The sequence below is a fragment of the Agromyces albus genome (assembly GCF_004134825.1).
GTDB lineage: Bacteria > Actinomycetota > Actinomycetes > Actinomycetales > Microbacteriaceae > Agromyces > Agromyces albus.
The window spans coordinates 165,901-222,353 of sequence record NZ_SDPN01000001.1; the positions used below are offsets into that span (position 1 = coordinate 165,901).

55 protein-coding genes (1 of these 55 running past the window's edge) are annotated in these 56,453 nt (G+C 69.3%); 31 read left to right on the top strand and 24 right to left on the bottom strand.

Features of this window, described 5'->3' with window-relative positions:
- Positions 1-6: 6 nt before the first annotated feature.
- Both ESP51_RS00840 and ESP51_RS00845 read right to left on the bottom strand, forming a co-directional pair.
- Complete coding sequence (locus tag ESP51_RS00840) at positions 7-273, bottom strand: type II toxin-antitoxin system RelE family toxin (RefSeq protein ID WP_129518982.1); 267 nt, start codon at positions 271-273, stop codon at positions 7-9.
- Positions 270-545, bottom strand: a complete 276-nt coding sequence (locus ESP51_RS00845; protein WP_129518983.1) for a type II toxin-antitoxin system Phd/YefM family antitoxin — start codon at positions 543-545, stop codon at positions 270-272. The genes ESP51_RS00840 and ESP51_RS00845 overlap by 4 nt, the downstream gene beginning before the upstream one ends.
- A gap of 168 nt (positions 546-713) precedes the next feature.
- On the opposite strand from ESP51_RS00845, the gene ESP51_RS00850 reads away from it, so the two are divergent.
- Positions 714-1,664 (top strand): DMT family transporter, encoded by a 951-nt coding sequence (locus ESP51_RS00850; RefSeq protein ID WP_129518984.1) that lies wholly within the window; start codon positions 714-716, stop codon positions 1,662-1,664.
- Between the two features lie 30 nt (positions 1,665-1,694).
- Positions 1,695-2,237 (top strand): GNAT family N-acetyltransferase, encoded by a 543-nt coding sequence (locus ESP51_RS00855; RefSeq protein WP_241842903.1) that lies wholly within the window; start codon positions 1,695-1,697, stop codon positions 2,235-2,237.
- 38 nt (positions 2,238-2,275) lie between these two features.
- On the opposite strand, the gene ESP51_RS00860 is transcribed toward ESP51_RS00855, so the two are convergent.
- Together ESP51_RS00860 and ESP51_RS00865 are read right to left on the bottom strand one after the other, a co-directional pair.
- On the bottom strand, positions 2,276-2,536 hold the full coding sequence (locus ESP51_RS00860; RefSeq protein ID WP_129518985.1) for a type II toxin-antitoxin system RelE family toxin: 261 nt from the start codon (positions 2,534-2,536) through the stop codon (positions 2,276-2,278).
- Entirely contained in the window at positions 2,533-2,781 is a 249-nt protein-coding gene (locus ESP51_RS00865; protein ID WP_129518986.1) for a type II toxin-antitoxin system Phd/YefM family antitoxin, read from the bottom strand. The genes ESP51_RS00860 and ESP51_RS00865 overlap by 4 nt, the downstream gene beginning before the upstream one ends.
- A 201-nt stretch (positions 2,782-2,982) precedes the next feature.
- On the opposite strand from ESP51_RS00865, the gene ESP51_RS00870 reads away from it, so the two are divergent.
- From ESP51_RS00870 to ESP51_RS00890, 5 genes are all read left to right on the top strand, one after another.
- The gene (locus ESP51_RS00870) at positions 2,983-3,237 is read left to right on the top strand and encodes a hypothetical protein (RefSeq protein ID WP_129518987.1); all 255 of its coding nucleotides are present in this window, start codon (positions 2,983-2,985) and stop codon (positions 3,235-3,237) included.
- Between the two features lie 19 nt (positions 3,238-3,256).
- Positions 3,257-3,607: a VOC family protein gene (locus ESP51_RS00875; RefSeq protein WP_129518988.1), complete on the top strand. Its 351-nt coding sequence runs from the start codon at positions 3,257-3,259 to the stop codon at positions 3,605-3,607.
- 270 nt (positions 3,608-3,877) lie between these two features.
- Entirely contained in the window at positions 3,878-4,597 is a 720-nt protein-coding gene (locus tag ESP51_RS00880) for a hypothetical protein (protein ID WP_129518989.1), read from the top strand.
- Between the two features lie 76 nt (positions 4,598-4,673).
- Positions 4,674-6,005 carry a glutamyl-tRNA reductase gene (locus ESP51_RS00885; protein ID WP_129518990.1) on the top strand — a complete coding sequence of 444 codons (1,332 nt, stop codon included), beginning with the start codon at positions 4,674-4,676 and terminating at the stop codon, positions 6,003-6,005.
- A 65-nt stretch (positions 6,006-6,070) separates the two neighbouring features.
- Positions 6,071-6,787 (top strand): GNAT family N-acetyltransferase, encoded by a 717-nt coding sequence (locus tag ESP51_RS00890; RefSeq protein WP_129518991.1) that lies wholly within the window; start codon positions 6,071-6,073, stop codon positions 6,785-6,787.
- Here ESP51_RS00890 and ESP51_RS00895 read toward each other — a convergent pair.
- From ESP51_RS00895 to ESP51_RS00905, 3 genes are all read right to left on the bottom strand, one after another.
- Positions 6,780-7,520, bottom strand: a complete 741-nt coding sequence (locus ESP51_RS00895) for a cytochrome c biogenesis CcdA family protein (RefSeq protein WP_129518992.1) — start codon at positions 7,518-7,520, stop codon at positions 6,780-6,782. The genes ESP51_RS00890 and ESP51_RS00895 overlap by 8 nt on opposite strands.
- Positions 7,517-8,023 carry a thioredoxin family protein gene (locus ESP51_RS00900; protein ID WP_129518993.1) on the bottom strand — a complete coding sequence of 169 codons (507 nt, stop codon included), beginning with the start codon at positions 8,021-8,023 and terminating at the stop codon, positions 7,517-7,519. Before ESP51_RS00900 ends, ESP51_RS00895 begins: the two co-directional genes overlap by 4 nt.
- 123 nt (positions 8,024-8,146) lie before the next feature.
- Positions 8,147-9,532, bottom strand: a complete 1,386-nt coding sequence (locus ESP51_RS00905; protein WP_129518994.1) for a glycine--tRNA ligase — start codon at positions 9,530-9,532, stop codon at positions 8,147-8,149.
- 180 nt (positions 9,533-9,712) lie between these two features.
- On the opposite strand from ESP51_RS00905, the gene ESP51_RS00910 reads away from it, so the two are divergent.
- Positions 9,713-11,020 (top strand): alpha/beta hydrolase-fold protein, encoded by a 1,308-nt coding sequence (locus ESP51_RS00910; RefSeq protein WP_129518995.1) that lies wholly within the window; start codon positions 9,713-9,715, stop codon positions 11,018-11,020.
- Positions 11,021-11,030: 10 nt separating this feature from the next.
- Complete coding sequence (locus ESP51_RS00915) at positions 11,031-13,595, top strand: bifunctional lysylphosphatidylglycerol flippase/synthetase MprF (RefSeq protein ID WP_129518996.1); 2,565 nt, start codon at positions 11,031-11,033, stop codon at positions 13,593-13,595.
- A gap of 18 nt (positions 13,596-13,613) precedes the next feature.
- On the opposite strand, the gene ESP51_RS00920 is transcribed toward ESP51_RS00915, so the two are convergent.
- On the bottom strand, positions 13,614-16,490 hold the full coding sequence (locus ESP51_RS00920) for a PKD domain-containing protein (RefSeq protein ID WP_129518997.1): 2,877 nt from the start codon (positions 16,488-16,490) through the stop codon (positions 13,614-13,616).
- Between the two features lie 143 nt (positions 16,491-16,633).
- Here ESP51_RS00920 and ESP51_RS00925 point away from each other — a divergent pair, with 143 nt between their 5' ends.
- The gene (locus tag ESP51_RS00925) at positions 16,634-17,041 is read left to right on the top strand and encodes an NUDIX hydrolase (RefSeq protein WP_129518998.1); all 408 of its coding nucleotides are present in this window, start codon (positions 16,634-16,636) and stop codon (positions 17,039-17,041) included.
- A gap of 35 nt (positions 17,042-17,076) precedes the next feature.
- On the opposite strand, the gene ESP51_RS00930 is transcribed toward ESP51_RS00925, so the two are convergent.
- The 5 genes from ESP51_RS00930 to ESP51_RS00950 are packed head-to-tail and all read right to left on the bottom strand — an operon-like array spanning position 17,077 to position 22,252.
- Entirely contained in the window at positions 17,077-17,853 is a 777-nt protein-coding gene (locus ESP51_RS00930; protein WP_129518999.1) for an ABC transporter ATP-binding protein, read from the bottom strand.
- Positions 17,850-18,722 (bottom strand): ABC transporter ATP-binding protein, encoded by an 873-nt coding sequence (locus ESP51_RS00935; protein WP_241842904.1) that lies wholly within the window; start codon positions 18,720-18,722, stop codon positions 17,850-17,852. The genes ESP51_RS00930 and ESP51_RS00935 overlap by 4 nt, the downstream gene beginning before the upstream one ends.
- Positions 18,719-19,615: an ABC transporter permease gene (locus ESP51_RS00940; protein ID WP_206737139.1), complete on the bottom strand. Its 897-nt coding sequence runs from the start codon at positions 19,613-19,615 to the stop codon at positions 18,719-18,721. The genes ESP51_RS00935 and ESP51_RS00940 overlap by 4 nt, the downstream gene beginning before the upstream one ends.
- Positions 19,612-20,685 (bottom strand): ABC transporter permease, encoded by a 1,074-nt coding sequence (locus ESP51_RS00945; RefSeq protein ID WP_129519000.1) that lies wholly within the window; start codon positions 20,683-20,685, stop codon positions 19,612-19,614. Before ESP51_RS00945 ends, ESP51_RS00940 begins: the two co-directional genes overlap by 4 nt.
- Positions 20,669-22,252 carry an ABC transporter substrate-binding protein gene (locus ESP51_RS00950; RefSeq protein ID WP_129519001.1) on the bottom strand — a complete coding sequence of 528 codons (1,584 nt, stop codon included), beginning with the start codon at positions 22,250-22,252 and terminating at the stop codon, positions 20,669-20,671. Before ESP51_RS00950 ends, ESP51_RS00945 begins: the two co-directional genes overlap by 17 nt.
- Before the next feature lie 175 nt (positions 22,253-22,427).
- On the opposite strand from ESP51_RS00950, the gene ESP51_RS00955 reads away from it, so the two are divergent.
- Positions 22,428-22,988 carry an Lrp/AsnC family transcriptional regulator gene (locus ESP51_RS00955; protein ID WP_164990340.1) on the top strand — a complete coding sequence of 187 codons (561 nt, stop codon included), beginning with the start codon at positions 22,428-22,430 and terminating at the stop codon, positions 22,986-22,988.
- 27 nt (positions 22,989-23,015) lie between these two features.
- Here ESP51_RS00955 and ESP51_RS00960 read toward each other — a convergent pair whose 3' ends face one another.
- Positions 23,016-23,390 (bottom strand): avidin-fold protein, encoded by a 375-nt coding sequence (locus tag ESP51_RS00960; protein ID WP_206737140.1) that lies wholly within the window; start codon positions 23,388-23,390, stop codon positions 23,016-23,018.
- Between the two features lie 183 nt (positions 23,391-23,573).
- Here ESP51_RS00960 and ESP51_RS00965 point away from each other — a divergent pair, with 183 nt between their 5' ends.
- Both ESP51_RS00965 and ESP51_RS00970 read left to right on the top strand, forming a co-directional pair.
- A complete protein-coding gene (locus tag ESP51_RS00965; protein WP_129519003.1) occupies positions 23,574-24,995 on the top strand; it encodes an aminopeptidase P family protein in 1,422 nt (473 codons plus the stop codon).
- Positions 24,996-25,004: 9 nt separating this feature from the next.
- Positions 25,005-26,507: an alpha/beta hydrolase gene (locus ESP51_RS00970; protein ID WP_129519004.1), complete on the top strand. Its 1,503-nt coding sequence runs from the start codon at positions 25,005-25,007 to the stop codon at positions 26,505-26,507.
- A 98-nt stretch (positions 26,508-26,605) separates the two neighbouring features.
- Here the strand turns inward: ESP51_RS00970 and ESP51_RS00975 are convergent, their stop codons facing one another.
- The 4 genes from ESP51_RS00975 to ESP51_RS00990 form a co-directional block, all read right to left on the bottom strand.
- Positions 26,606-27,511, bottom strand: a complete 906-nt coding sequence (locus ESP51_RS00975; RefSeq protein WP_373426243.1) for a serine hydrolase — start codon at positions 27,509-27,511, stop codon at positions 26,606-26,608.
- Between the two features lie 98 nt (positions 27,512-27,609).
- Complete coding sequence (locus ESP51_RS00980) at positions 27,610-29,592, bottom strand: M13 family metallopeptidase (protein ID WP_129519006.1); 1,983 nt, start codon at positions 29,590-29,592, stop codon at positions 27,610-27,612.
- A 104-nt stretch (positions 29,593-29,696) separates the two neighbouring features.
- The gene (locus ESP51_RS00985) at positions 29,697-30,395 is read right to left on the bottom strand and encodes a potassium channel family protein (protein WP_241842905.1); all 699 of its coding nucleotides are present in this window, start codon (positions 30,393-30,395) and stop codon (positions 29,697-29,699) included.
- The gene (locus tag ESP51_RS00990; protein ID WP_241842906.1) at positions 30,388-31,764 is read right to left on the bottom strand and encodes a TrkH family potassium uptake protein; all 1,377 of its coding nucleotides are present in this window, start codon (positions 31,762-31,764) and stop codon (positions 30,388-30,390) included. Before ESP51_RS00990 ends, ESP51_RS00985 begins: the two co-directional genes overlap by 8 nt.
- Before the next feature lie 68 nt (positions 31,765-31,832).
- Between ESP51_RS00990 and ESP51_RS00995 the strand changes: the two genes are divergently transcribed.
- The 3 genes from ESP51_RS00995 (at position 31,833) to ESP51_RS01005 (ending at position 34,412) form a co-directional block, all read left to right on the top strand.
- Positions 31,833-32,204 (top strand): YccF domain-containing protein, encoded by a 372-nt coding sequence (locus ESP51_RS00995; protein ID WP_129519007.1) that lies wholly within the window; start codon positions 31,833-31,835, stop codon positions 32,202-32,204.
- Positions 32,205-32,232: 28 nt separating this feature from the next.
- Entirely contained in the window at positions 32,233-33,597 is a 1,365-nt protein-coding gene (locus ESP51_RS01000) for an MATE family efflux transporter (RefSeq protein ID WP_241842907.1), read from the top strand.
- 62 nt (positions 33,598-33,659) lie between these two features.
- A complete protein-coding gene (locus tag ESP51_RS01005; protein WP_129519008.1) occupies positions 33,660-34,412 on the top strand; it encodes an SDR family oxidoreductase in 753 nt (250 codons plus the stop codon).
- Here ESP51_RS01005 and ESP51_RS01010 read toward each other — a convergent pair.
- The 4 genes from ESP51_RS01010 to tdh are packed head-to-tail and all read right to left on the bottom strand — an operon-like array spanning position 34,384 to position 38,991.
- Complete coding sequence (locus tag ESP51_RS01010; protein WP_129519009.1) at positions 34,384-35,598, bottom strand: amidohydrolase; 1,215 nt, start codon at positions 35,596-35,598, stop codon at positions 34,384-34,386. The two genes, ESP51_RS01005 and ESP51_RS01010, sit on opposite strands and share 29 nt — an antisense overlap.
- Positions 35,599-35,641: 43 nt before the next feature.
- Positions 35,642-36,712: a LacI family DNA-binding transcriptional regulator gene (locus ESP51_RS01015; RefSeq protein ID WP_129519010.1), complete on the bottom strand. Its 1,071-nt coding sequence runs from the start codon at positions 36,710-36,712 to the stop codon at positions 35,642-35,644.
- A 48-nt stretch (positions 36,713-36,760) separates the two neighbouring features.
- Positions 36,761-37,948 (bottom strand): glycine C-acetyltransferase, encoded by a 1,188-nt coding sequence (locus ESP51_RS01020; RefSeq protein WP_129519011.1) that lies wholly within the window; start codon positions 37,946-37,948, stop codon positions 36,761-36,763.
- The gene (tdh, locus tag ESP51_RS01025) at positions 37,948-38,991 is read right to left on the bottom strand and encodes an L-threonine 3-dehydrogenase (protein ID WP_129519012.1); all 1,044 of its coding nucleotides are present in this window, start codon (positions 38,989-38,991) and stop codon (positions 37,948-37,950) included. Before tdh ends, ESP51_RS01020 begins: the two co-directional genes overlap by 1 nt.
- Before the next feature lie 243 nt (positions 38,992-39,234).
- On the opposite strand from tdh, the gene ESP51_RS01030 reads away from it, so the two are divergent.
- The 6 genes from ESP51_RS01030 (at position 39,235) to ESP51_RS01055 (ending at position 44,927) form a co-directional block, all read left to right on the top strand.
- Positions 39,235-40,464, top strand: coding sequence for an MFS transporter (locus ESP51_RS01030; RefSeq protein ID WP_241842908.1), 1,230 nt, complete (start codon positions 39,235-39,237; stop codon positions 40,462-40,464).
- A gap of 46 nt (positions 40,465-40,510) precedes the next feature.
- Entirely contained in the window at positions 40,511-41,206 is a 696-nt protein-coding gene (gene nucS / locus ESP51_RS01035; RefSeq protein WP_129519014.1) for an endonuclease NucS, read from the top strand.
- 84 nt (positions 41,207-41,290) lie between these two features.
- Positions 41,291-41,983: an HAD hydrolase-like protein gene (locus ESP51_RS01040; protein ID WP_129519015.1), complete on the top strand. Its 693-nt coding sequence runs from the start codon at positions 41,291-41,293 to the stop codon at positions 41,981-41,983.
- Positions 41,984-42,061: 78 nt separating this feature from the next.
- Positions 42,062-42,928 (top strand): endonuclease/exonuclease/phosphatase family protein, encoded by an 867-nt coding sequence (locus tag ESP51_RS01045; RefSeq protein WP_129519016.1) that lies wholly within the window; start codon positions 42,062-42,064, stop codon positions 42,926-42,928.
- A gap of 9 nt (positions 42,929-42,937) precedes the next feature.
- Positions 42,938-43,546: a DUF2238 domain-containing protein gene (locus tag ESP51_RS01050; protein WP_129519017.1), complete on the top strand. Its 609-nt coding sequence runs from the start codon at positions 42,938-42,940 to the stop codon at positions 43,544-43,546.
- 94 nt (positions 43,547-43,640) lie between these two features.
- Positions 43,641-44,927, top strand: coding sequence for an amidohydrolase family protein (locus tag ESP51_RS01055; protein WP_129519018.1), 1,287 nt, complete (start codon positions 43,641-43,643; stop codon positions 44,925-44,927).
- Between the two features lie 9 nt (positions 44,928-44,936).
- Here the strand turns inward: ESP51_RS01055 and ESP51_RS01060 are convergent, their stop codons facing one another.
- On the bottom strand, positions 44,937-45,887 hold the full coding sequence (locus ESP51_RS01060; RefSeq protein WP_129519019.1) for a PDR/VanB family oxidoreductase: 951 nt from the start codon (positions 45,885-45,887) through the stop codon (positions 44,937-44,939).
- Complete coding sequence (locus tag ESP51_RS01065) at positions 45,884-46,570, bottom strand: helix-turn-helix domain-containing protein (RefSeq protein ID WP_129519020.1); 687 nt, start codon at positions 46,568-46,570, stop codon at positions 45,884-45,886. Before ESP51_RS01065 ends, ESP51_RS01060 begins: the two co-directional genes overlap by 4 nt.
- A 200-nt stretch (positions 46,571-46,770) precedes the next feature.
- Here ESP51_RS01065 and ESP51_RS01070 point away from each other — a divergent pair, with 200 nt between their 5' ends.
- The 9 genes from ESP51_RS01070 to ESP51_RS01110 all read left to right on the top strand — a co-directional run.
- Positions 46,771-48,024, top strand: a complete 1,254-nt coding sequence (locus tag ESP51_RS01070; RefSeq protein WP_129519021.1) for an amidohydrolase family protein — start codon at positions 46,771-46,773, stop codon at positions 48,022-48,024.
- Positions 48,025-48,031: 7 nt separating this feature from the next.
- The gene (locus ESP51_RS01075) at positions 48,032-48,799 is read left to right on the top strand and encodes an ABC transporter ATP-binding protein (protein ID WP_129519022.1); all 768 of its coding nucleotides are present in this window, start codon (positions 48,032-48,034) and stop codon (positions 48,797-48,799) included.
- Entirely contained in the window at positions 48,796-49,725 is a 930-nt protein-coding gene (locus ESP51_RS01080) for an ABC transporter permease (protein WP_241842909.1), read from the top strand. The genes ESP51_RS01075 and ESP51_RS01080 overlap by 4 nt, the downstream gene beginning before the upstream one ends.
- Positions 49,726-49,806: 81 nt before the next feature.
- Entirely contained in the window at positions 49,807-50,970 is a 1,164-nt protein-coding gene (locus ESP51_RS01085) for an ABC transporter substrate-binding protein (RefSeq protein ID WP_129519023.1), read from the top strand.
- Positions 50,971-51,056: 86 nt separating this feature from the next.
- Positions 51,057-52,409 carry an FAD-binding oxidoreductase gene (locus ESP51_RS01090; protein ID WP_129519024.1) on the top strand — a complete coding sequence of 451 codons (1,353 nt, stop codon included), beginning with the start codon at positions 51,057-51,059 and terminating at the stop codon, positions 52,407-52,409.
- On the top strand, positions 52,406-53,239 hold the full coding sequence (locus ESP51_RS01095; protein WP_129519025.1) for a creatininase family protein: 834 nt from the start codon (positions 52,406-52,408) through the stop codon (positions 53,237-53,239). Before ESP51_RS01090 ends, ESP51_RS01095 begins: the two co-directional genes overlap by 4 nt.
- A 31-nt stretch (positions 53,240-53,270) precedes the next feature.
- Positions 53,271-53,918 carry a pyridoxine/pyridoxamine 5'-phosphate oxidase gene (locus ESP51_RS01100; protein ID WP_129519026.1) on the top strand — a complete coding sequence of 216 codons (648 nt, stop codon included), beginning with the start codon at positions 53,271-53,273 and terminating at the stop codon, positions 53,916-53,918.
- 68 nt (positions 53,919-53,986) lie between these two features.
- On the top strand, positions 53,987-54,742 hold the full coding sequence (locus ESP51_RS01105; protein ID WP_129519027.1) for an SDR family NAD(P)-dependent oxidoreductase: 756 nt from the start codon (positions 53,987-53,989) through the stop codon (positions 54,740-54,742).
- A gap of 280 nt (positions 54,743-55,022) precedes the next feature.
- Positions 55,023-56,453: the 5' portion of an immune inhibitor A domain-containing protein gene (locus tag ESP51_RS01110; RefSeq protein WP_129519028.1), read on the top strand. It continues 1,395 nt past the right edge of the window; 1,431 of the gene's 2,826 nt are visible here — the first part of the coding sequence; it begins with the start codon at positions 55,023-55,025; its stop codon lies off the right edge, out of view.

Sequence of the window (56,453 nt, forward strand, 5' to 3'; positions counted from 1 at the left end):
CGACGACTACCTCACTCGATAGACGTCCGCGCGGTGATCCACGCGAAGGATGACGATCCGCTGTTGGTCCTCGTGGATGTCGTAGAGAACTCGATACGATCCACGGCGGGCGCTGTATGAGCCTGCGAGCTCGCGCTCGAGCGGCTTGCCGACTCGACGTGGGGATGCCGCGAGATCTCCGTAGACGAACTCGACGATCGCCGGCACGATCCGGGGCGGGATGCTCTGCATGTCCCGCCTGGCGGTCGGCGAGAAGATCACCTCGAAGCTCACCGCTTCGGAACGCCGAACTCATTGCGGATCTGCTCTTCGGTGATCCCTTCACCGGCGGCGATCTCGGCGCGCGCCGCTTCGATGGTTGCTTTGGTGCCGGGCTGTGAGAGCCAGAAGAGCGTTTCCTGCAAGGACTCCCATTCGTCTGCGCCGATGAGGACCGCCGCCGGGGATCCGTTCTTCGTGATGGTGATTTGCTCATGCGTCACCGATGCCGCGTCGACGAGCTCGTTCAACCGGTCCTTGACCTTGGAGATCGGCAGTGTTTGCATAGAGTCAAGTGTAGCCTGAAAAGCGGCCCCGCATAGGCTCGAATAAAGGCCCATCATAGCCCTCGCGCATTTTGACCGACCGACGTCTTTCCGACGTCGTCCCGCGATCCTCTGCCAGATCGCCGACGGCGCCGCGGTGACGCCCGCACGCCCAACTAGCGTCAGTCTGTGACCACTGCGCAACGCACGAAGACCGTGACCCCGCTCGTCTACATCGCCATCGGCGTGACGATCCTCGCGTGGGCCAGCGCGTTCATCGTCGTTCGGAGCACCGCGCCGCACTTCACCGCCGGCGGGCTCGCGCTCGGACGGCTCATCGTCGGCTCCATCCTGCTGGCGCCATTACTGCTGCGGCACAAGTGGATCGCGCCCACGCGTCGCGAATGGTTGCTCCTGGTTGGTTTCGGCGCCCTGTGGTTCGGCGCCTACAGCATCCTGCTCAACCTCGCCGAGCAGACGCTCGACGCCGGCACGACCGCGATGATCGTCAACATCGGCCCGATCCTGATCGCCCTCGGCGCCGGGATCTTCCTCGGCGAGGGCCTTCCGAGGTGGCTCCTGATCGGCACGGCGGTCGCGTTCCTCGGGGTCGTGCTCATCGGCGTCGGCACGGGCGGCACAGTGCTCGGCGCGGGCATCGGAGTGTTCTGGGCGCTGCTCGCGGCCCTCACCTACGCGGCCGGCGTGCTGTTCCAGAAGCCCGTGCTCGCGAGGCTTCCCAATGCGCAAGTGGTCTGGCTCGGCTGCGTCATCGGAATGGTCGTCTGCATCCCGTTCACCGGTGAGTTCATCGCGGGCATCCAGGCCGCCCCGGTCGAGGGTCTGATCGGCATGATCTGGCTCGGCGCGATTCCCACCGCGCTCGGCTACACGACGTGGTCCTATGCGCTGTCGCGGATGCCCGCGGGCCAGCTCGGCGTCTCGACCCACATCGTCCCGCCGGTGACGATCGTGCTCAGCCTCATCCTGTTCGCCGAAGTGCCGGCCCTTCTCGCGATCGTCGGCGGCGTGATCGCGCTCGTGGGCGTCGCGCTGTCGCGGCGAAGGGTGCCGAGCCCCGAGCCGGCAGAGGTTCCGGCTGCGCGGCCTCCCGAACCGGTGGGCCGCTCCCGGGAGTGACGATCTCAAGCTGGGTTGCGACAATCGACCATGGCCCTTGAACCACGGATGCTGCACCCACCGATCGAGCTCCCATCCGACGCGGCCCTCCCACGCGGCCTCGTGGTGCGTCGCCCTCGCGTCGCCGACCACCCGGCCGTCGTCGCCGCAATCCCGGACTGGTGGGGCATGCCCGACACCTCGATCCACCTGCTGCTTCCGCCGCTGTTCTTCCAGCACTTCAGCGACACGAGCTTCCTCGCTGAAGACGCCGACGGCATGGCCGCCTTCCTCATCGGCTTCCACTCCCACGCCCAACCGGACGCCGCCTACATCCACTTCGTCGGCGTGCGCCCCGACCTCCGCCACCTCGGCCTCGCTCGCACGCTCTACGAGACGTTCTTCGCCGAGGCTCGCGCCGCCGGATGCCACCGCGTCGACGCGATCACCGGGGTACCGAATCGCCGCTCCCAGGCGTTCCACGCGGCGCTCGGCTTCGAGGCATCCGGCGACACCGATTACGACGGGGTGCGCGCGTGGCGCGACTACGACGGCCCGGGCGAGCACCGCGTCGCGTTCTCGCGGAAGCTCTGACTGGCCCCAGACGAGCATCGTCTGCGGAGTTCGTGCCTCTACCGCTCGTAAACGTCGCGTCGATGTCCCAGAGCGACCACGACGACCAGAAGGACACCGTCGTCGACGGTGTAGATGATCCGGTAGTCGCCGATGCGGACGCGTAGACCGGGGCGCCCCTGGAGGGCACGCGCGCCGGGTGGGCGTGGGTCTTCAGCAAGCAAAGCGATGGCGCCCTGAATGCGAGTCCGATCGTTCGGGTGCACCTGTCGCAGCGCCTTTGCTGCCGCCGGACGCAGTTCGATTCGATAGCGACTCATTCCCAGCCCAGGTCGGCTTTGACCTGGTCCCACGGAATGTTCGGACCCTCGTCTGCCATCGCGTCGTCGAATGCGGCGGCATCCTCCGCGTCCTCAAGCGCCTCGACCATGCGCTGGTACTGCTCGGGACTAATGACTACAGCCTCGAGCTTGCCGCGCCTCTCAAGGAACACGGCCTCGGTGCGGGCTCGCTCGATCAGCTCGGGCAGCGTGCTGCGCGCGGCAGTTACAGAGACGGTGGACATGTCTGAATTGTACATTTGCGGAGACGAGATGTACAGTCCGCCAACCCGATCCAACTGTGGCAACCGGCCGGATCGGATGCCGCAGGGCCATAGAAGCGAGGCCGCTGGGCCGGCCTCAATCGAGGCCGCTTGAGTCATCTCAATCCGACCCACAGCGACTACAGGTTGCGTTGGATGAAGAGCGCCAGGAACCCAGCGCCCATGAGAACCCAGAAGCTCCCAACAAGTGCGATCGTCGCGCTGTTGAACGCGCGGGCAGGTCGCCGGCTCGAGTTGCCGAATGTCTGTCGGTACCTGGCCGTGTACCATCGCGCGATCGTGACGCGGAAGACGATGATCATCGCTCCGGCAACTATCAAGAGCGATGCCACCACGACAGCTGCAACCAGTGTTCCCAATGCCTATCCATTCCCAGGGGCAATCGACTCCAACGTTGCAACCTTAAGCGAGCTCTGAACCGCTCTACGGTTGACCCATGCCACGGATCACCACCGCGTTCATCCCCGTCGAGAACCCGAAGAGCTCCGCCGCTTGGTATCGCGACACCTTCGCCTTGACGATCCGGGTGGCGGGCGAGGCGAGTGCCGTGCTCAGAGGCGATGATGGCACGGCCATCACCCTGCTCGGGCCGGCAAGCGGGATCGCCCAGCGCCCGGGTCTCGATTGGGCGACGTGCAACTTCCTGGTGTCCGACCTCGATGGCACACGGGAGTCGTTTGTCGCGGCCGACATGGACGTCTCCGAGATCACAGGAGACCCCGATCGGTGCCGGTTCTTTACGACACGCGACCCGGATCGCAACATGCTGCTCATCACCGATCGCTGACCGCCGGTCGGCCCACGCCGAAGCCGCCCTCCGTCGCGCCCGCGCACGCACCATGTGGGTCAAGCGCCCCAGAAAATACTGTCGCTGAGAGCGCTCTCGCGCTACAGTCGGTTCCGTCGTGTTCACCCAAACATGACGACGCGCCCGATGACGCGCCTCCGCCCCCCACGGAGAAGACATGCCCAATATCGTGCTGTGCCCCCAACCCGTTGAATCACGCCTGACCTCGCCGCCCGGCGCGCCCGTGTCAAGACGACGGGCGGTCGAGCGATGAACGTCGCCGCGCCCCACCGTCGCGGCCTCACCGCGGTGATCGCGGCCGCCGCGGCGCTCCTCGTCGGCGGCATCATCGCGGGCTCGTCGTTCCTCGATCGGCTGATGACCCTGCTGCCACCGGTGCCCGGTGCTCGTGCGGCCGCCGGCTTCGTCGCGATCGTGGCGATCGGCGCGTTCGTCTGGCTGTTCGTGCACCTCAGCGATCTTGCCCGCGCCCGTTCTCGACGAGCGGCGCTCGAGCAGACGATGCGCGGCGAGGTGAGCTGCGGCATCCGGAGCCGGATGCTCGTGCGCAGCCTCAACGAGCTTCTGCCCGAAGGGTCGCGCGAAGTGCAGCTGGCGCGACGCTATTCGATCGTCGTCGACCCCTCCGGCATCTCGTTCTGGAACGGCGGCCGCCGGCCGCGGCGCGCGATCCATTTCCCCTGGCGCGAGGTTCGCAACATCCGCAGCGACACGATCGTGGTGGGCACCTCACTGGTGCCGGTGCTCGTGATGCGGGTGCGCCGCGGCGGCACGAGCGTCGAGTTGCCGATCATGCTCGGCACCGAACGCCCGGGTTCGTTCGCGCTCAGCGAGGCCCCGTTCTACGCGGTCGTGCGCAGCTGGAAAGCCAAGCACCGCGACGCGCTGAGGGCAGAGGGCCTCGACCTGAGCCCCACGACGGCGCCGACCTCGCTGGGTCGGTCGAGGTCGCAACTGGCGCTGCGCTGAGCTGCGCGACATCCGCTCGATACACCCGATGACGCCCCACGGCAAAAGCGGATTCGACGGCGGGTAGAATCTTCTCGTGCTCATCTGCCTCACCGCGAGTCACAAGAACGCCGGGTTCGACACACTCGAGCGTCTTTCGGCGAACGCGGAACACGCCGCGCCGCGCATCCTCGCGGTCGACGATGCGGTTCAGGGCGCCGTTGTCGTGGCCACGTGCAATCGCTTCGAGGCCTACCTCGACCTCGACGCGCCTGAGGGCTCGTCGCCGGTTCCGGTCGTGCACGAAGCGATCCGCGCGGTGGGCACTGCTGCCGGCCTCGAACCCGATGAGCTGCGCACGACCTTCGGCTTCGTGCATGGCAACGCCGTGGCCGGCCACCTGTTCGCCGTGGCATCCGGGCTCGAATCCGTCGTCATCGGCGAGGGCGAGATCGCCGGCCAGGTGCGCCGTTCGCGCGAACGCGCCCGCGCCGAGGGCACGACGACCCCCGATCTCGAGCGTCTCTTCCAGCGCGCCTCGCAGACCTCGCGCCGCGTCAAGAACCAGACCGGCATCGGCGGCGCAGGCCGCTCGCTCGTGCGCCTCGCCCTCGACCTCGCCGAGAGCCGCGTTCCCGACTGGGCCGAGGCCCGGGTGCTGCTCGTCGGCACCGGCCGCTACGCCGGCGCGTCGCTCGCGGCACTGCGCGAGCGCGGGGCGACCGACGTGCGCGTGTACTCCCCTTCGGGCCGCGCGGGCAAGTTCGCGACCAGCCACGCGATCGCCGCCGTCACCAAGGCCGACTACGCGGTCGCCGCGGCGAGCGCCGACGTCATCGTCACGTGCACCACGGTCGAGCACCACGTGGTCGACAAGGCGGTGCTCACCGAGGGGCGCGCCGTGCTCGCGGCATCCGCTTCCGACGGCCTCAAGCCCGGCGCCCGCCAGCTCATCGTCGATCTGGGCCTGCCCCGCAACGTCGCCCCCGACGTGGCCGAGGTGCCCGGCGTCGACCTGCTCGACCTCGAGACCATTCGCATCCACGCTCCGCTCGAAGAGCTCGGAGCCACGGATGCCGCGCGCGAGATCGTCGGCCGCGCCGCCCGCACGTTCGGCGAGTCGCGCGAAGAGCTCGACGTCGCCCCAGCGGTGGTCGCCCTGCGCAAGCACGTGTTCGGAATCCTCGAAGACGAGATCGAGCGCGCTCGCGCCCGTGGCGACGAAGACGGCCGCACCGAGGCCGCGCTCCGCCACCTCGCCGGCGTGCTGCTGCACACCCCGATGGTGCGCTCTCGCGAGCACGCGCGCGCCGGCGAGCAGCGCGCGTGGGTCGATGGTGTCGCGGCGGTCTTCGGAGTGACCCCGGATGCTGCGGTGTCCGAGGTTTCGCGGCCGCAGTCGGCGACCGGGGCGGCCGACGCGTCCTGACGCTCGCCCCGCCGCGAGATCGTTTCGCCGCGGCATCCGCTCGTGGACTCAGTAGATTTGTAAACGTGTACGAGACAGCGGGCCCCGCCGTGGATGATGAGCGCACGAACCTCGCGGCTGCCGACGGGCCGCCCGCCCTCGCCGTGCCGTACGACGCGACGCATCTCGGCGCGAAGCCGCTTCGCACCGAGCGCATGGTGCTCCGACCGCTCCTGCCGACCGACGCCGACGATGTCTACGAGTACCAGCGACTGCCCGAGGTGCTGCGGTTCATCCCGTGGCCGGAGCGTGACCGCGAAGAGGGCCGCCAGCACACCGAGAAGCGCGCCGCCTGGCGCACGATCGCCGACGACGATGACGCGCTGATCTTCGCGATGGTGCTCGTGGGTGAGCCATCGGTTTCGTTCTCGCGCGAAGGCGTCAGGGGCGACCGCGTCATCGGCGACCTGATGGTGCGCGTGTCGAGTGCGGAGCATGCGCAGGTCGAGATCGGATGGGTGCTCCATCCCGCCTTCCAGGGCCGCGGCCTTGCGTTCGAGGGCGCGCGCGAGGTGTTGCGATTCGCGTTCGAGTCGCTCAACGCCCACCGCGTGCAGGCCCTGCTCGCATCACGCAACCTCGCTTCGGCGGCACTCTGCGAGCGCCTCGGAATGCGTCGCGAGGGAACGATGGTCGAAGAGGAGTACCACTACGGCGAGTGGGAGGACACCGCGGTCTACGGCATCCTGCGGCGCGAGTGGGCCGCCGCCGCCGACAGCGCAACCGCCGCACGACTCAGTTGAACCCGAGGAACTCCTCGAGCCGCGCGATCGGCTCGTACCAGCCGAGATCGAGGATGAGGGCCTGCAGTTGCTTGTCGAGGCCCGCGACGACCGCGACGCCGACGAGGATGAACACGACGCCGATGGTGCGCCGGAACCATCCGTTGGGGTTCGCGAGCCAGCCGAGCCGCCGCACGAAGGCGCGCCCGAGGAGCGCGATGAGCAGCAGCATCCCGGCGAGGCCGACCGCGTAGGCCACGACGTAGCCGAGCCCTTCGCCGAACGAGACGGGCAGCACCGCCGCGACGATGAGGGCGTAGGTGGGGCTGCAGCTGCTGAACACCGGCCCGAGCGCCGCGCCGGTGAGAATGTCGCCGGCCACGCTCTGCCGCCGCACCGATCGATCGAGCATCTCGCCGCTGCGCGACTGCAGGCGGAGCGCGCTCGAGAGTCGATCCCAGAGGACGGGGAAGATCAGGTCGACGCCGAGCAGGATGATGATGCCGCCGGCGATCACCTGCCAGACCTGCGGGGGAATGCCGAGCAACGCGGTCGTCGCCTTCAGCAGCAGGGTGAAGACCACGACGCTCACCGCGAGCGAGCCCGCGATGACGAAGGGACGCCATTGGGCACGCCGTTCGTCGCCGTCGCGCACGATCGAGCCGCCGATGATCACGGGCAGGAGCGGCAGCACGCACGGGGCGGCGACCGTCAGCACGCCGGCGGCGAGGGCGAGGAAGAGCGAGGCGGTCATGGGCCCGCGGCGACGAGCGAGGCGACCGACGGCTCGTCGTAGATCACGGCGCTCGAGAGCATCTCGCCGGCGTCGTCGACGTAGACGACGGTCGTCTGCAGGGTGACGCCGTAGCGCTGGCGCAACTCGGTCATGCTGTCGTAGTCGACCTTGATGACGGTGAGCCCGTCGGGCACGCCCTGGGTGCGCAGCTCCTCGTCGAGGGCGCGGCACTGCGGGCACCAGCTCGCGTGGAAGAACAGCGCCTTCTGGCCGGGGGTCGTCGCGATGACGTCGTCGGTGTAGTCGACGTAGGCGCCCGGGGCATCCGCCGCCGGTTCCTCGGTCGGCTCCTCGGTCGGCTCAGCGGTGGGCTCGTCGGTCATCGGCTCGTCGGTCATCGGCGATTCCGTCATCGGCGCCGTGGTGGCGGGCGCCTCGGTGCCGCCCGCACACCCTGCGAGCGTGAATGCGGCGAGCGCGATCGCGATCATCGCACCGGTCGTTCGTGCCTGCTGCAGCATCTCCGCCTCGATTCGCGAGTCACTGCGACTCTGCTCCTCTCACGCTAACCAAGCGTGCGTGCGCAGACCCGGCGCAGACCTTACGGAATGCGGACGGGATGGAGCACGACGGCGCAGCGAACGCTACGCGCCGACGAGTCGCGACGCGAGGTATCCCTGCAGCTCGGCGAGCGGCACGCGCTCCTGCTGCATGGAGTCGCGGTCGCGCACCGTCACCGCGTTGTCATCGAGCGAGTCGAAGTCGACGGTGATGCAGAACGGCGTGCCGATCTCGTCTTGACGACGGTAGCGGCGTCCGATGGCGCCCGCATCGTCGAAGTCGACGTTCCAGTTCTGCCGAAGGGATGCCGCGACCTCGCGAGCGAGCGGCGAGAGCCGTTCGTTGCGCGACAGCGGGAGCACCGCGGCCTTCACCGGAGCGAGGCGCGGGTCGAGGCGGAGCACCGTGCGGGTGTCGACGCCGCCCTTCGCGTTCGGCACCTCTTCGACGTCGTAGGCGTCGATGAGGAAAGCCATGAGCGCTCGAGTGAGGCCGAACGCGGGCTCGATGACGTAGGGGGTCCAACGCTCGTTCTTCGACTGGTCGAAGTAGGAGAGGTCTTTGCCCGAGTGCTTCGAGTGGGTGGAGAGGTCGAAGTCGGTGCGGTTCGCGACGCCCATGAGCTCGCCCCACTCGCCGCCGGTGAACCCGAAGCGGTACTCGATGTCGATCGTGCGCTTCGAGTAGTGCGACAGCTTGTCTTTCGGGTGTTCGAAGTAGCGGATGTTGTCGGGCTTGAGGCCGAGGCCCGTGAACCAGTCCCAGCAGTGCTGGATCCAGTAGTCGAACCACTCCTCGTCGGTGCCGGGCTCGACGAAGTACTCCATCTCCATCTGCTCGAACTCGCGCGTGCGGAAGATGAAGTTGCCGGGCGTGATCTCGTTGCGGAAGGACTTGCCGATCTGGCCGATGCCGAACGGCGGCTTCATGCGCGCCGTCTGCAGCACGTTCGCGAAGTTCACGAAGATGCCCTGCGCCGTCTCGGGGCGGAGGTAGTGCAGGCCGGCCTCGTCTTCGACCGGGCCGAGGTAGGTCTTCAAGAGGCCCGAGAATGCGCGCGGCTCGGTCCACTGGCCGCGCGTGCCGCAGTTCGCGCACGCGATCTCGGCGAGGCCGCCGACGGGCTCGCGGCCCTTCTTCTCCTCGAACTCCTCGATGAGGTGGTCTTCGCGGTAGCGCTTGTGGCATTGCAGGCACTCGACGAGCGGGTCGCTGAAGACCTCGACGTGACCGGATGCCTCCCACACCTGCCGAGGCAGGATGACGCTCGAGTCGAGCCCCACGATGTCGTCACGGCTCTGCACCATGTAGCGCCACCACTGACGCTTGATGTTCTCCTTGAGCTCCACGCCGAGGGGCCCGTAGTCCCACGCCGAGCGGGATCCGCCGTAGATCTCGCCGGCTTGGAAGACGAAGCCCCGGTGCTGGGCGAGGGTGATGACAGAATCGAGACGGCTGGGTGCGGCCACGGTGGCTCCAATGGTCCTGGGGGGAATCGGGCGAGGGCCCGGAAACGTACGGAGTCCATCTTATGGGCGGGCGCGAGCACCGCCGTGTCCCCCCGACTCGGGGCATCCGGTTCATAGGCCGCGGCCCGTGCGAGCACTACGCTGGCGTCATCGTCACTCCTTGGGGCGAGGGGGCGCACTGTGTGGGATTTCCTGCTCGACGTGAACGTGATCGACGGTCCGTTCATCGTGGTCATGTACGGGCTGAGCGCGCTCGTGGCGATCTACCTGCTCGGCCGCGAGGCATCCGTATCCTGGGGGCTCACGGCGATCGTGCTGATCATCGTCGGCGCGATGGTCGGCGCGGGCGTGCTGTGGGCCGCGGTATACGTGCTCAACTGGTTCGGCGGGCCCGTGACGGATGCCGCGTGGTTCTGGGTTCCAGCGGTGTTCGCCGGCGTCTTTCTCGCGATCTGGAACCTGTGGTTCACCCGGTGGTGGCGCAAGCTCGTCGCGATGCTCGCGATCCCGATCTTCGCGCTGACCGCCGTGTTCGGCATCAACGCGGCATACGGACTGAACACGACGCTCGGGGCGATGATCGATGCCTCCACTCTCCGCTCGATCGATCCGGAAGCCCCGGACCCGGCCGTGGCCGACCCTGTCGACCCCCTCTACCTCACGTGGCTCGCGCCGGAGGGGATGCCGGCCAAGGGCGAGATCGGGACCGTCGCGGGCGGGATCCCGAACACGAACTCGGGGTTCCCCGCCCGGGCGGCGCAGCTCTACCTGCCGCCGGCAGCCCTGGTCGACGACGCCCCCCGGCTGCCCCTCGTGATCATGATGATGGGCCAGCCGGGCGGTCCCGACGCGACCTTCATCGCCTCGGTGCTCGACGAATACGCCGCGCAGCACAACGGCCTCGCGCCGATCGCCCTCGTCGTCGACCAACTCGGCGACCCGACCGAGGACCCGCTGTGCCTCAACACGGATCGCGGCAACGCCGAGACCTACGTGATGGGCGACGTGGTGCCCTGGGCGATCCAGGAGCTGAACGTGCTGCGAGGGCGCCAGTTCTGGACGGTCGCGGGCTACTCCAACGGCGGCCAGTGCGCGGCGTACTTCGGCTCGAAGTACTTCGAGACCTTCGGCAACATCCTCGCGATCTCCCCCGAGGAATTCGCCGGCGCCGAGCACGCCGACGAGGTGCTCGACACGATCTTCGGTGGCGACCAGGCGGCCTACGACTTCGTGAAGACGACGAGCATCATGGCGGCGAAGGCACCGTATCCCGACACGACGGCGATCTTCACGGTCGGTGCGAATGACGAGGGCTTCGGCCCCGGAACACAGCGGCTGGCGGATGCCGCGGCGCTGGCCGGCATGCGCACGACCTACTTCGCCGTGCCGGATGCCGACCATGGCGTGAGCGGCTTGAACGGCGGCCTGCAGAAGGGCTTCGAGGTGCTCTACCCGCGGCTCGGACTCGCAGCACCTCCACCGGCTTAGGAGTGCACGCATGAGCGACACCGATCGCGTCGCGGAGTCGGCGGGCGGCCCGGCCGAGGCCGATGTCGAGCCCGCCGGCCGGCTCCGCTCGACCGCGTCGGCGATCGCCGGATTCGCGAAGCGGGTTCCGTTCAGCCTCACCTTCGCGGTGCTCCTCGTCGCCACGGCGGTGACCACGGGTTCGATCTTCGGCGCCGCGAGCGCGAACACCGAGTCGACCTGGGCAGCCGGTGTCGGCACGACGATCGAGCGCGGGCACTGGTGGAGCGTGCTCACAGCGCTCGCCATCCCCGAGGATCCGTTCCAGCTCGTGGCCGGCGTGGTGCTCGCGGCGACCCTGCTCGGCATCGCCGAGCTCCGGCTCGGCACCGCGCGGGCGATCCTCGCGTTCATGGTCACGGGCGTCATCGGCGTGACCATCGGCGTGCTGCTGCAGTGGATCGGCAGCCTCGCCGGCGAATGGTGGGCGACGGGCACCTCGGTCGACCTCACGCTCGATCCGCTGACGGGCATCGTCGGCGCGCTCATCACCGCCACGGCGTTCATGACGGCGCTCTGGCGCCGACGCATCCGTATCGTCGCCTTCGCCTTCGTGCTCGTGTTCGTGCTCTACGACGGTGACTCCTCGAACGTCTACCGGCTGATTGCGGGCCTCGCCGGACTCGCGCTCGGCGCGGTGCTCGCCCGCAGTCCGTCGCCGCTGGCACCTCGCCGCAGCTCGCACCGGGAGACGCGCACCCTCATCGCGACGGCGGTGGCGATCACGGCGATCGGCCCGATCGTGTCACTCATCAACGGCGAGGAGCTCACGCCGTTCGCGTTCTCGGCGAGCCTCTTCGGCGCCGACGTGCCCGACTCCGACGCCGTGCTCGCCGAGTGCGCGAGCGTCGCCTCCGCGTTCTGCGACCGGCAGCTCGCACTGCTGAGCGCGCAGGGGCCCGGCGTCATCCTGCTCTCGTTCCTGCCGCTCGTGCTCCTGCTGCTCGCGGCGTGGGGGCTGCGGAACGGCCGGCGCTTCGCGCTCATGCTCGCCGTCGCGGTGAACATCGCGCTCGCCCTGCTGGCGTGGTTCTCGTTCGACCTCGCGGCGACGATCGCCGACGGCGAGGAGTGGACCGGCTTCGACGTCGGCGAGCTCATCGTCTGGACGGTCGCCGCCGTGCTGCTGCCGGTCGTCATGGCGTTGGTGCTGCTCGTGTTCCGGCGGCAGTTCGCCATTCGTGCCCCGAACCGCGCCGTTGCGCGCTTCACGAGCGTGGTGGCCGGCTCGTTCGTGGTGCTCGCCGGCGCGTATCTCATCACCGCGCTCGTGACGATCGAGGAGTTCGTTCCGGATGCCACGCCGCTCGACGTGCTCATCGACACCGTCAAGCGGTTCGTGCCGGTGCACTTCGTGGCCGCGTTCGACCCGATCGTCGTGCCCGTGCACGACGTCACGTTCGTGCTGTACCAGCTCGTCGGGCCGCTGTTCTGGGCGATCTTCGTGATCGCCGCCGTGCCCTTCCTGTCGGCGACGGCCGATCGCTCGCATGCGCGCGACCGCGCCCGCGTGCTCGCGAACCTGCAGCGCGGCGGCGGCGGTTCGCTCGGCTTCATGGCGACCTGGCCGGGCAACGACTACTGGTTCAGCGACGACGAGCAGGCCACGGTGGCCTACCGCGTGGTGAACGGCATCGCGATCACGATGTCCGACCCGATCTGCCCCGAGGGGCGCGATGCGCAGACGATCCGCGAGTTCGCAGCGTTCTGCGACCGCAACAGCTGGGTGCCCGTGTTCTACAGCGTGCACGACCGCTACCTGCCGGTGTTCGAGGCGCTCGGCTGGCAGCACATGCCGGTCGGCGAGGAGACCGTGGTGGCGACGACCGGTCTCGAGCTCACGGGCAAGCCGTGGCAGAAGGTGCGGCAAGCGCTCAACCGCGGCATCAAGGAGGGCCTCACGACAGTGTGGACGACGTGGGACGAGCTCCCGATCGCGACGGTCGCCGAGATCAACGCGATCTCGGAGGAGTGGGTCGCCGAGAAGGAGCTGCCCGAGATGGGCTTCACGCTCGGCGGCATGGAGGAGCTGAAAGACCCCGAGGTGCGGCTCATGCTCGCGGTCGGCCCCGACGGGCGACCGCAGGCCGTGACGAGCTGGCTGCCGACGTACCGCGAGGGCGTGCCGATCGGCTGGACGATCGACTTCATGCGCCGAGCCGACGGCTCGATGAACGGCGTGATGGAGTTCCTCATCGCCTCGGCGGCGCTGCACATGAAAGAGGAGGGCGCCGAGTTCCTGAGCCTCTCGGGCGCTCCGCTCGCGACGAAGCCGCTCGCTCCCGGCGAGGAGCCGCCGCCCGCGACGGTGATGACCCGCTTGCTCGACTGGCTCGGCAAGACCCTCGAGCCCGCCTACGGCTTCACGTCCCTCTTCCGCTTCAAGGCCAAGTTCAATCCCGAGTACCACACCATCTCGATGGCCTATCCCGATCCGCTCGCCCTGCCCGCGATCGGCGTCGCGATCGGCCGCGCGTACCTCCCCGAGGTGTCGCCGAGAGAGGCAGTCGCGCTCGTGCGCACCCTCACCAGGTAGCGGCTGCGGGCCCCCCAGTCAGGGAATGGTCGTGGCGGAGAGGTCGTCGTAGCTGACGATGACGGGGCCGTTCGTCGCCGACGAGCTCAGGTACGTGCTGAAGCGCAGGCTCCCCGGACTCTGCAGGGCCGCCGTGGCATCCGTCGCCGTGAACTGCCACGCCGACGGCTCAGTCGCACTCGCCAACCACGCCCGGGCGCGGATCGTGGTGGGGTTGGTGCCCTCGACCTGCACCCGCAGCCGCACCTGCGTGCCCGCAGCCACGGTGATCCCCGACAACGTGCCGCCCGACAGGGCCGTGCTGTCACGCACGACGTGCAACACCACCGAGCCGTTCGGGTTCACCCGTACACGTGCGCCGTACAACGACGCGCCCACCGCCCGCCCGGCGACGGTCGCATTGAGCACCTGGTTCGGAAGCTTGTCCACCGCGAGGCTCGTCTGCACATCGATCGCCGACGACGAAACCTGGCCCAGCGACGCATTGAGCGTCGACCCCGCATTCGCCGAGACCCGGCCCGCGCCGCCCGAGACCGAGAACTTCGTCGTCGAGTTCACCGACCAGGGCCCACCGGTCTCGGCCGAACCCCACCCCGACGCCACCGTTCGACCGAACGCATCGGCCGCCAGCACGCCTGCCACCGGCGGCTGCGACACCGTCACCGACTGGGTGACGCTGTGCGAGGCGCCGTCGTCGTCGGTCACGGTCAGGGAGACCGGGTAGGTACCCGCGGCGGAGTAGGTGTGCGATGCGGTGATCCCAGTCCCACCGGACTGGCCGCCGAAGTCCCACGACCTCGACACGATGGTGCCGTCCGAGTCCGTCGACGACGACGAGTTCGCGTTCACGGTCAGCCCGTCGGCCGACCACGTGAAGGCGGCCGTCGGCGGCACGTTCGCCGGCGGTGGCGGTGGCGGCGGCCCGCCGATGGTAGTGGCGGTGAGGTCGTCGTAGCTGACCACGACCGGGCCATTCGTCGCCGACGAGCTCAGATACGTGCTCAAGCGCAGGCTCCCCGGACCCTGCAGGGCCGCGGTCGTGTCGGCCGCGGTGAACTGCCACGCCGACGGCTCGCTCGTGCCGACCCGCCACGCTCGGGCACGGATCGCCGTGGGGTTGGTACCCACGACCTGCACCCGCACCCGCATCTGCGTGCCCGCGGCCACCGTCACGCCCGCCAACGTACCGCCCGACAAGGCGGTGGCGTCGCGCACGATGTGCAGCTGCACCGAGCCGTTCGGGTTCACCCGCAGTCGGGCGCCGTAGAGCGACGCGCCGACCACGCGCCCCGCGACGGTCGCATTGAGCAACTGGTTCGGAACCTTGTCGACCGCGACGCTCGCGTGCGCGTCGATCGCCGACGACGACACCTGACCGAGAGACGCATTCAGCGTCGACCCCGCATTGGCCGCGACCCGCCCAACGCCGCTCGCGACCGAGAACTTGGTCGTCGAGTTCACCGACCAGGGCCCACCGGTCTCGGCCGAACCCCACCCCGACGCCACGGTGCGACCGAACGCATCCGCTGCCAGCACGCCTGCCGGCGGCGGCTCCGACACCGTCACCGACCAGGTCGGACCGCGCGTCACGCTCGTGCCATCGTTCACAGTCGCATACCAATCGAAGACGGTCCCGGGGGCGAGCTCCGGAAGTGGAACGGAGCCGGACGCGCCCGAAGCCACCGTCTGCACGCCCAGTTGCGGCAGGGCGGGCGGCGCCGCCATCTCATAGGCCACGGCGAAGGAACTGTCGGCGTCTGTCTCGTACTGGTTGAGCCACGGCGAGTAGGTCGTCGCCCGGATCTCGTTGGCGGCGGGGGTGAACGTGTAGTAGCGCAGCCAACCGTCGCCGCCGTTCGGCCTCCCCTGGAAGTCCGAGAGGGCTGCGTGCACAGGCTTGCCGCACGCGTTCGGATCGGTGCGGTTCGCCTCACCGTCGAGTCCCTGCGTGAAGTGCCCGTTGACCACGAGGAAGATGTTGCAGTTGGGATAGACGAGCTTCTGCCAGATCGCGGCACCGCTGTTGCCCGGGACATCCGTGCGCTGCACTTGTGCGCTGTGCTCCCCGGCGACGTTCACATACGCGTGCGTGGCGACGATCGCCCGCCGTGCCGGGTGGGCATCGAGCACGCGTTGCGCCCACGCCAGCACCCCGTCGGGGGCGTTGAGCTCGATGTTCACGAGAAGGAAGTCCAGTCCTCCTGCCGTGAACAGCGCGTAGTTGTTCATGTTCTGCCGGTCGGCGGCGTCGACCCCGAACTGGTTCTGCCCGTAGTACCCGCCATACGACGCGGCGGGTGAGTTCCAGGACGCATCGCGGTAGCGGCTCACGGGGAGGTACTGGTTGTACTTGCTGAAGTCGCCTGTGGTGAGGTCGAAGTCGTGGTTGCCCGGGAGCACGGAGTTCGGCACCCCGCCGGCGTCCATGATCGCGAGGTTGTCCGACGCGCGCACCCAATCCTCGTCTGACGTGTGGTTGTCGACGATGTCGCCCACGCCCGCGACGAACGCCATGTCGAGGGCGTTGCGCTGGGCGACGATCCACTGCATCTGCGCCGTCATGACATGGTTGAAGGTCGGCTCGATGACGTAGTTCTGCGTATCAGGGAGCACGACGAACGTGAAGGGGTCGCCGACACCCGGAGGCGGAGTGGCTGGACGCGGCGCTCCGTGGAACGCGACCTGCAGCGAGGCGTCGTCGGGGTCGCTCACCTGGACGGTGAGCGGTGTTCCGGACGGTGCGGTCGCCCCGTTGGCCGGCGAGACGAGCACTGGCGCCGCCGGTGGGGCACCCGCCGCGAATGCCGCGGTCGGGATCGATGCCGCACCGATGGCGAGCACGAGCGCGGCTGTGATCGCAGTGGCGCGGATGCGCATGATCGAGCGGGTTCGCATCGAGTAACCTCCAGAGGGAGATACGACGCTGGGTGACTGGAGCCTATCACCGAAGCACCCCTGTTCGTGAGGATTCGTCATGTTCGCCTGCCCCCCGTTGTGGGCGCCGGATCGTGTCTCGATGCTCACTTAGGGTGGAACGGATGCCGCACCTGCCCGACCTCCTCGTCGCCGCGATCGCCCTCGTGCGCGAGCGCCGCGTGCTCATGGTCACCGCTCGCGACCGCGACGTCTACTACATGCCCGGCGGCAAGATCGACGACGGCGAGAGCGCAGCGGATGCCGCGGCACGCGAAGCCCGCGAAGAGGTCGCCCTCGACCTCGACCCGAGCTCGCTCCACGAGCTCTTCGAGGTCGTCGTGCAGGCCCACGGCGAGCCCCATGGCCGGCTCGTGCGCATGCGGGTGTTCCGAGCCGAGACGGATGCCGCGCCAGCAGCCTCGGCCGAGGTCGGCAGCGTGCACTGGGTGACCACGGCCGACGCGCACCGCTGCCCGCCGGCGGGAGCCGAGGTACTCGCCCGGCTCGCGGCATCCGGCGTCATCGACTGACTCGGCCGAAGCGGAACCGAGCGCAGCTGCGCGCGTCAGCCCGGCAGCACACCCAGACCGTCGACGACGGGGATGGCCGCGAGCAGGCGCTGCGTGTACGGATGCTCCGGCGCCGACCAGACCCGGTCGACCGGCCCGCGCTCGACGATGCGACCCGCGCTCATCACGGCGACGTCGTCCGCGATCACCCGCACGACCGAGAGGTCGTGGCTGATGAACAACAGGGCCGCGCCCGTCTCGACGGCGAGGTTGCGCATGAGGATCGCGATGCGGGCCTGCAGCGACGCATCGAGTGACGCGATCGGCTCGTCGCCGATGAGCAGCTCGGGGCCGGCCGCGATGGCGCGAGCGATCGCGACCCGCTGGCGCTGGCCGCCCGAGAACTGGTGCGGGAACCTCGAGCGGCTCGCCGGGTCGAGCTCGACGTGCTCGAGCAGGTCGGGCACGCTCCACGCGTCGCGGTCGGGATTCACCCGCAGTCCGTCCTCGATCTGGCTGCCGATCGTTCGCCGCGGGTTGAGCGAGGCGAACGGGTTCTGGAACACCATCTGGATCCGCATGAGCGCGGGGTCGCGCTTCCGCAGGCCGAGCTTGCCGACGGGCCGGCCGTTGAACGAGATCGAGCCACTCGAAGCGGGCTCGAGGCCGCACACCGCCCGCGCGAGCGTCGACTTGCCGCATCCGGATTCGCCCACGAGCCCGAGCACCTGGCGTGGTTCGAGGTCGAAGCTCACGCTGTCGACCGCCTTGAGCGAGCCGCGACCGGGCAGTTTGTACGAGACCTCGAGGTCGTCGAGCTTCAAGAGGGTCATGATTCGGTCCCGTCGCTCGAGCGCGCGCCGGATTCAGGCAGTGCGTCGATGAGTGCCTTCGTGTACGGATGTCTCGGCGCGGTGATGACCTCGTACCGATCGCCGTGCTCGACGATCTCGCCCATGCGCATCACCGCGATCGTGTCGGCGAGCGCCGACATCACCCCGAGGTCGTGCGTCACGAGGATGATCGCGATGCCGAGCTCGTCGCACAGCTTTCGCAAGAGACGGAGGATGCCGGCCTGCACGGTGACGTCGAGCGCGGTGGTCGGTTCGTCGGCGATGAGCACCGACGGCTCGCACATGAGCGCCGACGCGATGGCGATGCGCTGCAGCTGGCCGCCCGAGAACTGGTGCGGATACTTCCGCAGTGCAGCCTCGGGGTGCGGCACGGCGACGAGTCCGAGCATCTCGAGCGCGCGTTCGCGCCCAGCCCGCTTCGACGCACCGGTGTGATGGCGGTAGTGGTCGACGAGCTGCGCCTCGATCGTGAGCATCGGGTGCAGGCTCGCCGAGGGGTCCTGGAAGATCATGGCGATCTTCGCTCCGCGGAAGCGGTTCATGCTGCGCTGCTTGAGGCCGATGAGCTCGGTGTCCTCGAAGCGGATGCTGCCGCCGAGGTCGGCGCCGGCCGGGAGCAGTCCGCACACGGCCAGGCCCGTCATGGTCTTGCCCGAGCCCGACTCGCCCGCGAGACCCGTGATCTTCCCGGCGGGCACGTCGAGGTCGATGCCTCGCAGGATCTCCTTGCGCGCCTCGCCGCGGCCGAAGCTCAGGGTGAGACCCGAGATGACGACGCCGCCGCGGGGCGCGCCGCCCGGGTCGGTCGCCTCGAGTCGGTTCGTTGTGCCCACCGTGTTGTCGCTCACAGTGCCCTCCCCTGCACGGCCTCTTGCGACCGCGGATCGAGGGCGTCGCGGAGGGCGTCGCCGAGGAAGTTGAAGGCGAGCACCACCGTGAGAATGGCGAGGCCCGGGAATGCCGCGATCCACCACGACGAGAACTGCTGCACGCCGTCGGCGACCATCGAACCCCAGTCGGGCGTGGGCGGCACCGCGCCGAGGCCGAGGAACGACAGCCCGGAGAGCAGGAGGATCGCCGTTCCGACGTCGAGCGTCGCGAGCACGACGACGGGCGAGATGACATTCGGCAGGATGTCCTTGCCGAGCGACGTGAACGGGCCGTTGCCGAGCAACCGCCCCGCGATCACGTACTCGGCGTTGCGCGCACCCAGCACGAGCGACCGGGTGACGCGGGCATAGGCCGGCCACGACACGATGAGCATCGCGATGACGGCATTCGTCAGGCTCGGGCCGAGCGCCGCCGCGATCACCATCGCGAGGATGATCGTCGGGAACGCGAACACGAGGTCGGCGATCCGCATGATCATCTCGTCGATCGCCTTGCCGAAGTAGCCCGCGATCGCCCCGAGCACCGAGCCGATGAGCATCGCGAACACGACGAGCATGAGAGCGAGCGGGATCGACACCTGCGCACCCGAGACGACGCGCGACAGCACGTCACGACCGACCTGGTCGGTGCCGAACCAGTGCTCGGCGCCCGGAGCCTGCAGCCGCTCGAAGTCTTGGGCGAGCGGATCGTATGGACTGATCGACGGCGCGAGCAGCGCGATGACCAGCCAGAACACCACGATGGCCCCACCCGTGATGGCGAGCGGCGTGCGGAGCTGCTTCGAGATGCGCAGCCGACCCTTGCGACGGGTCTGGACGGCGAGCACGTCGGTCATGCCACGTTCGGTCATGCCACCCTCACCCTCGGGTCGATGAAGCCGTAGAGCACGTCGACCAGGAAGTTCAACCCGATGTAGACGCATCCGACGACGAGGCCGACGCCCATGATGGCGGGCAGGTCGAGCTTGGTGGCAGCCGAGTAGGCGTACTCACCCAGCCCGTGCCAGGAGTAGACCTTCTCGACGAGCACCGTGCCCGAGAGCAGCGAGCCGAACGCGACGCCGAGCACCGTGATGATCGGCACGAGCGCGCCGCGCAGCACGTACCGGCTGACGACCACGCGGCCCGGGAGCCCCTTGGCGCGGGCGGCACGCACGTAGTCGAGGTCGAGCACCTCGAGGATGGCCGACCTCGCGAAGCGCGTGAGGAGGCCGATCGTGTAGAGCGCTAGCACCGCGGCCGGCAGGATCAGGTGCGCGACCGCGTCGCCGAACGTGGCCCACTGGCCCGCGAGCAGGGAGTCGACGGTGTACATGCCGGTCACCTTCGGCGGCGGGATCGCCGCGGGCGAGAGCCGTCCGGAGCCCGGGAACCAGCGCAATTGCGAGAAGAACACGAAGTAGACGACGAGGGCGAGCCAGAACGACGGCACCGAGATGCCAATGAGGCTCACGACGCGGATCACTTGGTCGGTGATCGTGCGCCGTCGCAGCGCCGCCCACATTCCGAGTCCGACCCCGAGGACGATGGAGATCAGGATGGCGGCGAGCGCGAGCTCCGCGGTCGCCGGGAACGCCTTGCCGAGGTCATCGGCGACGGGCGCACGCGTCTGCTGCGACACCCCCAGGTCGCCCTGGAGGACGTTGCCGAGGTAGGTCACGTATTGCACTGGGAGGGGCTGGTCGAGACCTGCGTTCGCGCGGAACTGCGCCACGATCTCGGGGTTCGCGGCGGCCTGCTCGCCGAGCGCCGCCTGCACCGGATCGGCGGGCACGAGGTTCGTGAGGGTGAACGTGACGAGCGTCACCCCGAAGAGCAGGAGGATCGTCAGGCCCGCCCTGACGCCGAGGTAGCGCGCGAGCGGGTGGATGCCCGCTCGCGCGCCCTGCTTCTCGGGAGCCGCGCTACTCGATTCCGGCAAGATCGACGGTCCAGGTGGGGTTGAGCGGCACCGCGGTGATGCTCGTCGCGGTCACCACGTTCTGCGCCGGCTGGAGCAGCGGGATGAACGGCCCGCTCGCGTTCTGCGCCTTCTGCAGCTCTCCATACGCGGCGGCGCGCGCGTCGGGGTCGGTCGCCGTCACGGCAGCGGTCGCCAGCTCGGTCACCATGGGGTCGGCGCCGGGTGCCCAGCCGGCCCGCAGGCCCACGAGCTCGCCCGGCGTGAAGGCCAGGTAGTTCGACGGGTCGGGGAAGTCGGGACCCCAGTACCAGAGGCCGACCGTCTCCTTGCCGTCGCGGTAGGCGTCGAGCTCGGTGGCGACGGGTGCGGGGGCGAGCGTGATGTTGATGCCCACCTCCTTGAGCTGCGCCTGAACCGACTCCGCGACGCTCTGGAGGGAGAGCCCCTGCACGGTGATGTCGTTCGGGAAGTTCAGCGTGACCTCCTCGCCGGCATAGCCGGACTCGGCGAGCGCCGCCGCTGCCGCGTCGGCGTCGAACTGGTTGCCGTCGGCCGCGTCGAGGGCCCCGTTGAAGATCGACGGGATGAAGCCGCCCGGACGAATGGAGCCCTCACCGGCCAGATCGACGATCTTGTCGTAGTCGATGCCGAGCTTGAACGCCTCGAGGAACTTCGGGTTGCTCGTGATCTCGTTGACCGCGGGGTTCTGGTTCAGGAACAGGAAGATCATGTACCGCGAGGGGTTCGCAATGATCGAGACCTTCGAGGTGTCGAGCTCGGAGACCTGGTCGGGATTGAGGTCCAGCGCCACTTGCGAGTCGCCGGCCTCGACGTTGAGCTTCTGCGTCGGACCCTGCACGTTGCGGAGCACCACTCGCTCGTACGCGGGCTTCGTGCCGGTGTACTCGGGGTTCGCGGTGAACACCACCTGGGATGCCGCGTCGAAGGACTCGAGGATGTAGGGGCCCGAGCCCGCCGACTCGGTGTTGAGGAACGTCTCGGCGTCGTCGTCGGTGGTGGCGCTGCCGCCGTTCTCCTCGACGACCTCCTGGTTGACCACGCCGAGCGCCGGATTCGGCAGGATGAACGGAAGCGCCGGGTTCGGCGACTCGGAGGTCAGCGTAAGCGTCGTCTCGGAGGTCTTCTCGATCGTCACGCCGTCGAGCAGGAACGATGGGTTGCCCTTGAGGCCCTGTACGCGCTGCAGTGAGAACACCGCGTCGTCGACCGTCACATCCGAACCGTCGGAGAACTTGTGGCCCTCGTTCATGGTGAGCGTCACGACCGTGTTGTCGTCGCTGATCTCATAGCTCGCGAGCCCGTCGACGGGCGCCGTGACGTCGTCGCCGTCGAACGTGAGGAGCGTCTCGTAGAGGGCCTTCGCGACGATCCCCCCGGTGGTCTCGTACTCCCGGTTGGGGTCGGCGGTCTTCAGGTCGAACGAGGCATCGACGACGAGCGACGTGCCGGCGGCGGAGTCGGTGGTGGCCGTGGGCGAGCAGGCGCTGAACGCGAGCGAGGCCGCAAGGGCCACGCCGAGGGCAGCCGCGCCGCGCCGGGCTGTGCGGCGGAACGATCGTGACAAGGTGGTGCTCCTTATCTGATTGGAGGGATGAGTGAGAAAGTAGTGTGCGGGCAGATCATTCGTCAATCATCGATGCGGTAACGAAGAAGATCTGTCTCGATTCTGCCGACTGCATGGCATATCCTCTCAATTGGAGTCCTTCCTCACTGCTGCGACTGGACAGATGGAGTCTCGGATGCAACTCGATGACACGCACGTTCGCATGCTCGAAGTGCTGCGCGAAGACGGCCGCACCTCCGTCGCCGCCCTGGCGGAGCACCTCGGCATCTCACGTTCCAACGCCTACACGCGCTACGAAGCCCTCGCCCGGGCGGGGGTCATCCAGGGGGTTCACGCCGAGATCGATCCGGCAGCCGTCGGGCTCGGCGTGGCGGCGATGGTGTTCATCACCCTCCGGCAGAGCCAGTGGGCCGACTTCCGCGCGCGACTGTCCTCCGTGCCCGAGCTCGAGTATTTCGCGGTGACCACCGGGGAGCACGACGCCATGCTCCTCGTGCGCGCGCCCGACGTGTCGGCCATCCACGAACTCGTCGCCACTCGGCTGGCGCAATGGCCGTCGATCAAGGCGACCACGACGGTCTTCCTCATGGACGAGGAGCGCGCTCAGGTCTCGCTCCGGATGACGCGCTCGGCCACCTCCTCCGTCGAGGACTCCGGTGAGCGCTTCGGCATGACCCGATTCGTGCGCACGAGCGATGATCGCGCGCAACGCGTCCCCGATCGACGGAGGCGCTGACCGCCGAGCCGGTCGGGCCGACCGCGCTCAGACGACCTCGCGGCAGACGCTCGTGTGGAGCACGCCGTCGGGCGTGCGGAACTTCTCGGTGAGCAGGAGGGTGCCGTCCTCGTTCCGCGAAATGGTCGACGAGGCGTTCCCGGTGGTCGTCTCGGCGTCATGGCCGCGGTGCACGAAGGAGATGTCGATCCGGGCCTGGTTCCGCACGCCGCAGAAGCGGCCGACCTCAACCGTGTCGCCGACGTACTCCCCCCACAGCACGCCGTCGGCCTCGTGGTAGACGAAGCGTGTCGGGGCATCGTGGTCGACGATGCTCGAGGTGGAAGAGACCATGTCGAACACCCGCCGATCGAGGTCGACGTCGAGCGTGGCTGGGGTGGTCTGATGGTCGGATCCGGTCATGACGACATTGTGTGGAGGCGACGAAACGAGTGTCAACCGAGTCGCGTTCCGTCTCGAATCCCGGTGCCAGATCGTGGTGACCTGAGACAAACTGCACCGGATGTCGCCTTCGGTCCGGATGTTTCGTCGAACAGCGTTGCGATGACTTGACGACCTTTTGCGCCCGCTGGCTTACTTGGGGCCATGCGTCCACAGCCCTTCGCCTCTCGCGACCCCCGCACCCAGCCGCTCCCCGATACCGAGGAGTTCCGCCGCTACCTGGCCTCCGGTTGGGGGCCCGTCGATCGACGTGCCGAGGTGATCGCCGGCGCCGGCCCCGCTGCACGTCGGCACCGCGAAACGATCGGGGAGCAGTTCCCCGGGCGCACGATCGTCGTGACCGCCGGCCGATCGCACGTGCGCTCGAATGACACCGAGTTCGGCTTCCGCCCCGACAGCGACTTCGTCTGGCTGACGTCCTGCCAGGCCGAAGGCGCAGTGCTCATCATGACGCCGGTCGGCGGCCGGCACGAGGCGACGCTCTTCATCCCGGAGCCCGTCGCGGCAGGCGATGAGGCGTTCTACGCCGACCCGTTGCGCGGCGAGCTCTGGATCGGCCCGGCTGCGGGCCTCGCGGAGTGGACGACCGCCCTCGAGGTCGACGTCAGGTCGCTCGAGGCCCTCGGCGACGCGCTCGACGCACTTCCTGCCGACGCACTCGGGGCGGGCGCCCCCGAGCCTCGAGTCATCGATCGGGTCGCCCCGGCGGCCGACCTCGCCGTCGCGCTCTCGGCGGCGAAGCTCGTGAAGGACGACTGGGAGATCGCGCAGTTGCGTTCCGCGGTGGATGCCACGGTCGCCGGGTTCCGTGCGGTCGCCGCCGAGTTCCCGGCGGCCATCGAGTTCGGCGGCGAGCGCTGGTTGCAGGCCACGTTCGAGCGCCACGCGAGGACGTTCGGAAACGGTGTCGGGTACTCGACCGTCGTCGGCAGCGGCCCGCATGCCCCCACGCTGCACTGGACGCGGTGCGACGGCCCCGTGCTTCCCGGGCACGTCGTGCTCATCGACGCCGGCGTCGAAGCGCGCTCCCTGTACACCGCAGACGTGACCCGCTCGCTGCCCGTCGACGGCACCTTCACGCCTGCGCAGCGGGAGGTGCACGACCTCGTCGAGCGCGCGCACCGCGCGGCGATGGCCGAGGTCGGCCCCGGCAAGTCGTTCCTCGACATGCGGAGCACCGCCTACGAGTCGATCGCGACCGCGCTGCACGAGCTCGGCATCCTCCGGGTCTCCGTCGACGAGGCCATGTCACCGAGGGGGCAGCAGCACCGTCGATACCTCCCGAGCGGCACCGGGCACCATCTCGGACTCGACGTGCACGATTGCGCGAAGATCGGCGAAGAACGATACCTCGCTGAGCCGCTCCGGCCCGGAGCGGTCCTCACCGTGGAACCCGGCCTCTACTTCCAGGCGAACGACCTCACGGTGCCGCCCGAGTTGCGCGGCATCGGCATCCGCATCGAAGACGACCTGCTCGTGACGGCGACGGGGCATGAGGTGCTCACCGCGGCGTTGCCGATCGACGCCAAGGGCATCGAGGCCTGGCTGCGGGAGTCCCCCGCATAGACTGCGGGCATGCCGACGACTCGCGAGTTCCGGAGCGGCGAGCACGTGATCGTCATCCGGCAGACCGGCGTCGCCTCCGGGCCCGCCTTCGTGCTCCTGCACGGCATCGGCATGGAGCACAGGTACTGGAATGGACTCGCCACCGTGCTCGAGTCGGTGGGCACGGTGTACGCCCTCGACCTGCCGGGGTTCGGCGACTCGCCCGAGCCGCGGGAACCGCTCAGCATGGCTGAGTCGGGTGAGCTCCTGGCCGAGTTGCTCGTCGCCGAGGGCATCGGCCGCGCAGTGCTCGTGGGGCATTCCACGGGCGCGCAGATCGCCGCGGAGACGGCGGCGCGGCATCCGCAGCTCGTCGACCGCCTCGTGCTCATCGGGCCGACCGTGAACCCTCGCGAGCGCACGCTCGCGAAGCAGACGCTGCGATTCCTGCAGGACATCGCGGTCTTGAACCCGAAGGTGATCGCGCTCGGGCTCACGGCCTATGCGAAGGCCGGGCCGCGCTGGTACGCCGCCAACCTGCGCCCGATGCTCGAGCACCGCATGGAGCAGACGCTGCCGCTCGTGCAGGCCGAGACCCTCGTCATCCGCGGCGAGACCGACAAGGTCGTGCCGCGCTACTGGGCCGCGGAGGTGGCGGCGCTCGTGCCGAAGGGCCGCGTGGCCGAGGTGCCGGGCCGCGGTCACGAGACGATGGTCACCGAGAACCTGCGCGTCGCCGAGCTGATCGTGCGTCATGCTCGCGGCGAGCAGGTCGGGCGCTTCGTGGCGATGCCGGCACAACCGCTGAGAGCCGAGCGGATGAATCGGCTGAGCGCCCTCGGCTGGTGGGTCCGCGACTACGCCTATGCCGCCGGCCGCCAGCTCGCCCTCGTCGGCGCACGGCGGCCACCGCCGCACTGGCGGAGAGGCGACCCGGCGAAGCCCGACGTCGTGCTGCTGCCCGGCGTGTACGAGCACTGGTCGTTCCTGCGACCGCTCGGCGATGCGCTGAACGCCGCGGGCCATCGGGTGATCGTCGTGCACGGACTCGGTCCGAACCGGCTCGGCATCGCCGAGACGGCAGCGCGGCTCGAGCGGGCCCTCGCCCGGGTGACCGTGCCTCGGGCGGGTCGCGTCATCGTCGGGCACAGCAAGGGCGGGCTCATCGGCAAGTACCTGCTCGTCGGCGGCGACGACAGCAGCGATCGCGCCGGCGCGCTCGGCATCCGCGGGGTCGTCGGCGTATGCACGCCCTTCGGCGGCGCCCGGCGGGCGCGGCTGTTCCGCGACCCGAGCATCAGGGCGCTGCTGCCGAGCGACGAGACGATCGTGATGCTCGGCAGCGCGGCATCGGTCAACGCCCGCATCGTCTCGGTGTTCGGCACGTACGATCCGCACGTGCCCGACGGCAGCGTGCTCGACGGCGCCACGAACGTGCGCGTGCCGGTGGCGGGGCACTTCCGAGTGCTCGCGGCGCGCGAGACGCACGTCGCGGTGCTCGAGGGGATCGCGATGCTCACGACGGAGGGCTGAGTCTCTCCGAGGGTGGTTTCGATACGCGGCCGGCTTCGCCGGGCGCTACTCAACCACCGCGGCCGGCTTCGCCGGGCGCTACTCAACCACCGGGGCGGTCAGTGCACGTACTCGAGCAGGTCGAGGCCCACTTGGTGCATGCCGTCGAGCACCGCGAGGCGCGACGAGAGCATCGTGTCGGCGAAGTACATCGACACGGCGTACGACACGCTCGCCCGCGGTCCGCGGAGCACCCCCACTTCGCTGCGCACGCCGCCGTCGGTGCCGGTCTTGTTCATGAGCAGCACGTTGTGGTCGGGCATGCGGTGGGCGAGCGGGTCGAGGCCGAACGCGCTCGCGACCATCGACAGGTCGGAGTTGAGGGAGAGCCATCCGACGACCCGTTGCGAGACCTCGGGGCTCACGATCTCGCCGCGCGCAAGCGAGGCGAAGAGCCACGTGAGCTCTTTCGCCGAGCCGATCGAGAGCTGCGGGGCGTCGTCGGGGCCGCGGTGGTCGCGCACGAGGTCGAGCAACGCCGTGCGGGTGAGGCCGAGCGTCTCGGTGCGGGCCCGCACCGCTTCGAGGCCGACGTAGCGGATGAGCACGTTCGTGGCGAGGTTGTCGCTCGTCGCACCGATGAGCGACGCGAGGTCGGCGAGCGGCAGCGACGGCGACTGCATGTGCTGCCAGATGCCCGAGTCGCCGACGGAGTCGCGAGGGGCACGATCGAGCACGGTGAACGCCTCGGCGCTCGTGCCCGCGAGGCGAGAGGCCACCTCGACGAGGAGCAGCACCTTGCCGATCGAGGCCGTGGGCATCACGACGTGGTCGTCGACCGAGAACAGCACCTTGCCGGTCGCGAGATCGGTGGCGCGTGCCGAGACCTGCACGCCGGCGAGCGCCAGTTCGCCGAGGGAGTGGAAGCCGCGAGAGAAGTTCTCGTTGGGCTCCTCCGTGCGATGCCGTCCGCGCCGGATGCTGGCGTGTCGCGCTCGTCGCTCGGAACCCTGCGACGACGTCACCACGGTGCTTGCACGATCTTCCTCAGACGGTCGGCGCTCCCCCACCGCGGTCTGCGGCGCGCTCGAACTTGGTGAATTTTGCGGTTGCGAGAAGTCGACTACCAGATCGTCACCCGCTCGGCTGGATCCAGCCAGAGGGCGTCATCGGAGGTCACTCCGAAGCCAGCATAGAACTCGTCGATGTTCCTGACGATCTGGTTGCAGCGGAACTCGTTCGGCGAGTGCGGATCGATCGCGAGCAGGCGCACGACCTCCTCGTCACGGCCCTTCATCTGCCAGGCCTGCGCCCACGAGAGGAAGAACCGCTGCGACCCCGTGAGGCCGTCGATGACGGGCGGCTCAGCGCCGTCGAGCGAGATGACGTAGGCCTTCCACGCGATCGCGAGCCCGCCGAGGTCGCCGATGTTCTCGCCGATCGTGAGGGCGCCGTTGACGTGGTGATCGGGCACCTGAGCCGGGGCGAGCGCGTCGAATTGCGCGATCAGGGCCTTCGTGCGCTCCTCGAACGCCGTGCGGTCGGCCGCGGTCCACCAGTCGGTGAGCCGGCCGTCGCCGTCGTACTTCGAGCCCTGGTCGTCGAAGCCGTGCCCGATCTCGTGCCCGATCACGGCGCCGATCGCGCCGTAGTTGGCTGCGGCATCCCGCTCGGGCGTGAAGAACGGGTACTGCAGGATCGCCGCAGGGAAGACGATCTCGTTGAAGCCCGGGTTGTAGTACGCGTTGATCGTCTGCGGCGTCATGAACCACTCGTCGCGATCGATGGGCTTGCCGATCTTGCCGAGCTCGCGGTTGAACTCGAATTCGGCGGTCGCTCGCACGTTGCCCACGAGGTCGTCGCCGATCTCGAGTGCCGAGTAGTCGCGCCACTTCACGGGGAACCCGATCTTCGGCGTGAACTTGTCGAGCTTGTCGAGCGCCTTCGCGCGGGTCTTCGGGCCCATCCAGTCGAGTCCGGAGATCGACTGCCGGTAGGCCTCGACGAGGTTGGCGACGAGCTCGTCCATCTCGGCCTTCGCCGCCGGCGGGAAGTGCCGCTCGACGTAGATGCGGCCGACCGCCTCGCCCATGGCGCCCTCGACGAGCGAGACGCCGCGCTTCCACCGCTCGCGCATCTGCGGCGTGCCGGTGAGGGTGCGTCCGTAGAAGTCGAAGTTCGCCTCGACGAAGTCGTTCGAGAGGTAGGCGGCGCTCGACCGGATCACCTGCCAGGCGAGCCAGTCGCGCCACGCCGACAGTCGGTCTTCGGTGAGGAGCGCGCTCAGGCCCTCCACGAACGAGGGCTGGCGCAGCACGAGCTCGTCGAAGGCGCCCGCCGGCACGCCCATCGCGTCGCGCCAGGTGGCCAGGTCGATGCCGCCGCCGGCTTCGGGGGAACCGGATGCCGCTGCTGCGGCATCCGCCCACTTGTACAGGTTGTACGTCTTCTCGCTGTCGCGCGAGGCGACGTTGTCCCAGTGCGCGGCCGCTATGGCGGTCTCGAGCGCGAAGACGCGATCAGCGCGCTCGGCCGGATTCTCGAGTCGCGCGAGCCCGAACATGCGCTCGAGGTGCGAGCGGTACGCCTCGCGGACGCTCTCGAAGCGCTCTTCACGGAAGTAGCTCTCGTCGGGCAGGCCGATGCCGCCCTGCTCGACGAACACGAGGTAGCGCTCGGGGTCGCCCGGGTCGTTGTCGACGTAGAGCTGCACGAAACCCGAGACGCCCTGGCGCTCGAGTCGGCCGAGGGTCTCGAGGAAGGTGTCGATCGAGGCGATGAGCGACACCTCGACGAGTTGTCCGGCGATAGGCGTGGCGCCGAGCATGTCGGCGCGCTGCTCGTTCATGAAGCTCGCGTAGAGGTCGCCCACCTTGCGCGCCTCGGTGCCGGGCTCGGCATCCTGAGCCTCTTCGATGATCTCGCGGACCGCGTGCTCGGCCTCTTCGTGCAGCACGAGGAAGGAGCCGTAGCGCGCCTTGTCGTCGGGGATGGCGGTGCGTTCGATCCACTTGCCGTTGACGTGCCGGAAGAGGTCGTCTTGGGGGCGAACCCCCTCGTCGAGCTCGTCGTGCGCGATTCCTGAGGAGAGCGTGACGTCAGTCATTCCACCAGCCTAGGACTCGGTGCCCTTCGAGGGGATGCCGCGGCCGCGCGTCTCACGGCGCACTCGCAGCGTGGCGGCATGCCAGCGGCATCCGGCCCTCCGACTCAGCGCAGCTGCGCGAAGCCCTCGGCCATGCGGGTCGGACCCACGATGAGGATCCTGTCTTCGGGCCCGAGCACGGTGTCTGCGTCGGCGTTGTGCCAATCGGCGCCCGGCTTCTTGAACGCGGCGACGGTGACACCGAACTCCTTTCGGAGGCCCGTCTGGCCGAGCGGCACGCCGCAGAGCCGGGCGGGCGGAGAGGCCTTGACCATCGCGTAGCCCGGCTCGACCTCGATGTAGTCGAGCGCTGCGCCGCGCACGAGGTGCGCGACCTTGCGACCCATGTCCTTCTCGGGGTAGATGACGTGGTGTACTCCGAGTTGTTCGAGGATCACGCCGTGCCGGTCATCGACGGCCTTCGCCCAGATCACCGGGATCTTCATGCCCAGAAGCACTGAGCAGGTCAGGATCGATGCCGAGATGTCGTTGCCGATGGCGACGACCACGCGGTCGAACTCATCGACGGCGAGCTGACGGAGGGCCTCCTCCTTCGTGGAATCGGCGCGCACGACCTGGGTGAGCTGTGTGTTCAGCGCCTGCACGAGCTCTTCGTCCATGTCGATGCCGAGCACTTCCGTGCCCGCAGCCATCAACTCGAGCGCAAGCGACTGGCCGAATCGCCCGAGCCCGATGACCACGACGGAGTCGGCCTCGGCGATGCGGCGCGAGTTGTCGCCGCCGAAGATCGAGAATCTAGCCAATGGCGGGCCTTTCCTTGGGGTATTCATAGAGGATGCGGCGGTCGCGGAGCGCGATGGCCGATCCGAGGGTCAACGGCCCGAGCCGGCCGAGGAACATGAGCGCGACGAGCACGAGCTTCGCGGCATCCGGCAGGTCGTACGTGATGCCCGTGGAGAGCCCGACCGTGCCGAACGCCGAGATCGCCTCGTAGAGCACGCGGTCGAGGTCGAGGCCGGTGATGAACATCAGGGCGAGTGTGCCCGCCATCACCGCGGCGACCGCGATGAGGGCGACGGTGATGGCCTGGCGGTGCACCGCGCGAGACAGTCGCTTGCCGAAGATGTTCACGGCGCCCTCGCCGCGGAGCTCCGTCATGATGATGAAGAAGAGCACGGCGAACGTCGTGACCTTGATGCCGCCCGCCGTGCCCGCGGGCCCGGCCCCGATGAACATGAGCACGTCGGTGCCGAGCCACGACTCGGAGTGCATGGCGGCGATGTCGATCGAGTTGAACCCGGCGGTGCGCGCCTGCACCGACTGGAAGAAGCCCGCGAGAATTCGTGCGCCCGGGTCGAGGGCTCCGAGGGTCTCGGGGTTGTCCCACTCGATCAGGGTGATGTAGACGGTGCCGAGCACGAGCAGCAGGACCGTGGCCCACAGCACGAGCTTCGTGTTCATCGACCAGTGCAGCGGACGGCGGAACTCCTTGCGCAACTGCATGATCACCGGGAAGCCGAGGCCGCCGAGGATCACTGCCACGGCGATGGGCAGGCAGATGAACGGATCGCTGACGAACCCCATGAGGTTGTCGCTGTAGAGCGCGAACCCCGCGTTGTTGAACGACGACACGGAATGGAAGAGTGCGTGCCACGCGGCGTCGCCCAGGCTGTAGCCGTATCCGAACACGAAGCGCAGGAACAGGAGGAGGAACGTCGCCGCCTCGACCACGAGCGAGATGAGGACGATGCCGCGCACGAGCCCCCGCACGTCGTCGTAGCCGACGGCCTTCGCCTCGGCCGCCGTGTTGAGCCGCGACCGCACCGAGAGCTTGCGCGCGAGCACGAGGCCGATGAGCGACGCGAAGATCATGATGCCGAGGCCGCCGAGCTGGATGAGCAGCAGGATCACGACCTGCCCGAACGAGCTCCAGTAGATGGGGGTGTCGACCACCACGAGGCCCGTCACGCAGACCGCCGAGGTCGCCGTGAAGAGCGCATCGACGAAGGAGGCGCCCGTGCCGGTCGTGGTCGCGAAGGGCAGGGAGAGCAACGCAGTTCCGGCGAGCACCGCCGCCGCGAAACCGAGGACCACGGTCTGCGCGGGGTGCAGTCGGAGGCCGCGGCGGGCCGGACCGCGGCGCGTCGCGTCCACCGTCGAGCGAGTGGTCACCTCGGTACTCTAGACCTCCTCGCCCCTCGCCATGGCTCGCGGTGGGAAGCGCTTCTAGACTTCGGTTCATGAAGACCGTGCTCAACATCATCTGGCTCGTGCTGTCGGGTTTCTGGCTGTTCCTCGGCTACATGCTCGCGGGCGTGATCATGTGCGTGCTCATCGTCACGATCCCGTGGGGCATCGCGTCGTTCCGCATCGCGAGGTACGCGCTCTGGCCGTTCGGGCGCGAGGTCGTGCAGAAGCCCACCGCGGGCGTGTGGTCCTTCCTCGGCAACATCATCTGGTTCGTGCTCGCTGGCATCTGGCTCGCGATCGCGCACATCGTCTCGGGCATCGCGCTCTGCATCACGATCATCGGAATCCCCCTCGGCATCGCCGACTTCAAGATGGTGCCCATCTCGCTCGCGCCGCTCGGCAAGGAGATCGTCGAGACCTGATCGGGCGAGCGGATGCCGCGAGCCGGCCGTGTCGGCCCCGCCACGTAGGCTCGAATTCATCAGCACCACCGCGTCCCGCGGCGTCGACCGCGACATCCTGCGCCTCGCCGTGCCCGCGCTCGGGGCGCTCATCGCCGAGCCGCTGTTCCTGCTCGCCGATACCGCGATGGTCGGCCACCTCGGGGCGACGCCGCTCGCGGGCCTCGGCCTCGCGAGCGCGGTGCTGCAGACGATCATCGGCCTCATGGTGTTCCTCGCCTACGCGACGACCCCGGCGGTGGCGCGGCGCATCGGCGCAGGCGACGAGCGCGGCGCCGTGGCATCCGGCATCGACGGGCTGTGGCTCGCGTTCGGCATCGGCGCGGTGCTCGCCCTCGCCGGCTGGTGGTCGGCGCCCGTGCTGGCGGGCGCGTTCGGCGCTTCGGGCGACGTGACCGCCGCGGCATCCGTCTATCTCACGATCTCGATGGCCGGGCTGCCGGCGATGCTCGTCGTCTTCGCGGCGACGGGCCTGCTGCGCGGACTTCAGGACACGCGCACGCCGCTCTTCGTCGCCGGCATCGGCTTCGCCGTGAACATCGCCTTGAACTACGTCTTCATCTACGTCGCAGGCTGGGGCATCGCGGGCTCTGCCGTGGGCACGGTCATCGCGCAATGGGGCATGGTCGCGATGTACCTCGTGGTCGTCGGCCGGCATGCCGCGAGGGTCGGCGCGAATCCGTGGCCGCACCACGCGGGCGTGCTGCGCGGGGTGGCCTCGGGAGGCTGGCTGTTCGTACGCACCCTGAGCCTGAGGGCCGCGCTCCTGCTCGCGACGTGGACCGCGACGGCGCTCGGCTCAGAGGAGCTCGCCGCGTTCCAGGTCGCGATCACGATCTACTTCACGCTCGGGTTCGCGCTCGACGCGCTCGCGATCGCCGCGCAAGCGCTCATCGGGCACGGGCTCGGCGCGGGCGACGTCGACGCCGTGCGCATGGTGCTGCGCCGATGCCTGCAGTGGGGCGTCGCGAGCGGTGCCGTGGCGGGCGCCCTCGTCGTCGCCACGGCGTGGGTGCTCCCGGCGGTGTTCACGAGCTCGAGCGAGGTCGCGGCGCTCCTGCCGCCCGCGCTCGTCGTGCTCGGCATCTCGGCGCCGCTCGGAGGACTCGTGTTCGTGCTCGACGGCGTGCTCATCGGCGCCGGCGACGTGCGCTACCTCGCCTGGACCGGCCTCGTGAACCTCGCCGTCTTCGTGCCGCTCGCCGTGGCGGTCGTGGCAGTGGCGCCGGCGGGGGCTGCCGGGCCCGCCTGGCTCGTGGCCGCGTTCGCGATCGGCTACCTCGCCGCCCGCGCCGTCACCCTGTCGCTTCGCGCTCGCGGAGCGGCCTGGATGGTCACGGGCGTGCCGAGGTGAGGTCGGCGCATGGGTCAGCTCGTGAACTCGTGAACTCGTGAACTCGTGAACGAAAGGCAAAGATGACTTCCATCCTCGTCACCGGCGGCACGGGCCGACTCGGCAGGCCCACGGTCGAACTCCTCCGATCCGCCGGACACGACGTTCGGGTGCTCAGCCGTCACGAGGCGCCGGGTCGCGTCGGCGGCGATCTGCGCTCGGGCCACGGAATCCGCGAAGCGGTCGCCGGTACCGGCACGGTCGTGCACCTCGCGACGCGGAACGGCTTCGGCGACGTCGCCCTCATGCGAACCCTCCTCGACGCGTCGCATGCCGCCGGCGTCGGCCACGTCGTGTACGTCTCCATCGTGGGCGTCGACCGGATCCCGCTCGGCTACTACCGGCAGAAGCTCGACGCCGAGCACCTGCTCGAGTCGTCCGGCCTGCCGCACACCATCCTCCGGGCGACGCAGTTCCACGAACTCGTCGCCGGGCTCTTCACGGCGCAGCGGTTCCTGCCCGTCGTGTTCGCCCCGAAGGTCTCGGTCCAGCCGATCGCAGCCGGCGATGTGGCGACCCGGGTCGCCGAGCTGGCCGCGGGCGAGCCCACGGGCAGGGTTCCCGACGTCGGCGGGCCCGAGCAGCTTCCTGCACGTGAGCTCGCGCGGCAATGGGCGGCCGCGGCATCCGTTCACCGCAGGATCGTGCCGGTGCGGGTGCCGGGCCGCACCTTCGCCGCGCTGGCCGCCGGCCACAATCTCGTGCCCGGCCCGGCCTTCGGCACGACGACGTTCGCCGACTTCCTCGCTACCCGAGCCACTCCCGGGCAGCGGTGACGAGGGTGCTGACGCCGACCGTGAGCGTCGGCTCGATCACCGGTGCGAATTTCGGCGAGTGGTTCGACGGCATGTTGTCGGGCAGCCGCCCCGTCACGTGGAAGTCGGCGAAGAGGGCCGGGTCGGCCCCGCCGAGGAGCCAGTAGCAGAGGGGTGCGCCCGCCGACGTGGCGAGCACGCTCACGTCTTCACTGCCCGAGACGACGCCGGGATCCAGCACGCGCTCATCGCCGAGCAGCCGGCGCAGGGCCGCGGCCGTGCGCGCCGTCGCGGCCTCGTCGTTGACCGTGCGCGGGTAGTGGTCGTCGAGGTGCACCTCGGGCTCGAGGATGGCGCCGGATGCCGCAGCCTCCGCCTTCACGATGCGCTCGATCGCGGCGAGCACCCTCACGCGCACGGCGTCGTCGAACGTGCGCACCGTGAGGCCGAGCCGCGCTTCGGACGGGATGATGTTGTTCTTCGTGCCGCTGTGCACCTGGCCGACCGTGACGACCGCGCCCTCGGCGGCCGCGATCTCGCGGGACGCGATGGTCTGCAGCCGCATGATCGTCGCCGCGGCCATCACGATGGGGTCGACCGTGGTCTCGGGGCGCGAGCCGTGACCGCCTGATCCGTGCAGCACGACGGTCAGCGAGTCGCTGCTCGCGAAGGCGACGCCCGGCCGCACCGCCGCGAACCCCGACGGCAGCGGGCCGACATGCTGGCCGAGCACGATGTCGGGTTTCGGCATCCGGTCGTACAGGCCGTCGTTCACCATCACGCCGGCGCCGCCGCCCCACTCCTCGGCGGGCTGGAAGACCACGGCGAGGGTGCCTGTCCACTCGGCGCGGTCGCCGGCGAGCTGCTCCGCAGCCCCGAGCAGGCACGTGACGTGCACGTCGTGGCCGCACGCGTGCATGACCGGCACGTCGTTGCCCTCGTGGTCGACACCACGCGCAGTGCTCGCATAGGGCAGGCCCGTGTCCTCTTCGACAGGAAGGGCGTCCATGTCGGCGCGGAGCAGCACGGTCGGCCCGTCGCCGTTGCGCAGTAGGCCGAGCACGCCGGTCGTGGCGATGCCGGTGGTGACGTCATACCCGAATGAACGAAGCTGCTCGGCGACGATGCCGGCGGTGCGATGTTCCTGGAACGACAGCTCGGGGTTCGCGTGCAGGTCACGGTAGATCGCTTCCAGGTCGACGCTCATCTCGTCAGCCTAGGGACGACCATGCCGCCGATCAACGACCCGATCAGGGGGTTGAACGGTGCGGCGGCGCCGTCGTGTCGCCGAGGTGGAGGGTGCTGACGAAGGCGACGGATGCCGCCGGCTCACCCGCGAGCATCCGCACGATCGCCTCCCCGGCCGCACGGCCTTTCGCGACCGACGGTTGAACGAGGGTCGTGAGGTCGTGCTGCAGACCGTCGACGCGGATGCCGTCGAAGCCGAGCACGCTGAGTTCGCGCGGCACGGCGATGCCGAGCTCCTCGGCCGCCTGGATCACGCCGGCCGCGAGCAGGTCGCTCTGCGCGATGATCGCCGTCGGGCGGTTCGCGGGGTCAGCGAGCAGCGCCCGGCCCGCCTCGAGTCCCTCTTCGATCGAGCTCGCGGCAGCCGCGAGGCCGGTGGCGTCGGGGAACACCGCGCGGGCGCCCGCGAGGCGTTCGGTTGCAACAGCGGTCGTGCTGTCTCGTTCGAGCTCGGCGGTGAGCGGGCCGCGGGTGCGCTCGGCGTCGAGCGGCAGTGTCACGAGTGAGACCTGCGTGTGACCGAGCTCCCGCAGGTACTCGGCGCCACGGCGCGTGGCGTTGCGGTTGTCGATCGAGATCTCGGGAATGTCCTCGTCGGTCTTCCCCTCGATCGCCACGGCGGGGATGCCGCGCCGGCGGAGCACCTCGACCGAGTGCGCGAGCCTTGGACTGCACCCGATGAGCACGACCGCGTCGACCGGGGCGCTCTCGATGCCCACGGCCTGGCCGCCCGCCTCGCCGGTGTCGGTGAGGAGCAGGAGGCCCGCCCCGAGCGGGGCGATGCCCTCGGTGATGCCGTCGAGGGTCTGGATCTTCACGGGGTCGAGGAAGGCGGCGCGGACGCGCTCCTCGAGCACCACGCCCACGATGCCCGAGCGGCCACGGCGGAGCGAGCGCCCTCGCGGGTCGGGCCCGGCGTAGCCGAGCTCGGTGGCGGCGGTGAGCACGCGCGCCTTCGTGGCATCCGACACCGGTCCTGAGCCGCTGAAGGCGAGCGACGCGGTCGACGCCGACACCCCGGCCTTCGCCGCGACGTCGGCGAGCGTGGGACGCGGAGCGGAATCCGTCTGCATACGCCCGATTCTAGGCCGAATCGATTCGACTGGGCCCTGCAGCCGCGGTCAGACGGCTGCGGCCACCTCGTCGCGCGCCGCGACGAACGCCTCGACGCAGCGCCGGATCTCGTCGTCGGAGTGCGCGGCCGACAGCTGCACGCGAATGCGCGCCTTCTCTCGCGGCACGACCGGGAAGCTGAACGCCGTGACGAACACGCCGCGCCGCTGCAACGCCTCGGCCATCCGGCCCGTGAGCACGGCATCGCCGAACATCACCGGCACGATCGCGTGCTCGCCGGGCAGGAGGTCGAACCCCGCCTTCGTCATGAGCGACCGGAACAGCTCGGCATTGCGGCGCAGCGTGGCCCGCAACTCGCCCGACTGCTCGACGAGATCGAGCGCCTGCAGCGTGCCCGCGACGATCGCGGGCGCGAGCGTGTTCGAGAAGAGATAGGGGCGCGCTCGCTGGCGCAGCAGGTCGACGATCTCGCGTCGCCCCGCGACATAGCCGCCGGATGCCCCGCCGAGCGCCTTGCCGAAAGTGCCCGTGTAGATGTCGATCCGGCCCTCGACCCCGCAGAACTCGGGGGTGCCTCGGCCGTGCTCCCCGACGAAGCCCACGGCGTGCGAGTCATCGACGAACACGAGCGCGTCGTAGCGCTCCGCGAGGTCGCAGATCTCGGCGAGCGGCGCGAGATAGCCGTCCATCGAGAAGACGCCGTCGGTCACGACCACCCGGCGGCGGGCATCGGATGCCGCGGCGAGCTGCGCCTCGAGGTCGGCCATGTCGCGATTCCTGTAGCGATACCGCGCGGCCTTCGAGAGCCGGATGCCGTCGATGATCGACGCGTGATTGAGCTCGTCGGAGATGATCGCGTCGTCGGGCCCGAAGAGCACCTCGAAGATGCCGCCGTTCGCGTCGAAGCACGACGAGAAGAGGATCGTCGCCTCGACGCCGAGAAACTCCGACATCCGCTCCTCGAGCCGGAGGTGCAGCTCTTGCGTGCCGCAGATGAATCGCACGCTCGCGAGCCCGTAGCCCCACTCGTCGAGCCCGCGGCGGGCGGCCTCGACGATGCGCGGGTCGTTCGCGAGGCCCAGATAGTTGTTGGCGCAGAAGTTCAGCACCTCGCGGCCCGCGACCTCGATCTCCGACGACTGCGGACCGCGGATGCCGCGTTCGCGCTTCGTGAGCCCCGCGGCCTCGATCTCGGCGAGCTCCGCTCGCAGCTGTTCCTTCACCGTTCCGTACATCACAGCTCCGTCCAGTCGAGGATGACCTTGCCGACGCCGCCGGATGCCGCGGCATCGAACGCCGCGCGCCACTCGCGTGCCGGATAGCGATCCGAGATGATCGAGGCGACGCGATCGTGCAGCGTCTCGCTCGTCTGCAGCATCGCGCTCATCGAGTTCCAGGTCTCGAACATCTCGCGCCCGTAGATGCCCTTCATCGTGAGCATGTGCGTCACGACCTTGCCCCAGTCGATCGCGAAGGGCTCTGCGGGGAGGCCGAGCAGGGCGATGCGGCCGCCGTGGTTCATGTTCTCGATCATCTGCGGCAGGGCGGATGGCGCTCCGCTCATCTCGAAGCCGACGTCGAAGCCCTCGCGCATGCCGAGCCGGTGCTGCACGTCGCGGAGGTTCTCGACCGTCACGTCGACCGCGGCATCCGCGCCCATCTCCATCGCGAGTTCGAGCCGGGAGGAGCTGACATCGGTCGCGACGATGAAGCGAGCGCCGACGTGCCGCGCGACGGCGATCGACATGAGGCCGATCGGGCCGCAGCCCGTGACGAGCACGTCTTCACCGACGACCGAGAAGGTGAGCGCGGTGTGCACCGCGTTGCCGAACGGGTCGAAGATCGCGCCCACGTTCGGCTCGATGGGCGAAGCATGCACCCACACGTTGGCCCCGGGGAGCACGACGAACTCGGCGAACGCCCCGTCGCGCTGCAGGCCCACGCCCTGCGTGCGGATGCACATCTGCCGTCGCCCCGCTCGGCAGTTGCGGCACATGCCGCACACGATGTGGCCCTCGCCCGACACGCGGTCGCCCACGATGACGTCGTGCACGAGCTCGCCGACCTCGACGACCTCGCCGTAGAACTCGTGGCCCGGAATGAGGGGGGCCGCGATCGTCGAGGCCGCCCAGTCGTCCCAGCGCTCGATGTGCAGGTCGGTGCCGCAGATGCCCGTGCGCAGCACCCGGATCTTCACGTCGGCGGCGCCGGTCTCGGGCTCTGGGCGATCGACGTACTCGAGCCCCGCGCCGGGCGCGGGCTTGAAAAGGGCCTTCATCGAAACCTCGGTGTTTCTCTGGAACGCGAGCCGGCTCGTCTCCGGCTCTGGGTCGGGGCGGGATTGTGTCCGGATGCCCCGAGTGCCAGTCAGCTCATCGTATCCACGGATGCCGCGGGCGAAGTGTTGCGGACGTCGGGGGTCATCGATATGGTTCTTCAACCGGGGTTGTCGAATCGATTCGACCTTCACGGCCGGGTCCGAGACGATGAAGTAGAGCTCATGACGGAAACACCACGCGAAATGACACGAACGAGCCGCTCCACCCGTGAACTCATCGGGTGGCGGAATGCGATCTTCACGGTCTTCTTCCTCAGCGGGCTGAGCTTCGCGAGCTGGGTGGCTCGCCTCCCGGCGATCCGCGACGACACGAGCCTCAACACCCAGGGCGTCGGCCTCGTCATCCTGAGCGGGTCGATCGCCTCCGTGCTGGGCCTCATTGCTGCGCCCGGCCTTCTGGCGCGCTTCGGCGCGCGATCCGGCATGATCGGGGTGCTCGTCGCGGTCTCGGTGGGCCTCGTGCTCGTCGGGCTCGGTGGGTCCGTTGTTCCGTCGATCACCCTCTTGGTGATCGGCCTTGCGTTCGTCGGATTCGGCAACGGCGCGGTCGACGTGATGATGAACGTCGAGGGGGCCGAGGCCGAACGGGAGATCGGCCGCACGCTCATGCCGCTCATGCACGCGTTCTTCAGCTTCGGCACGGTCGCCGGCGCCGGGCTCGCCGCTGTGGCATCCGCTCTCTCCGTCTCCGTCGCCGTACACCTCGGCGTCATCGCGGTGCTCATCGCGATCGGCGTCATCGTCGCCGTGCGCTTCGTGCCGTTGCGTGAAGAGCTCGGCGACGATACGCACACCGACACGCCCCGAACGCCATGGCGCGAGCGCTTGCGCGAGGGCCTCTCGGTCTGGGCCGACCTCCGCCTCCTCCTCATCGGCGTCGTGATGCTCGGCATGTCCTTCGCCGAGGGAAGCGCCGGCGACTGGCTCGCCCTCGCGGTGGTCGACGGGCACGGATACGACGAGACGACCGGTGCCGCGGTCTTCACCGTCTTCACCGTGGCGATGACGGCTGGCCGCGTACTGGGCGGCCCGTTCATCGACCGGTTCGGCCGGGTCCCGATGCTGCGCATCCTCGCGGCGATGGGTGTCGCCGGGCTCGCGCTCTTCATCTACGCCACCGAACCGTGGATGCTCATCGTCGGCACCGTGCTCTGGGGGCTCGGTGGCGCGCTCGGGTTCCCCGTCGGCATGTCGGCCGCGGCCGACGTGCCCGACCGCCGCGCCGCGGCCGCCCGCGTGACCGCCGTGGCGATCATCGGATACTGCGCATTCCTCGTCGGCCCACCGTTCCTCGGATTCCTCGGCCAGCAGTTCGGCCTCCTGAACGCGCTGCTCGTGATTCTCCTCCTCATGGTGATGGCGGGGCTCGCAGCCCCGGCCGCCAAAGAACGCTCGCCTCGAATCGACGCCTGAGCACCCGACGCCGCCCCGCGTCATCCGTCGGCCGTACACTCGACAGGTGCGTCTCGTCATCGCCCGCTGCTCCGTCGATTACGCGGGCCGCCTCACCGCCCATCTGCCGCTCGCCACGCGGCTGCTCATGGTCAAGGGCGACGGAAGCCTGCTCGTGCACTCCGATGGCGGCAGCTACAAGCCGCTCAACTGGATGAGCCCGCCGTGCACGCTCGCGACGCTCGAGCCCGACGAAGACCAGCGCGAGGCCGGCATCCGCGAGCTCTGGAAGGTCACGCACACGAAGACCGCCGACCAGCTCATCGTGTCGATCCACGAGGTCCTGCACGATTCGGCTCACGAGCTCGGTGCCGACCCGGGCCTGCAGAAAGACGGCGTCGAGGCGCACTTGCAGAAACTGCTCGCCGAGCAGATCGAACTCCTCGGCGAGGGTCACCGGCTCGTGCGCCGCGAGTACATGACGGCGATCGGTCCGGTCGACATCCTGGCGACGGATGCCTCGGGCGCCTCGGTCGCGGTCGAACTCAAGCGCCGCGGCGACATCGACGGCGTCGAGCAGCTCACCCGCTATCTCGAGCTCATGAATCGCGACCCGCGGCTCGCGCCGGTGCGGGGCGTGTTCGCCGCGCAGGAGATCAAGCCGCAGGCCCGCATGCTCGCCGAGGACCGCGGCATCCGCTGCCTCGTGCTCGACTACGACGCGATGCGCGGGCTCGACGACAGCGACTCCCGCCTCTTCTGAGTATTCCCTGACGGTTCCCTGAGGAAGCACCGGCCAACACTTTCCTGAGAATGGCTCACGTCTAAGTCCGCGTAAGATGTCACGGTGACTTCCCCGACCACACCCACTACGACGACCATCGCGCCGACGCGCACCTGGTCTGCCGTGCTCTTCGATCTCGACGGCACGATCGTCGACTCCGCATCGGACATCACGGCGTCGCTCGCCCACATGTTCACGGAGCTCGGACTCGACGTGCCCTCTGAAGACGTGCTGCTCGCCTACGTCGGACCGCCGCTGCTCGACAGCCTGCGGCTGAGCGCCGGGTTCGACGACGAAGAAGCGTGGGCGGCCCTCAACATCTACCGCGACCACTACGCCGACCACGTGCTCAACTCGCCGGTGTTCCCCGGCGTCGCGGGCGTGCTCGAGCGGCTGCACGCCGCGGGCATCCCGGTCGCGCTCGCGACGAGCAAGCCCGAGTCCATGGCTCGCAAGGTGCTCGATCACGCCGGGCTCAGCCAGTACTTCACCGAGATCACCGGCGCGAGCGACGACGAGGAGCTCAGCACGAAAGCCGAAGTCGTACGCGAGGCGCTGCGCCGCCTGCAGGCGAACGGCATCGACACGGGCAACGCCGTCATGGTCGGCGACCGCGGCTACGACACGCTCGGCGCTGCCGCGAACGGCGTGCCGACGATCCTCGTCGAGTGGGGTTACGGCTCCCCCGCCGAGGCCGTCGACGCGATGGCGGTCGTGCACTCCGCCGACCAGCTGCGCAACCTCCTGCTCGGCTGAGAGCGCTCCCCAGTACACGCCTCGGTCGCCGCACGCAACGGGCAGAGGCAGGCGGCGACGCCGAACTACGCTGAGGCAATGACCGATGCCGCGCTGATCGGTCCGGTGTCGCCACCTGACCTCCATGTGATGACCTTCAACATCCGCCGGCGCTTCGCTCGGGTCAGGCCCGGGAGTCCCGATCGCTGGGTCACGCGCAGGCAGCTCGTCCAGCGCATCCTCGCCGCAGAGCAGCCGACGCTCCTGGGCGTGCAGGAGGCATTGACCGACCAGGTCGACTTCATCGCGGACGCCCTCGGACCGCACTACAAGTGGATCGGGCGCGGCCGCAATCCGTCGGGTACCGGCGAGCATTGCGCGATCTTCTACGACTCGCAACGGTTGAAGCTGAAGGACTGGCAGCAGCTCGCCCTGTCGGCGACGCCGGATCTGCACGGTTCCAGGTCGTGGGGCAACGTGACACGGCGGATCGTCGTGTCGGCCACCTTCACCGATCGGGCGACCGGCGCACCGCTCGTCGCCTTGAACACCCATCTCGACCATCTCTCGTGGCGGTCGCGGCTCGAGTCGGCGCAGTTCATCCTGAATCTCGTGCAGGATACTCGTGACTCCCAGCCGGGCACTGCGATCGTGGTGACCGGCGACTTCAACGCGGGCGAGCATTCAGCCGTTTACCGCCGGCTGACGGAGGACGGGGTGCTCCGTGACGCATGGGAGGCGGCGGCCGCGCAATTGACGCCGCAGTGGGGAACCTTCTCGAACTATCGTGGCCGCCGCCCGGGCGGCAAGCGCATCGACCTCATCCTCCTGGGCGAGGGAGTCGAAGTGGTGAGCACCGGCATCAACGCCGCACGGTTCGACGGCAAGGCGGCATCCGACCACGAACCCGTGCAGGCGGTGCTGCGCTACGACAACCCCTCGTCCAAGGCGTCGGGGCGGGGTTAGTCTGCTGCCATGATCCGCACACTGCTGCGTGCCCCACAGGGAGCCGGCGAGGTGGCCGCCGACGCGCTCCGGGTGCTTGCGGCGATCAGCATCGTCGTCGCGGGCATCGGTTGGGGTCCGCTCTCCGGGCTGAGCTTCGTGCTCGTGACCGGCGCGATGTTCCTCCCTCGTCTTCTGGGCGTTCGGCCCTCCTTCGACATCGTGTTCGGTGTCGCATCGCTCGCCGCCGCCTGGAGCAGCGTGCTGGACATCTACATCACGGTGCGCTGGTGGGACCTCCCGATCCACTTCCTCACCAACGGAATCTGGGCGGCGCTCGCCTACCTCCTGCTCGTGCGATTCGGCATCGTGGCGGATGCCGCGACGCTCCCGCGCCCGGCGGTGTCAGCCGCACTCATGACCACCGCGCTCGGACTCTCGCTCGGCGTGTTGTGGGAGATGTTCGAGTGGTTCGGGCACAACTTCATCGACGGTGAGATCTACGTCGGCTACACCGACTCCATCGGAGACCTGCTCATCGGCGGTGTCGGCGCCCTGCTCGCCGGGTGCAGCATGCGCTACCTCGCGGCTCGACCCGGTGTCGCCCACGACCGAGAGCCTTCGCCGGTGGTCGAGTAGCCAGCGAGGCAGGCGTATCGAAACCACCCTCGCCACCCGCGGCCCCGCGACATCCGACACACCCGCGACACACGCCGTTGGTAGAACGGTGGGCATGCTCTCCCTCACCGGCGCCGAAGCGATCCTCGTCGACCCCCTCACCCTGCGGGGCGGCGACCTCCATGTGGCCGACGGCGTGATCGTCGACGGGGCACCGCCAGGCGCCGAGTCGATCGACGTGAGCGGCTGCGTCGTCACCGCCGGCCTCGTGAATGCGCACCACCACTTGCTGCAGAGCGCGTTCCGCACACTGCCCGGCACCCGCAGCGTGCCGATGGCGGAGTGGCTGCCGGCCATGGCGGCCGCATACTCGACAGCGGTCGTCGACCCCGAGCTCGCCTCGGTCGCCGCGCGGGTCGGACTCGCCGAGGGTCTGCTCTCCGGAGTGACCACGGTGGCCGACCACCACCTCACCTGGCCGAGCGGCGTCGACAGCGTCGGCGTCGCGCAGGCGACGGCCGATGCCGCCCGTGACCTCGGTGCGCGGCTCGTCTTCGTGCGCGGCGCCGCTCGCGACGACCCCGAGGAGGCTGCAGCCTCCGCCGAGGCGATCGCACGGGCGCTCCCGCTCGGCGCAGGCGGCGTCTCGACCGACGGCATGCTGCAACTCGCGGTCGGGCCGGCCGGCGTGCACAGCGACGGCGAGGAGACGTTTCGTCTGCTCGGCGAGGTCGCCGCGCGACACGGACTCCGGCGCCGCACTCAGGCGAACGAGCAGGTCGACGTCGCGATCGCGCTCGAGCGGTACGGCCGGCGCCCTCTCGACCTGCTCGAGGAGTGGGGTTGGCTCGCGCCCGACGTCACGCTCGCCCACCTGTGCGGCGTGACCGAAGACGAGATCGGCCGGCTCGCGGCATGCGGCATCACCGCCACTCACGCGCCGGGCTGCGACGTCATGATGGGCTGGGGCGTCGCCCCCGTCGCCGCGCTCCGCGACGCCGGCATCGTCGTGGGGCTCGGTACGAGCGGCGGAGGATCGAACGACGCGGGCCACCTGCTCGCCGACGCACGGCTCGCGATGCAGGTCTCCGGCCTCCTCGGCCCGGCGCTCGCAGCGCACGACGTGCTCGGGATGGCCACCGAGGGGTCCGCACTCGGCCTCGGGCGGGCAGAGCTCGGACACGTGAGGCCCGGCGCAGCCGCCGACCTCTGCGTGTGGGATGTCTCGGGCGTCGCCGATGCCGGCGTCGCCGACCCGGTCGCGGGGCTGCTGTGGGCGTCGCCGGGGCGCCGGCCGAAGCACGTGATCGTCGCAGGCCGGGTGGTGGTGCGCGACTCGGTGCTCGTCACCGCCGACGAGCACGACCTCGTCGCGGCGATGCGAGCCCGCGTCCGACGCTGAGCGCCCGGACTACAGCTCGAGCACGAGGCGTGGGCACGCCGCCCGTGACACGCAGATCATCATGCGATCGTTCGCGCGCTGCTCTTCAGGGCTCAGGATCGAGTCGCGGTGGTCGACGTCACCCTCGACCACGACGGTCTCGCACGTGCCGCACGTGCCCTCGCGGCACGAGGAGAGCACGAAGAGCCCCGCCTCCTCGACGACGTCGAGCACGGTGCGCTCGGGGGGCACCGTGAGGGTCTCGCCCGAGAGCAGGAGCTCGACCTCGAAGGACTCGTGCAGTACCGGTTCGGCGAGCGGCTTGGCCTCGAAGCGCTCGACGTGCAGCGTCGATGGCGGCCAGCTGTTCGAGAACGAGGCGAGCTCGTCGATCATGCGCGCGGGGCCGCACGCGTACACGAGCTCTCCCGCTCGCGGGGTCAGCGCTGCGAGGTCGAGGCGGCGGCCCTCATCGGCGACGTGCAGCCGCACCCGTTCGCCCCCGAGCGAGGCGAGTTCGGATGCGAAGGCCATCCGTGACGTCGAGCTTCCCGCATAGTCGAGGGTCCAGGAGGCACCGGATGCCTCGGCGGCGCGGATCATCGGCAGCAGCGGCGTGATGCCGATGCCCCCTGCGACGAAACGGTAGCTCGCGGCATCCGTCATCGCGAAGTGGTTCCAGGGACCGCGCACGCGAATCGACCCGCCCACTTCGAGGAGCTCGTGCACCCAATCGGAGCCACCGCGGCCGCGCTCCTCGCGGAGCACGCCGATCGTCCAGACGTCGCAATCGGCCGGGTCGCCGCAGAGCGAGTACTGGCGTTCGACGCCGATCGGGAGCAGGAGGTCGAGGTGCGCACCCGGCCGCCACTCGGGGAACGGCTCGCCATCGGCGCGCTCGAGTTCGACACGCACGACGCGCTCGGCGACCGCCGTTCGGCCGCGCACGATCACCTCGAATTCGGGGGCGATCGCGGTCATGAGCCGGTGCGCTCCGTGCCGGAAGTCGGGTCCGGAGCAGGGCCCGCCGTCGGGCCGGGCGAGGTGCCGGCATCCGGTTGGATCCGCTGCTTCACCACGAGCACCTTGTACACGCCGCCATCGGGTGAGCGCCAGCGGTGGGGCGTGCCGCCGCGATAGGAGAACGCTTGTCCGGCGTGCAGCACGCGGGTCTCGGCGCCGCCGAAATCACCTTCGACCAAGCCGTCGACCACGTAGCAGAACTCCTCCTCGTCGTGCACGAAGTACTCGCCGAAGTCGCGATTGCGGGCGACGAACTCCATGGGCGTGAAGGCGGATGCGCCGGTCACGAGCACCCGGGCCGAGCCCTCGGCGAACGGGCCGGAGACGCCGACCCCCTCGTCGATGACGACGGCACCCGAAGTCGGCATCGCGGCGGGCGCGGATTGCGCGAGCGCAGCGAAGAGCTCCACCTGCGTGGTGCCGAGTGCGCGGGCGATGCGTTCGAGGGAGGCGAAGCTCGGTCGTGCCCTGCCGTTCTCGACCTGGCTGATGAACGGGTGCGAGAGGCCCGAGAGCTCGGCGACCTGCACGAGCGTGAGGGACCTCGCCAGGCGCAGGCTGCGGATGCGGGCACCCACGAGCTGGACCTGCCGGTCGATGGCGACGCCCTCGTTGTGCGCGCCGTGTTTCACCCTCGGCATCTCATCTCCCTCCCCTGCGCCCGTGGTTCGGCGCCCAACTCCGCGGCGTCTCGGAACCGAAACATTCGGGTTACGCAGGCGAAACCCCGCGTCCGTACGCTCGATCCTGTTGAGAACATCAACATTGAGAGTATCAACATTCGCCGCCCGACGACGTGCAGCATCCACACCCCACGACCGCTTGTCAGGAGGCGAACACCGTGCGTGCCGAGCCCGTCACACTGCTCCGCCAGGCCACGCTGATCGACGGCCGCGTCGCTGACGTCGCCATCGTCGGCGACACCGTGACCGACGTGCTCCCGGCGGGCACTGCGATTGTGACGGATGCCGCGAGCTCCGTCGACCTCACCGGCTACGTGCTGCTGCCGGCTGCGGCCGAACCGCATGCGCACCTCGACAAGGCGCTCACGTGGGACATGATCAACCCGCCCTTCGGCGACCTCGAGCGCGCGATCGCGAGCTTCCACGCATTCCAGGAGCATCTCTCCGAAGACGACATCTATAACAGGGCGCACGCGGCCGCGCTGAAGTTGCTGCGCGCGGGCACCACCGCGATCCGCAGCCACGTGAACATCCTCCCTGGCGACCGCCCGTATCGCGGCGTCGACGCCCTCGTTCGGCTCCGCGACGACCTCGCCGGCCTCGTCGACCTCGAGCTCGTCGCGCTCCCCCCGGTCGGCATGGACGACGAGACCATCGAGGGCGCGCTCGACCGCGGCCTCGATCTCGCGGGCGGCGCACCGCACCTCGCAGCCGACCCGCACGCAGAGGTACGGCGACTCGTCGCCATCGCCGACCGCCGCGGCATCGGCGTCGACCTGCACACCGACGAGTCGCTCGACGGACCCATGACGATGCGCGAGTTCGCGCGCATCGTGCGCGAGTGGCCCGAGCACCTCGTGCGCACAGCGGGTCACAGCGTGCGTCTCGGCACGCTGCCCGCAGAGGAGCTCGCCGTGGTCATCGCCGAGCTCATCGAAGCCGGAATCGGCGTCGTGAGCCTGCCGATCACGAACCTCTACCTGCAGGGCCGGCGGCATCCCGTCTCCACGCCGCGCGGGCTCACGGCACTCCGCTCACTCATCGACGCGGGTGCCATCGTCGGCGCAGGCGCCGACAACGTGCGCGACCCGTTCAACCCGCTCGGCCGCAGTGATGCGCTCGAGACGGCAGCCCTCTTGGTCATCGCCGGGCACCTCGACCTCGAAGACTCCTGGCACCTCGTCTCGAACGGCGCCCGTGCGGTGATGCGGATGCCCCCCGCCGACGCCGTGCCGGGCGCGGCAGCCGAGTTCGTGGCGGTGCGCGGGGCGAGCCTCGGCGAAGTCATCGCCGAGGCATCCGCCGAACGCATCGTCATCCACGCGGGCCACGTCGTGGCCCGCAGCACCGTCGACCACCAGATCGCCGAGCCGGCACCACAGCCGGCCGGACTCCTCATCGGAAAGGGGTGAGTCACGCATGGCCATGACCGACAGCGAACTCGCGACCACGTCGACTCTGCTCGACTTCCAGAATGTGCAGCTCACGTACCCGAACGGGACCATCGCGCTCTCGGGTGTCGACCTCACCGTCAAGCGCGGCGAGTTCGTCACCGTCGTCGGCCCCTCGGGCTGCGGCAAGAGCACGCTGCTGCGCATCGCATCCGGGCTCGAGTCCTCATCGGAGGGCATCTCGACCGTCAATACGAAGCGTGTCGGCTACGTCTTCCAGGATGCCACGCTGCTGCCGTGGCGGAACGTGCGGGCGAACGTCGAGCTGCTCGCCGAACTGCAGTGGGAGACGCAAGCCGTGCGCCGCGAGAAGGCGCAGAAGGCCATCGATCTCGTGGGGCTCACGGGCTTCGAGAAGCACCTGCCGCGCCAGCTCTCGGGCGGCATGCGCATGCGCACGTCACTTGCGCGCTCGCTCACCCTCGACCCCGAACTATTCCTCTTCGACGAGCCGTTCGGGGCGCTCGACGAGATCACCCGCGAGTACCTGAACGACGAACTCCTGAAGCTCTTCGTCGAGCAGCAGTTCGCGGGCCTCTTCATCACCCACTCGGTCTCCGAGGCCGTGTACCTCTCCACGAAGGTCATGGTCATGTCGGGTCGCCCCGGACGCATCGTCGACACATTCGACGTACCGTTCCCGATGCCGCGCGACCCCGACATCCGCTATACCGGCGAGTTCGCCGCCCTCGTCGGCGAGGTCTCGCATGCACTCCGAGAGGGGCACGGCGCATGAGCACCGAACGCGTCGTCAATGACGGCATCGACACGGCCGAGGCGACCCGAGACCTCATGGGCGCCGAGCGGCAGGCTCTCGAGCATCACGACACCGAACTGGAGATCGCGCCGACCACGGCCGCCGCGGTGCCGCTGAAGCGTCGCGGCTCTCGTGGCGGCATCGCGAACTGGGGGCCCCCGGTCGCCGTCGCCGTCCTCATCGTGGGCCTCTGGTACTTCGTCGGCTCGGTGGTCCTCGAGCCCTCGAAGTCCTACCTGCTGCCGCCGCCGCATGAGGTCTTCGCGGTCTACTTCAACCCGAAAGTCGCGCCCGACATGTACGAGGCGCTCTGGAACACGGCGGTCGTGGCCCTCGGCGGGCTCTTCATCGCGATCGTGCTCGGCATCGTCTGGGCCGTCGCGATGAACCAGGCGAAGTGGATCGAGCGCTCGCTCTACCCCTACGCGGTCATCCTGCAGACGATCCCGATCCTCGCCCTCGTGCCGCTCATCGGTTTCTGGTTCGGCTTCGACTTCGCAGCGCGCGTCATCGTGGCGATCCTCATCGCGCTCTTCCCGATGGTCTCGAACACGCTCTTCGGCCTGCAGTCGGTCGACGCCGCCCAGCGCGAGCTCTTCACGCTGCAGCGGTCGAGCCGGTGGATCGTGCTGAAGAAGCTGCAGTTCCCCGCCGCGCTTCCGGCGATCTTCGCGGGCATGCGCATCTCCGCCGGCCTCGCGGTGGTCGGCGCGATCGTCGGCGACTTCTTCTTCCAGCGCGGCACGCCGGGAATCGGCGCGCTCATCTCGAAGTACCAGGCGCGCCTGAACGCCGAGCCCCTCTTCGCGGCGATCATTCTCGCCTCGCTCTTCGGCGTCGTCGTTTTCTGGTTCTTCGGCTGGTTCGGCAAGCGAGTCGTCGGCAAGTGGTACGACTTCGCCTGACCCCCTCCCCCAGCAGTACTCCACGACATCACCCCGCACCACCGGCACCCGCCACAGCACCCCCACCACAGAGGAGATCCCATGCGCACCACCACCACGCGCGCGGTCGCGGTCGCCGGCTTCATGGCCGGCGGCCTCGCCCTCGCGGCCTGCAGCAGCTCCGCGAGCGGCGATACCGCCGACGCACCCCACCTGGAGATCGGCTCCGTCGACCTCGCGGCAGCCGGCTGCCCCGCCGACATCAAGATCCAGACCGACTGGAACCCCGAGGCCGAGCACGGCCACCTGTACGAACTCGTCGGCGACGACTATACGATCGACGACTCGATCAAGTCGGTCACCGGGCCGCTCATGGCAAGCGGCGAGTACACGGGCGTCGACGTCACGATCCTGGCCGGAGGCCCCGCCACCGGGTTCACCCAGCCGAACGCGCAGATGTACGACGACGACTCCATCTTCCTGGCGTACGTCGGCACCGACGAGTCCATCGCGCACGCGAGCGACCTGCCGACCGTGGGCGTGTTCGCACCCCTTGAGAAGGACCCGCAGATGATCATGTGGGACCCCGAGACACTCCCCGACGTGACGAGCATCGCCGACCTCGGCACCGAGGGCACGACGATCCGCGTCTTCCCCGGCGGCACGTACGTCGACTACTTCGTCGGCGCCGGCATCCTGCAGGCCGACCAGGTGGACGCGACGTACGACGGCAGCCCCGCCGTCTTCGTCTCCGAGGGGGGCACCGTCGCACAGCAGGGCTTCGCCTCGGCCGAGCCGTACATCTACCAGAACGAGATCACGGAGTGGGGCAAGCCCGTCGAGTACGAGCTCATCAACGACGCCGGCTACCCGAAGTACGCCGCCGTGCTCTCGCTCAAGCCCGAGGCCGTCACCGAGTACGCCGACTGCCTCACCGAGCTCGTGCCGGTGCTGCAACAGGCGGAGATCGACTTCTTCGCGAGCCCCGACGCGACGAACGAGCTCATCCTCGAGCTCATCGACGCGTACGACACCGGATGGCTCTACTCGCAAGAGGTCGCCGACTTCTCGGTCGAGACCATGAAGAGGGAGCTCGTCGGCAACGGCCCCGACGACATCCTGGGCAACCTCGACCCCGCCCGGGTGCAGGAGCTCTTCGACATCGTCACGCCGATCTACGCCGAGCAGGGCTTCGAGGTGCCAGAAGACCTGACCGCCGAAGACCTCTACACCAATGAGTTCATCGACGAGTCGATCGGCTTCTAGCCGGCGAGCGGATGCCGCGCCGAGCTGCGACCCAGCTGCAGCGCGCGGCATCCGCACCCCCGTTTCCCACACCCGGAGGATCCCGAATGACCCCGACCACTCCCGACCTCGCCGGTCTCGTCGCCACGCTCACCGATCTGCTCGGCGAGCGCGGCGTGAGCGTCGACCTCGCGACGCGCGAGCGCGCGTCCGTCGACGGCTGCAAGCTCTCGCCGGTGATCTCGGCGAAGCTCCCCCTCGGACTCGCCGACGTCGTCGCCTACCCCACGTCTGCCGAACAGATCGCGCAGGTGGTCGCCGCCGCGGTGCGCCACGGCGTGTCGATCACCCCACGAGGCAAGGGAACCGGGAACTACGGGCAGGGCATCCCGATGTCGGGAGGCCTCGTGCTCGACATGAGCCGTGCGCGCACGATCGTCGAGGTCGGCGACGGGTTCGTCACGGCCGACGCGGGCGCCGTGCTGGCCATGATCGAGAACCAGGCGTGGTCGGCAGGCCAGCAGCTGCTGCTCTATCCGTCGACGGCGCAGAGCACGCTCGGCGGCTTCCTCTCGGGCGGCTCCGGCGGCACGGGCTCGATCGCCCACGGCGTCATCGCCGGCGGACCGTTCGTGGTCGCCCTCGACGTGGTGCACGCGACCGGCGACGCCGACCTCGTACACGTCGAGGGCGAGGCCGCGCAACCGTACCTGCACAATTACGGCACCGCCGGGATCATCGCGCGAGCGACCGTGCGACTCGAGCCCCTGCAGGAGTGGCGTGCGTTCTACGCGAGCTTCGACGACTTCTCGCAAGCGCTCTCGATCATCCGCCAGGTCGGCGATCTCGAGCCGACGCCGCGGCTGGTCTCAGCCGACCTTCCCACGCTCGCCGATGCCCTGCCGTCGAACACCGGCATCCCGAAGGGGCGGGCGAGCCTGCGGGCGATCCTCGACGCTCGGGCGGTTGCCGCGGCATCCGCGCTCGTCGAATCGGCCGGCGGCGTCGTCGAAGACGTGCGCGACGGCGCCCAGGAGGTCATGAGGCTGAGCATGATCTCGTACAACCATCCGATCGAGTGGCTGCAGAAGGCCTACCCCGGCACCTACTTCCACGTCGAGGTCGGCGGTGACGCCCTCGTCGAGCGCATCGACGAGGTGCACGCCGTCTACCCCGGCGGAATGCTGCACATCGAGGCGCAGAAGGGCCGGCCGATCGGCATGCTCGCGGGCGAGTATGAGAGTGAGGAGGCCGTCGTCGCCGGCTTTGCGACGCTCGCCGCGCTCGGCGTGAACACGCACAATCCGCACCAGTGGTATGTCGACGTCGAGATCGAGCGCACGCGCGAGCTGAAGGCCGAGACCGACCCGCGAGCGCTCCTGAACCCCGGCAAGCTCCCCGCCCCGGCTCCCACGACGGCCGTGAGCAATCCCCTCATGGTCAGCGGAACCACCGCATGAGCCGTCTACTCGAGGAGCTCTCGGGGCCGGCCGTCACCCGCACCCTCACGGCTGACTCCGTGCTCGTGCTGCCGACCGGGGCGATCGAGCATCACGGCGACCACCTCCCGCTCGCGACCGACCGCATCATGGCCGAGGCCGTCGCGACGGCCGCCGTCGAGCGCGCGGTTGCGCGTGGCGTCGACGCGTGGCTCCTGCATCCGCTCGCATATACCAAGTCCGACGAGCACAGCTGGGCGCCCGGCACGATGTGGCTCTCGGGCGAGACGCTCATGGCGACCCTCGTCGATCTCGGCCGGTCGGTCGCGATGACGCCCGCTCGGAGGCTCGTCTTCCTGAACGGCCACGGCGGCAACGTCGCCCTGCTGCAGGTCTCGCTCCGCACGCTGCGCCGGCGCTTCGGCCTGCAGACGTTCCTCATGGGCTTCCCCGTGCCCGCGGGCGACGGCGAGGTGGGCCCCGACGAGCTCGGGTACGGCATCCACGGCGGGCACGGCGAGACCTCGCTCATGCTCCACCTGCGACCCGATCTCGTCGACCTCGGCCGCGCCGAACGGCGGGTGCCCGACCACTTGGGCGCCCACCCGCGCATCGGGTTCCATTCGACGCCCGTGATCATGGGCTGGCTGAGCAACGACTTCCACCCAGACGGCGTGATCGGTGATCCGACCGGTGCGGATGCCACGCACGGGGCAGCGATCTTCGAGACCGCCGTCGAGGAGAGCGCACACTCGCTCGAGGAGATCGCGCGGTTCGACCCGGTGCCGCCGATCAGCAGAGCCGCTGGCGAACCGACCGGCGACATCCCCGGCGGGACGCGCCAAGCTTGAGGCATCCGGAGCATGGAGAGGGAACGCCCGCATGAGTGAACCTGAGCCCCGCCTTGTGACGATCACGAGCACGCAGGCGTTCGGCGAGGACCAGCCGAACCCCGACGAGACCCTGCCCGACCCGCTGGCCCTGCTCGGCGGGTGGCTGCCGGCGAACACCGATGAACTCCGGCCGCTGATGACGCTCGCGACGATCGATGCCGACGGCTACCCCGACTCGCGCAACGTGCTGCTCAGCGAGTTCGACGGCGAGGCGCTCTTCTTCCACACCGACGCCCGGAGCCGGAAGGCGAGCGAGCTCGCGGCGAACCCGCGCGTCTCGCTTACCTTCGTCTGGTCTGAACTCGGTCGGCAGCTCACCGTGGTGGGCGACGCGGAGCCCGCCTCCGCCGAGGAGGCCGCCGCCGTCTTCGCGTCCCGCTCCCGCTATCTGCAGCTCCTCGCCTGGTCGAACACCTCGGAGCTCGCCGAGCGCGGCGTCGCGGCGCGCCGGGAGGCGTGGGCCGCCTTCGCCGCGGAACACCCCGACGGCACGCTCGACGCACCCCCGACCTGGGTGGGGTTCCGAGTGACGCCGCGCCGCATCACGTTCTGGCGGGGCGACCTCGACGGCCCGAGCAACCGCGTCGAGTACACGCGATCTGGCGACGGCTGGAGCGCCGAACGCCTCCCCGGCTGACCCGGTGGTTGAGTAGCCCGCGGAGCAGGCGTATCGAAACCACCCCGACCCGTCGAACCGGAGCCAGCATGATCACTCCCGAAGCACCCGCACCTCTCGCCGGCCGACGCGCGATCGTCACCGGGGCTGCGCGAGGCATCGGCGCCGCCATCGCCTCCCGACTCGCGGCGTCGGGCGCACGGGTCGCAATCCTCGACCTCCTCGAGGAGTCGGGACGCGAGCACGCCGAGCGGATCGGAGGCGACTTCCACCACGTCGACCTCGGTGATGCCGACGACACGAAGCGTGCGGTCGGTGCGGCGATCGACGGGCTCGGCGGCATCGACGTGCTCGTGAACAACGCCGGCATCCTGCGGTTCGCGCCCCTGCTCGAGATCGACGTGTCCGAATGGGACCAGACGTTCGCCATCAACACCCGCTCGATGCTCGTCACCACGCAAACGGCGGCGCGGGCGATGATCGCGGCCGGGCACGGCGGCAAGATGATCAACCTGGCGAGCATGGCCGGCAAGGCCGGCGGGCAGGGCCATGCGCACTACGCGGCATCGAAGGCGGCGGTGATCGCGCTGACCCGCGTCACTGCGCTCGAACTTGGCCCGCACGGCATCACCGCCAACGCGCTCTGCCCCGGATACGTGCTCACTGAGATGGGAGCGGCGACCCGCACCGAAGCGGATGTCGCGGAGTGGGCGTCGTACTCGCCGCTCGGGCGCCTCGGCGTCGCCGACGACGTGGCCGGCGTCGCGCACTTCCTCGCGACCGACGACGCCGACTATCTCACCGGCCAGGCGTTCAACGTCACCGGCGGCATGATCATGCACTGAGCCGCGGGTTCGGTGGCCACCTGCGTGCCAAGCCGCGAGGCATCCTCACCATAAATGAAGCGGATGCCGCGCCATCCGCACGCCCGTGATCGCCCCCGAACGAGGGCCAGCCGAAGGATTCGTGCGCGCCCGCGCAATGGACCTGCGTCGTTCTCCACAGATCCCGCACAGCTCTTCCATAGCCGCCGAGCCGCAGGGCAGGATGCGATTTACGTCCGCCTATCGGCGGGCGCGTTTCATGCCCTGCGGTCACCTCCGCGGGGCTCTCGAGGGGAGAAGCATGACTGGAAGCACCACACGGGCGCGTCAGCGCTCGGTGGCCGTGATTCCCGTGCTCGCACTCGTCGCCGCCGGATTGGTGACGACGAGTACGACGGGAGCGGCCACGGCGCCATCGCAGGGGGCGGCGCCCGTGATCAGCGATTCCGAGCACTACATCAACTACGTGGAGCCTCGGGCCGAGCAGGCGTTCGGCACCGACCTCAAGGTCACCGAGGGCGGCCTCGGCGCGAAGCAGTTCGCGGCCGACGCGATCGAGAAGGCGACGGCGCTCGACCGCAAGTTCTCAGAGGGCAACCCGATCGCCGCACGCGGGCTCGCGAAGCTCGAGGCGAAGTCGATCGAGACGGGCGAGAGCCCGAAAGACCTGAAGAGCCGGTACAAGCAGGCGAAGTCGACTCAGGAGGCGAAGCTCCTCACGATCCTCGTCGAGTTCAGCGAAGCGGCGAACGACGACTTCTCCGGCGTGCAGGTTCCGACCGAGTTCGGAGCCACCGAGTGCAAACCAGGCGACGTGCAGAACGGCCCGCTCCACAACAACATCCCCGATCCGGCGAGCTACGACCGGCTCGACAACAATTCGATGTGGGTGCCCGACTTCTCGCCCGAGCACTTCGACAAGATGCTCTTCACCGATGAAGGCATCACCGACCGCGTGCGCACCGATCTCACCGGTCCCGACGGGCAGCCAGGCTTCGACATCTCCGGCTACACGATGAAGGCGATGTACGAAGAGATGTCGCACGGCGCCTACACCGTCTCCGGTGAGGCGACCCCGTGGGTCGAGGTTCCGCACTCCGAGGCCTACTACGGGGCGAGCGTCTGCTTCCTGAACGAAGAGGGCGTCTACGAGGCGGGCGCCGTTCAAGACATGCAGGGCCACCCCGACAACCCGCTGGGCCCGGGCCAGCTGCCGATCGACGCCGTCGAGGCGCTCGCGGCGGCGCAGCCCGACTTCCCGTGGGCCGATTACGACATCGAGGACCAGGGCGACCGCGACGGCGACCTCGACTTCAACGAGCCCGACGGCGTCATCGACCACGTCGTGCTCGTGCACGCCGGTGAAGACAAGTCGGGCGGCGGCGGCGCCGAGGGCACCAACGCCATCTGGGCCCACTCGTCGACCGTCATCGGCGGCGCGGAGATCCCCGGCACCGACCTCACGCTCTCGAACTACATCGTGCAGCCCGAGGACTCGGGCGTCGGCGTGTTCGCCCATGAGTACGGTCACGACCTCGGCCTGCCCGATCTCTATGACACAACGGGTGCCGGCGACTCCGACATCGACTTCTGGGATCTCATGTCGTCGGGTTCGCACGCCGGCCCGATCTTCCAGTCGATGCCGACGCACATGGGCCTCTGGGACAAGTGGGTGCTCGGCTGGGCCGACCCCGTGCAGCTCAACGCCGGCGACGACGCCACGACCGTGAAG

Bases quoted from the DNA above. Each gene is read 5' to 3' on its own strand.
- ESP51_RS00845 (WP_129518983.1), bottom strand. From the start codon at position 545: ATGCAAACACTGCCGATCTCCAAGGTCAAGGACCGGTTGAACGAGCTC.
- ESP51_RS00855 (WP_241842903.1), top strand. From the start codon at position 1,695: ATGGCCCTTGAACCACGGATGCTGCACCCACCGATCGAGCTCCCATCC.
- ESP51_RS00860 (WP_129518985.1), bottom strand. From the start codon at position 2,536: ATGAGTCGCTATCGAATCGAACTGCGTCCGGCGGCAGCAAAGGCGCTG.
- ESP51_RS00865 (WP_129518986.1), bottom strand. From the start codon at position 2,781: ATGTCCACCGTCTCTGTAACTGCCGCGCGCAGCACGCTGCCCGAGCTG.
- ESP51_RS00870 (WP_129518987.1), top strand. From the start codon at position 2,983: ATGAGAACCCAGAAGCTCCCAACAAGTGCGATCGTCGCGCTGTTGAAC.
- ESP51_RS00875 (WP_129518988.1), top strand. From the start codon at position 3,257: ATGCCACGGATCACCACCGCGTTCATCCCCGTCGAGAACCCGAAGAGC.
- ESP51_RS00880 (WP_129518989.1), top strand. From the start codon at position 3,878: ATGAACGTCGCCGCGCCCCACCGTCGCGGCCTCACCGCGGTGATCGCG.
- ESP51_RS00895 (WP_129518992.1), bottom strand. From the start codon at position 7,520: ATGACCGCCTCGCTCTTCCTCGCCCTCGCCGCCGGCGTGCTGACGGTC.
- ESP51_RS00900 (WP_129518993.1), bottom strand. From the start codon at position 8,023: ATGCTGCAGCAGGCACGAACGACCGGTGCGATGATCGCGATCGCGCTC.
- ESP51_RS00915 (WP_129518996.1), top strand. From the start codon at position 11,031: ATGAGCGACACCGATCGCGTCGCGGAGTCGGCGGGCGGCCCGGCCGAG.
- ESP51_RS00920 (WP_129518997.1), bottom strand. From the start codon at position 16,490: ATGCGAACCCGCTCGATCATGCGCATCCGCGCCACTGCGATCACAGCC.
- ESP51_RS00925 (WP_129518998.1), top strand. From the start codon at position 16,634: ATGCCGCACCTGCCCGACCTCCTCGTCGCCGCGATCGCCCTCGTGCGC.
- ESP51_RS00930 (WP_129518999.1), bottom strand. From the start codon at position 17,853: ATGACCCTCTTGAAGCTCGACGACCTCGAGGTCTCGTACAAACTGCCC.
- ESP51_RS00940 (WP_206737139.1), bottom strand. From the start codon at position 19,615: ATGACCGAACGTGGCATGACCGACGTGCTCGCCGTCCAGACCCGTCGC.
- ESP51_RS00955 (WP_164990340.1), top strand. From the start codon at position 22,428: ATGCAACTCGATGACACGCACGTTCGCATGCTCGAAGTGCTGCGCGAA.
- ESP51_RS00960 (WP_206737140.1), bottom strand. From the start codon at position 23,390: ATGACCGGATCCGACCATCAGACCACCCCAGCCACGCTCGACGTCGAC.
- ESP51_RS00965 (WP_129519003.1), top strand. From the start codon at position 23,574: ATGCGTCCACAGCCCTTCGCCTCTCGCGACCCCCGCACCCAGCCGCTC.
- ESP51_RS00970 (WP_129519004.1), top strand. From the start codon at position 25,005: ATGCCGACGACTCGCGAGTTCCGGAGCGGCGAGCACGTGATCGTCATC.
- ESP51_RS00980 (WP_129519006.1), bottom strand. From the start codon at position 29,592: ATGACTGACGTCACGCTCTCCTCAGGAATCGCGCACGACGAGCTCGAC.
- ESP51_RS00995 (WP_129519007.1), top strand. From the start codon at position 31,833: ATGAAGACCGTGCTCAACATCATCTGGCTCGTGCTGTCGGGTTTCTGG.
- ESP51_RS01005 (WP_129519008.1), top strand. From the start codon at position 33,660: ATGACTTCCATCCTCGTCACCGGCGGCACGGGCCGACTCGGCAGGCCC.
- ESP51_RS01010 (WP_129519009.1), bottom strand. From the start codon at position 35,598: ATGAGCGTCGACCTGGAAGCGATCTACCGTGACCTGCACGCGAACCCC.
- ESP51_RS01015 (WP_129519010.1), bottom strand. From the start codon at position 36,712: ATGCAGACGGATTCCGCTCCGCGTCCCACGCTCGCCGACGTCGCGGCG.
- ESP51_RS01020 (WP_129519011.1), bottom strand. From the start codon at position 37,948: ATGTACGGAACGGTGAAGGAACAGCTGCGAGCGGAGCTCGCCGAGATC.
- tdh (WP_129519012.1), bottom strand. From the start codon at position 38,991: ATGAAGGCCCTTTTCAAGCCCGCGCCCGGCGCGGGGCTCGAGTACGTC.
- ESP51_RS01030 (WP_241842908.1), top strand. From the start codon at position 39,235: ATGACACGAACGAGCCGCTCCACCCGTGAACTCATCGGGTGGCGGAAT.
- ESP51_RS01045 (WP_129519016.1), top strand. From the start codon at position 42,062: ATGACCGATGCCGCGCTGATCGGTCCGGTGTCGCCACCTGACCTCCAT.
- ESP51_RS01050 (WP_129519017.1), top strand. From the start codon at position 42,938: ATGATCCGCACACTGCTGCGTGCCCCACAGGGAGCCGGCGAGGTGGCC.
- ESP51_RS01055 (WP_129519018.1), top strand. From the start codon at position 43,641: ATGCTCTCCCTCACCGGCGCCGAAGCGATCCTCGTCGACCCCCTCACC.
- ESP51_RS01060 (WP_129519019.1), bottom strand. From the start codon at position 45,887: ATGACCGCGATCGCCCCCGAATTCGAGGTGATCGTGCGCGGCCGAACG.
- ESP51_RS01065 (WP_129519020.1), bottom strand. From the start codon at position 46,570: ATGCCGAGGGTGAAACACGGCGCGCACAACGAGGGCGTCGCCATCGAC.
- ESP51_RS01075 (WP_129519022.1), top strand. From the start codon at position 48,032: ATGGCCATGACCGACAGCGAACTCGCGACCACGTCGACTCTGCTCGAC.
- ESP51_RS01080 (WP_241842909.1), top strand. From the start codon at position 48,796: ATGAGCACCGAACGCGTCGTCAATGACGGCATCGACACGGCCGAGGCG.
- ESP51_RS01085 (WP_129519023.1), top strand. From the start codon at position 49,807: ATGCGCACCACCACCACGCGCGCGGTCGCGGTCGCCGGCTTCATGGCC.
- ESP51_RS01090 (WP_129519024.1), top strand. From the start codon at position 51,057: ATGACCCCGACCACTCCCGACCTCGCCGGTCTCGTCGCCACGCTCACC.
- ESP51_RS01095 (WP_129519025.1), top strand. From the start codon at position 52,406: ATGAGCCGTCTACTCGAGGAGCTCTCGGGGCCGGCCGTCACCCGCACC.
- ESP51_RS01100 (WP_129519026.1), top strand. From the start codon at position 53,271: ATGAGTGAACCTGAGCCCCGCCTTGTGACGATCACGAGCACGCAGGCG.
- ESP51_RS01105 (WP_129519027.1), top strand. From the start codon at position 53,987: ATGATCACTCCCGAAGCACCCGCACCTCTCGCCGGCCGACGCGCGATC.